The sequence below is a fragment of the Calditrichota bacterium genome (assembly GCA_013151735.1).
Lineage (GTDB): Bacteria > Zhuqueibacterota > JdFR-76 > JdFR-76 > BMS3Abin05 > BMS3Abin05.
Window position 1 is genome coordinate 1 of record JAADHR010000073.1, and the last position, 57,671, is coordinate 57,671.

At 45.9% G+C, this 57,671-nt stretch carries 54 protein-coding genes and 1 tRNA gene (1 of these 55 running past the window's edge); all 55 read left to right on the forward strand.

Annotated elements, in window-relative coordinates; translation table 11 throughout:
- Positions 1 to 41 precede the first annotated feature (41 nt).
- Positions 42 to 2,510: a hypothetical protein gene (locus tag GXO76_04980; protein ID NOY77205.1), complete on the forward strand. Its 2,469-nt coding sequence runs from the start codon at positions 42 to 44 to the stop codon at positions 2,508 to 2,510.
- 18 nt (positions 2,511 to 2,528) lie between these two features.
- Positions 2,529 to 3,212: a flagellar hook capping protein gene (locus GXO76_04985; protein ID NOY77206.1), complete on the forward strand. Its 684-nt coding sequence runs from the start codon at positions 2,529 to 2,531 to the stop codon at positions 3,210 to 3,212.
- 10 nt (positions 3,213 to 3,222) lie between these two features.
- Positions 3,223 to 3,615 (forward strand): hypothetical protein, encoded by a 393-nt coding sequence (locus tag GXO76_04990; GenBank protein ID NOY77207.1) that lies wholly within the window; start codon positions 3,223 to 3,225, stop codon positions 3,613 to 3,615.
- A 246-nt stretch (positions 3,616 to 3,861) separates the two neighbouring features.
- Positions 3,862 to 5,895 (forward strand): flagellar hook-basal body complex protein, encoded by a 2,034-nt coding sequence (locus tag GXO76_04995; protein ID NOY77208.1) that lies wholly within the window; start codon positions 3,862 to 3,864, stop codon positions 5,893 to 5,895.
- A gap of 106 nt (positions 5,896 to 6,001) precedes the next feature.
- The gene (locus tag GXO76_05000; protein ID NOY77209.1) at positions 6,002 to 6,220 is read left to right on the forward strand and encodes a flagellar FlbD family protein; all 219 of its coding nucleotides are present in this window, start codon (positions 6,002 to 6,004) and stop codon (positions 6,218 to 6,220) included.
- Positions 6,221 to 6,240: 20 nt separating this feature from the next.
- On the forward strand, positions 6,241 to 7,011 hold the full coding sequence (locus GXO76_05005) for a motility protein A (GenBank protein ID NOY77210.1): 771 nt from the start codon (positions 6,241 to 6,243) through the stop codon (positions 7,009 to 7,011).
- A gap of 8 nt (positions 7,012 to 7,019) precedes the next feature.
- Positions 7,020 to 7,808: an OmpA family protein gene (locus GXO76_05010; protein NOY77211.1), complete on the forward strand. Its 789-nt coding sequence runs from the start codon at positions 7,020 to 7,022 to the stop codon at positions 7,806 to 7,808.
- Between the two features lie 19 nt (positions 7,809 to 7,827).
- Entirely contained in the window at positions 7,828 to 8,358 is a 531-nt protein-coding gene (locus GXO76_05015; GenBank protein NOY77212.1) for a hypothetical protein, read from the forward strand.
- A gap of 308 nt (positions 8,359 to 8,666) precedes the next feature.
- A complete protein-coding gene (gene fliM, locus GXO76_05020) occupies positions 8,667 to 9,644 on the forward strand; it encodes a flagellar motor switch protein FliM (protein NOY77213.1) in 978 nt (325 codons plus the stop codon).
- A 13-nt stretch (positions 9,645 to 9,657) separates the two neighbouring features.
- A complete protein-coding gene (gene fliN / locus GXO76_05025) occupies positions 9,658 to 10,104 on the forward strand; it encodes a flagellar motor switch protein FliN (protein ID NOY77214.1) in 447 nt (148 codons plus the stop codon).
- 3 nt (positions 10,105 to 10,107) lie between these two features.
- Complete coding sequence (fliO, locus tag GXO76_05030; GenBank protein NOY77215.1) at positions 10,108 to 10,590, forward strand: flagellar biosynthetic protein FliO; 483 nt, start codon at positions 10,108 to 10,110, stop codon at positions 10,588 to 10,590.
- A 2-nt stretch (positions 10,591 to 10,592) separates the two neighbouring features.
- On the forward strand, positions 10,593 to 11,354 hold the full coding sequence (fliP, locus tag GXO76_05035) for a flagellar type III secretion system pore protein FliP (protein NOY77216.1): 762 nt from the start codon (positions 10,593 to 10,595) through the stop codon (positions 11,352 to 11,354).
- 11 nt (positions 11,355 to 11,365) lie between these two features.
- Entirely contained in the window at positions 11,366 to 11,635 is a 270-nt protein-coding gene (fliQ, locus tag GXO76_05040) for a flagellar biosynthesis protein FliQ (GenBank protein ID NOY77217.1), read from the forward strand.
- A 123-nt stretch (positions 11,636 to 11,758) separates the two neighbouring features.
- Positions 11,759 to 12,532: a flagellar type III secretion system protein FliR gene (gene fliR, locus GXO76_05045; GenBank protein NOY77218.1), complete on the forward strand. Its 774-nt coding sequence runs from the start codon at positions 11,759 to 11,761 to the stop codon at positions 12,530 to 12,532.
- A gap of 72 nt (positions 12,533 to 12,604) precedes the next feature.
- On the forward strand, positions 12,605 to 13,672 hold the full coding sequence (gene flhB / locus GXO76_05050) for a flagellar biosynthesis protein FlhB (GenBank protein NOY77219.1): 1,068 nt from the start codon (positions 12,605 to 12,607) through the stop codon (positions 13,670 to 13,672).
- Complete coding sequence (gene flhA / locus GXO76_05055) at positions 13,672 to 15,747, forward strand: flagellar biosynthesis protein FlhA (protein NOY77220.1); 2,076 nt, start codon at positions 13,672 to 13,674, stop codon at positions 15,745 to 15,747. The genes flhB and flhA overlap by 1 nt, the downstream gene beginning before the upstream one ends.
- Positions 15,737 to 16,900 (forward strand): flagellar biosynthesis protein FlhF, encoded by a 1,164-nt coding sequence (flhF, locus tag GXO76_05060; GenBank protein NOY77221.1) that lies wholly within the window; start codon positions 15,737 to 15,739, stop codon positions 16,898 to 16,900. The genes flhA and flhF overlap by 11 nt, the downstream gene beginning before the upstream one ends.
- Positions 16,897 to 17,748 (forward strand): MinD/ParA family protein, encoded by an 852-nt coding sequence (locus GXO76_05065; protein ID NOY77222.1) that lies wholly within the window; start codon positions 16,897 to 16,899, stop codon positions 17,746 to 17,748. Before flhF ends, GXO76_05065 begins: the two co-directional genes overlap by 4 nt.
- A gap of 24 nt (positions 17,749 to 17,772) precedes the next feature.
- Positions 17,773 to 18,636, forward strand: coding sequence for a FliA/WhiG family RNA polymerase sigma factor (locus GXO76_05070; protein NOY77223.1), 864 nt, complete (start codon positions 17,773 to 17,775; stop codon positions 18,634 to 18,636).
- Positions 18,637 to 18,665: 29 nt separating this feature from the next.
- Entirely contained in the window at positions 18,666 to 18,983 is a 318-nt protein-coding gene (locus tag GXO76_05075) for a hypothetical protein (GenBank protein NOY77224.1), read from the forward strand.
- 18 nt (positions 18,984 to 19,001) lie between these two features.
- Positions 19,002 to 19,952 carry an HDOD domain-containing protein gene (locus tag GXO76_05080; protein NOY77225.1) on the forward strand — a complete coding sequence of 317 codons (951 nt, stop codon included), beginning with the start codon at positions 19,002 to 19,004 and terminating at the stop codon, positions 19,950 to 19,952.
- Between the two features lie 37 nt (positions 19,953 to 19,989).
- Positions 19,990 to 21,273 carry a GHKL domain-containing protein gene (locus GXO76_05085; GenBank protein ID NOY77226.1) on the forward strand — a complete coding sequence of 428 codons (1,284 nt, stop codon included), beginning with the start codon at positions 19,990 to 19,992 and terminating at the stop codon, positions 21,271 to 21,273.
- Positions 21,274 to 21,292: 19 nt separating this feature from the next.
- Positions 21,293 to 22,678 carry a hypothetical protein gene (locus GXO76_05090; GenBank protein NOY77227.1) on the forward strand — a complete coding sequence of 462 codons (1,386 nt, stop codon included), beginning with the start codon at positions 21,293 to 21,295 and terminating at the stop codon, positions 22,676 to 22,678.
- Positions 22,678 to 23,361, forward strand: coding sequence for a hypothetical protein (locus GXO76_05095; GenBank protein NOY77228.1), 684 nt, complete (start codon positions 22,678 to 22,680; stop codon positions 23,359 to 23,361). The genes GXO76_05090 and GXO76_05095 overlap by 1 nt, the downstream gene beginning before the upstream one ends.
- Positions 23,362 to 23,366: 5 nt before the next feature.
- Positions 23,367 to 23,750: a response regulator gene (locus tag GXO76_05100; protein NOY77229.1), complete on the forward strand. Its 384-nt coding sequence runs from the start codon at positions 23,367 to 23,369 to the stop codon at positions 23,748 to 23,750.
- 29 nt (positions 23,751 to 23,779) lie between these two features.
- A complete protein-coding gene (locus tag GXO76_05105) occupies positions 23,780 to 25,132 on the forward strand; it encodes a response regulator (protein NOY77230.1) in 1,353 nt (450 codons plus the stop codon).
- A 19-nt stretch (positions 25,133 to 25,151) separates the two neighbouring features.
- Positions 25,152 to 25,970: a response regulator gene (locus tag GXO76_05110; GenBank protein NOY77231.1), complete on the forward strand. Its 819-nt coding sequence runs from the start codon at positions 25,152 to 25,154 to the stop codon at positions 25,968 to 25,970.
- Between the two features lie 18 nt (positions 25,971 to 25,988).
- A complete protein-coding gene (locus tag GXO76_05115; GenBank protein NOY77232.1) occupies positions 25,989 to 27,278 on the forward strand; it encodes a response regulator in 1,290 nt (429 codons plus the stop codon).
- Positions 27,274 to 27,576 (forward strand): hypothetical protein, encoded by a 303-nt coding sequence (locus GXO76_05120; GenBank protein ID NOY77233.1) that lies wholly within the window; start codon positions 27,274 to 27,276, stop codon positions 27,574 to 27,576. The genes GXO76_05115 and GXO76_05120 overlap by 5 nt, the downstream gene beginning before the upstream one ends.
- Positions 27,576 to 28,037 carry an ATP-binding protein gene (locus GXO76_05125; protein ID NOY77234.1) on the forward strand — a complete coding sequence of 154 codons (462 nt, stop codon included), beginning with the start codon at positions 27,576 to 27,578 and terminating at the stop codon, positions 28,035 to 28,037. Before GXO76_05120 ends, GXO76_05125 begins: the two co-directional genes overlap by 1 nt.
- Positions 28,027 to 28,362 carry an STAS domain-containing protein gene (locus tag GXO76_05130; GenBank protein NOY77235.1) on the forward strand — a complete coding sequence of 112 codons (336 nt, stop codon included), beginning with the start codon at positions 28,027 to 28,029 and terminating at the stop codon, positions 28,360 to 28,362. Before GXO76_05125 ends, GXO76_05130 begins: the two co-directional genes overlap by 11 nt.
- A gap of 33 nt (positions 28,363 to 28,395) precedes the next feature.
- A complete protein-coding gene (locus tag GXO76_05135) occupies positions 28,396 to 28,869 on the forward strand; it encodes a GAF domain-containing protein (protein ID NOY77236.1) in 474 nt (157 codons plus the stop codon).
- Complete coding sequence (locus GXO76_05140; GenBank protein ID NOY77237.1) at positions 28,869 to 29,942, forward strand: response regulator; 1,074 nt, start codon at positions 28,869 to 28,871, stop codon at positions 29,940 to 29,942. Before GXO76_05135 ends, GXO76_05140 begins: the two co-directional genes overlap by 1 nt.
- 196 nt (positions 29,943 to 30,138) lie before the next feature.
- A complete protein-coding gene (flgF, locus tag GXO76_05145) occupies positions 30,139 to 30,870 on the forward strand; it encodes a flagellar basal-body rod protein FlgF (protein NOY77238.1) in 732 nt (243 codons plus the stop codon).
- A 115-nt stretch (positions 30,871 to 30,985) separates the two neighbouring features.
- On the forward strand, positions 30,986 to 31,774 hold the full coding sequence (gene flgG / locus GXO76_05150; protein NOY77239.1) for a flagellar basal-body rod protein FlgG: 789 nt from the start codon (positions 30,986 to 30,988) through the stop codon (positions 31,772 to 31,774).
- Positions 31,775 to 31,792: 18 nt separating this feature from the next.
- The gene (flgA, locus tag GXO76_05155; GenBank protein NOY77240.1) at positions 31,793 to 32,554 is read left to right on the forward strand and encodes a flagellar basal body P-ring formation protein FlgA; all 762 of its coding nucleotides are present in this window, start codon (positions 31,793 to 31,795) and stop codon (positions 32,552 to 32,554) included.
- 17 nt (positions 32,555 to 32,571) lie between these two features.
- Positions 32,572 to 33,144, forward strand: a complete 573-nt coding sequence (locus tag GXO76_05160; GenBank protein NOY77241.1) for a flagellar basal body L-ring protein FlgH — start codon at positions 32,572 to 32,574, stop codon at positions 33,142 to 33,144.
- The gene (locus GXO76_05165; protein ID NOY77242.1) at positions 33,144 to 34,247 is read left to right on the forward strand and encodes a flagellar basal body P-ring protein FlgI; all 1,104 of its coding nucleotides are present in this window, start codon (positions 33,144 to 33,146) and stop codon (positions 34,245 to 34,247) included. The genes GXO76_05160 and GXO76_05165 overlap by 1 nt, the downstream gene beginning before the upstream one ends.
- A 238-nt stretch (positions 34,248 to 34,485) precedes the next feature.
- Positions 34,486 to 35,070 carry a transglycosylase SLT domain-containing protein gene (locus GXO76_05170; protein NOY77243.1) on the forward strand — a complete coding sequence of 195 codons (585 nt, stop codon included), beginning with the start codon at positions 34,486 to 34,488 and terminating at the stop codon, positions 35,068 to 35,070.
- A gap of 19 nt (positions 35,071 to 35,089) precedes the next feature.
- Positions 35,090 to 35,611: a flagellar protein FlgN gene (locus GXO76_05175; protein NOY77244.1), complete on the forward strand. Its 522-nt coding sequence runs from the start codon at positions 35,090 to 35,092 to the stop codon at positions 35,609 to 35,611.
- Between the two features lie 2 nt (positions 35,612 to 35,613).
- Positions 35,614 to 36,978 (forward strand): flagellar hook-associated protein FlgK, encoded by a 1,365-nt coding sequence (flgK, locus tag GXO76_05180; GenBank protein NOY77245.1) that lies wholly within the window; start codon positions 35,614 to 35,616, stop codon positions 36,976 to 36,978.
- A gap of 4 nt (positions 36,979 to 36,982) precedes the next feature.
- Positions 36,983 to 37,885 (forward strand): flagellar hook-associated protein 3, encoded by a 903-nt coding sequence (flgL, locus tag GXO76_05185; GenBank protein NOY77246.1) that lies wholly within the window; start codon positions 36,983 to 36,985, stop codon positions 37,883 to 37,885.
- Between the two features lie 21 nt (positions 37,886 to 37,906).
- Positions 37,907 to 38,353: a flagellar assembly protein FliW gene (locus GXO76_05190; protein NOY77247.1), complete on the forward strand. Its 447-nt coding sequence runs from the start codon at positions 37,907 to 37,909 to the stop codon at positions 38,351 to 38,353.
- Positions 38,354 to 38,382: 29 nt separating this feature from the next.
- Entirely contained in the window at positions 38,383 to 38,631 is a 249-nt protein-coding gene (gene csrA, locus GXO76_05195) for a carbon storage regulator CsrA (GenBank protein NOY77248.1), read from the forward strand.
- Between the two features lie 67 nt (positions 38,632 to 38,698).
- Positions 38,699 to 44,347: a glycosyltransferase gene (locus tag GXO76_05200; GenBank protein NOY77249.1), complete on the forward strand. Its 5,649-nt coding sequence runs from the start codon at positions 38,699 to 38,701 to the stop codon at positions 44,345 to 44,347.
- On the forward strand, positions 44,347 to 46,374 hold the full coding sequence (locus tag GXO76_05205; protein ID NOY77250.1) for a glycosyltransferase: 2,028 nt from the start codon (positions 44,347 to 44,349) through the stop codon (positions 46,372 to 46,374). The genes GXO76_05200 and GXO76_05205 overlap by 1 nt, the downstream gene beginning before the upstream one ends.
- Before the next feature lie 232 nt (positions 46,375 to 46,606).
- Positions 46,607 to 47,749 (forward strand): flagellin, encoded by a 1,143-nt coding sequence (locus GXO76_05210; GenBank protein ID NOY77251.1) that lies wholly within the window; start codon positions 46,607 to 46,609, stop codon positions 47,747 to 47,749.
- Between the two features lie 75 nt (positions 47,750 to 47,824).
- On the forward strand, positions 47,825 to 48,202 hold the full coding sequence (locus GXO76_05215; protein NOY77252.1) for a flagellar protein FlaG: 378 nt from the start codon (positions 47,825 to 47,827) through the stop codon (positions 48,200 to 48,202).
- A 35-nt stretch (positions 48,203 to 48,237) separates the two neighbouring features.
- Complete coding sequence (fliD, locus tag GXO76_05220) at positions 48,238 to 51,255, forward strand: flagellar filament capping protein FliD (GenBank protein NOY77253.1); 3,018 nt, start codon at positions 48,238 to 48,240, stop codon at positions 51,253 to 51,255.
- Positions 51,256 to 51,275: 20 nt separating this feature from the next.
- Positions 51,276 to 51,713, forward strand: a complete 438-nt coding sequence (fliS, locus tag GXO76_05225) for a flagellar export chaperone FliS (GenBank protein ID NOY77254.1) — start codon at positions 51,276 to 51,278, stop codon at positions 51,711 to 51,713.
- A gap of 16 nt (positions 51,714 to 51,729) precedes the next feature.
- Entirely contained in the window at positions 51,730 to 52,176 is a 447-nt protein-coding gene (locus tag GXO76_05230; GenBank protein NOY77255.1) for a flagellar protein FlgN, read from the forward strand.
- Between the two features lie 14 nt (positions 52,177 to 52,190).
- Positions 52,191 to 52,643, forward strand: a complete 453-nt coding sequence (locus GXO76_05235; GenBank protein NOY77256.1) for a hypothetical protein — start codon at positions 52,191 to 52,193, stop codon at positions 52,641 to 52,643.
- A gap of 58 nt (positions 52,644 to 52,701) precedes the next feature.
- A tRNA-Ala gene (locus GXO76_05240) sits at positions 52,702 to 52,774 on the forward strand.
- Positions 52,775 to 53,712: 938 nt separating this feature from the next.
- On the forward strand, positions 53,713 to 56,922 hold the full coding sequence (locus GXO76_05245) for a TonB-dependent receptor (GenBank protein NOY77257.1): 3,210 nt from the start codon (positions 53,713 to 53,715) through the stop codon (positions 56,920 to 56,922).
- Between the two features lie 66 nt (positions 56,923 to 56,988).
- Positions 56,989 to 57,671 carry the 5' end (the start) of a hypothetical protein gene (locus tag GXO76_05250; protein NOY77258.1) on the forward strand. Its footprint extends 1,405 nt past the window's final position, so only the first 683 of its 2,088 coding nucleotides appear in the window; the start codon lies at positions 56,989 to 56,991; its stop codon lies beyond the right edge, outside the window.

Genomic DNA, 57,671 nt, shown 5'->3' on the forward strand with positions numbered 1-57,671 from the left:
TTTCCCTTCCGGGAGGGAAACACATTTCGGCTGAGGCTCTTTTGAAACCCCTCTTAAAAAATCCGAAACGGGTTCAAAAAATTACGGTTGTAAAATCGGCAAAAGAATCGGACAAAAAGGGTGCAAAGGAATCGGAAACGGTTTTTCTTGCCGTTCCCATTTCAATTTCCAGAAAGCAGTCCCCGACATCCGGAAAAAATGATATTGTTACTAAAGGAGATAAGGGTCCTGTTAAACCCCACCCGTCGGTGAAAACAGGTGCCCGGACGGACTGGTTGATTTCACTGGGTGTAAAAGACGCCGGGAAGCACGGGGCGGATAAAACGCTGAAGACAAATGCTGCGCAAAAGGCGGAGAGTCTTTCGGTATCCCAAAACAAGGAACCTGTTATTCTTACAGAGAAATCTGCCGGAAATCTTGATGGCAAAACCGCGCGGGGGACGTCTCCCAAAGTGCCGTTAAACAACACGCTTTCCTGGATGATAGTGCCTGTTTCTGAAGAAACCAAAGCTCATCTGCCATTGGCATCTGCCGATCAACAGTCGAAAACAAAATCAGTGGAAACGATTGAAACGCCTGCGGGTAAAGCGAAAAATACGACAAAACCGAAAGTGGCTCATTCGGGGAAAGGGGCTCCGGGACAGGCGGTGGACAAGCCAGAATATCCCGTGGATCGGGAAGTGCGCCCCGGGAAGGTAATGGCCAAAGAAAGGCCAGAATCGGCTCCGTCTTCTGTTTTGTCCATTTTCGGAAAGGATGTTCCTTCAAAAGCCCTTCTTGTGTCGGTAGAAGGCCCCGTAACGATTTCAGGAAAAAACTCCGTCGAATTTATTTCGACCGGCGATTCCCGGAAACCGGCCCGCATCGTCATTCAGGAAGTCGAAATTCAGGCGGGAGAGGGTGAAAAGCGTTGGGCGAAAAGGCTTTCTCAATTAATGGAAAAGGCACACGTCGTAAAAGTGGCAACAGACGGGTTTTCCCCAGAAAACTCCACGGTTTCTCAGGAGGTTTCGGGGAAAAAGGTTCTTCAAAACGGTGAGTCTGAAAAGAATGCGGTGCCTTTGACGAGAAGTCAAAAGGATGGGGGACAGGCGCAAAATTCTGAGAGAAAGGCAGATCTTTTGGCGGAGAAGAAAGTCGCCGAAAGCAGTTTGAACCCCAAAAACAAAAGACCCCACACATCCGTTCTTGATCAAAACTCAAAGCCGTCTGTTTCGGAAAAATCAACATTTAGCGGGACCTCTGAACGAGGGTTGCATCGTGTCGGGTTAGAAAAATCAGAGAATGATCCCACTCAATGGGCCTTAAAACGCCGTTCGGATGATGCCAAACGGCCGGGCACACAAGAGATATCGGATCGTTTTGAAGAAAAGACGGCCGCCTCAGTTTCTAAAAAGAACGTGCCGATGTTTGTCCGGAAGATTCAAACGCCGGCCTCTGAGGGAACGGATCCTTCCCAAAAATCCCCGAGGATTCAGGGTAAGAGATCGGGAGAGAACAGAGAGAGCGCCTCCGGCCCCGGTCGCCCTGAAAATTCCGGCAATACAGCGATGGAGCAAAGAGCTCCTGTAAATATGGCGGCGCACGATCAGCCTCTTGCACAGAACAATCTTCTCAAACAAAGCCGGATGGCGACGGAACACCAGGTATCCTCAAATGCGGACCGGACATCGGGCCAAAAGCCGGACAGGAACGAGAACGTGACATCCGAAAAAAGGGATAAAAATCAGGTCTGGCCGGGGACTAAAAATCGGCCGGATGCCACGCTCAATCCTTCAAAGAAGGGAGCCGCATCGCACCCTATTTTGACGCCATCTGACCCGGTGCCTGAAAATAGCCGTTCCGGTTCCGGAGAAGCGGAATCTGTGACCGGGAAAAAGCCGCCGCACGGAGGCTCATCGGATTCTTTAAAAAAAGAGGCTTTGCAAAAAACGGAGCCGGCGCAAAAAGGCCCGATAAATCATCCAATTTCAACGACTGATTTGGGTCGAGTGGAGACACTTTCGCAAAGGGGGAAACCGGCCGCGCCGCTCTTTACGCAGGCAGGGCCCTCGATTCCGAAGGAAATCCTGAATAAGCTGGTGCAAAACACGCGCCTTTTGATTCAGCGGGGGGGGAGCGCCCAGATGCAGATTCAGCTAAAACCCGGCAATCTGGGGGCCATTCGGCTGCTGGTGGAAACGGTGCAAAACCAAATCACAGTGAAAATCCTTGTGAATAAGCCCAAAACACAACATCTGCTGGAACAGCATATTCAATCGTTGCAGCAATCACTGGTACAACAGGGGTACAAAATTGAACATATTCAGGTGGGTTTGAATGTTCAAAGTGAGCCCTTTCAGCAGGGACAAGCCTTTCAAAATCAAACACAGCAGGGAGGCGACTTCAGGCAAGGTCAGAGTAAGAATCAATTTACAGAATCGGGGAGTTTCTTGAATCAACCCAACGAATCTCAACAACAATCACGCAGCCGCAGATTTGGTTACAATTCTGTGGAATATGTGGCGTGACAGAAAGGAGGTGATTTTATGAGTGCCATATCGAGTGTGGCCAATTCGTCCGGATCAGGCGCAGATATGAGTAAGATAATGCAGATGAACGGAGAAAGTCTGGGAAAAGAGGATTTTCTGAAATTACTGGTAACGCAATTAAAATATCAGAGTCCTCTTCAGCCGATGAAAAACGATGAGTTCATTGCCGAGCTGGCCCAATTCAGTTCACTGGAGGGAATCCAGAACCTGAATGACAAGTTTGACAAGAGTGTTCAGTCGAATACCTTGTTGGCGCAATCCATTGGAAATTCAATGGCAACGACTTTAATTGGGAAGAATGTTAAGATTCAGACCAATCACTTTCAACTGAGCGAAAATGATGGAATGGAAATTCATTACAACCTGTCAAAGACGGTAGAACATGTATCCATTGAAATATACGATGATCAGGGAAATCTGGTGACCACCAAAACATTGGATGGGGAACCTTCAGGCGATCACGTGTTCCGATGGAATGGGGAAGATGAAGACGGCGAACTCATGGCCAGCGGAACGTACAAGGTCGTGGTTAAAGGAATTGATTCTGAAAAGAATGAAACCAATGCCCCGACGTATCTTGTCGGGGAGGTGGACAGCGTCCGTTATTCAAATGGCGGTGCTTATTTAATGGTGGATGGACAAATGTACGGAATTGGTGATGTTCAGGAGGTCCTAAAATGATGAGGAACGTATGAATGCCAGAATTAATGACCCGCGTCTGATCATTCAGCCGTTGCGTCCCAGACCTCAACCGGGCAAAAAACCGGGTGGGGCCGCTCCCGGTTCGTTTCGGAAGCTGTTTGATCAGAAACTCAAAGAAACAACGGGCCTGAAGTTTTCGGCGCATGCACTGAAGCGATTGGAATCAAGGAACATTCAGATGTCGCAGGCCGATCGTGAACGGTTGGAATCGGCGGTGAACCGGGCCGCTGAAAAAGGCGCAAACGATTCACTGATTTTGCTGAATCAGTTGGCATTTGTTGTGAATATTCCCAACCGGACCGTAGTGACAGCAATGGCCCGTGATCAAATGCAGAATGGAATGATCACAAATATTGACAGTGCCATGGTTATTCAGGATTAAGAAAAAAATGAGCGCATTCCAAAAACCACACTGTACACAGGCGGGGCCGATGTCCGCAGGGTTGCCACAGGATGGACCTGTGACGATTCGTGGAAATTAGTGGGTAGTATCTTTTTGGAATGAACTCCAAAGTTAAAAAATGAACAAAACAACGAATGGGCTGGACTCCGAGAAGCCTCGCTTTCAGGAGAGGCCCGGAGCTGCTGACCGACAGAAGCAGCTCAGGAAAAAAGGAGGTATGTTATTATGATGCGATCGTTATTTGCAGGCGTGAGTGGAATCAAAAGCCACCAAACACGGATGGATGTTATTGGCAACAACATTGCCAATATTAACACGATTGGTTTTAAGGCCGGGCGGGCCGTTTTTGCCCAGGCCATTGCGCAAACGGTGAGAGGGGCCACACGCCCTTACGATGGACAAGGTGGAACGAATCCCATGCAGGTCGGACTGGGAGTACAAATGGGAAGCGTCGACACAATTTTTACTCAGGGAAATCTGGAATCCACCGGCGTAAAAACGGACATGGCCATTCAGGGAAACGGATTTTTTGTTTTGAGTGATGGCTCCAACGAGTACTACACTCGAGCGGGCAATTTTCAATTTGATGCAGATGGGCGGCTGGTCAATCCCACCACGGGTTATGTGGTTCAGGGAATGCTGGCAGATTCCAACGGTGAAATTAAGCCGGGGACGCCTATTGGTGATCTGATTTTACCGTTCGGTCAGAAGGTCGCTGCAAAAGCCACAACCAAAGTGGAATTTACCGGAAATCTGAATGCTGATGTCAAACCGGTGGGTACCATTTTGAAATCGAATGTGATGTTTGCCATCGAAAAAGCGGGCAGTAACAGCGATGTAAATGGCCTGTATGCCAAAGGTGTTTCCAACTCCGTTATGTCAGGAATTACACCCGGGGCAACAACGGTAACCGTTTCTGACGGGACCACGACCAAGGTCTACACGTATGCACAAAAGGACACCGGTGCCGGAAACGGCGATTTTCATTCTTTGGACGATTTGGTGGCCGAAATTAACAATGATTTTGGTACCGAATTTACAGCTACCTTAACCAATGATGGCTCCATTCAGGTAGCGGGCGTTTCGGGTGCAGGCGATACAACCGTGTCATTTTCAAGCAATAACGCTTCACTGAATGCGGCTCTTGCCGCCGCCGATGGAACGGTTAATGCATCAACCACAACCAGCACGGATAAGTTCTCCCACAAGGCGACAAAAGATGATCTTCTGACCGATCTGTTGAATTCCGTTGGCGATACGTTAAACCTTGCCTCCGGTGACCAAATTGATCTAAGCGTGATGAAGAATGGCGAATTGGTTTCGGGTAATTTTACCGTTGCCGCGGATTCAAAATTATCCGATTTACTGACGACAATTAATACCGTCTTTCAAATCCAGAATGACACCGGTGCTTACATCGATGATGGCGCCCTAACGGTAAAGGGCGATCCGGGCGAAGAAAACACGCTTCAGGCCATTTCCATTCGGGAAGGGGATAATGAAGCGCTCAATTCCATTATGAGCTTTGCCGAAATGCAGGCCGCCAAGGACGCCACGCACACGGCGAACATTACCGTCTACGATGCGATGGGACAAAAGCACACGATGATCATGGAATTCAAAAAAACGGATATCCGCAATCAATGGACCTGGAATATCACATTTAAGGGAGATGAAATCGTTTCCAGCGGGGGCAAAGGAAAAATTTCCTTTAATTCGGATGGTTCGATTGCCTCGTTTACCTATTCCGACGGAGCCAACAGCCTGCAATTCGATCCGAACAACGGATCCGTTCCGGTGAACATTAAACTGGACTTGGGTCGATTTGGTGAATTCAACGGCCTGACGCAGTTTTCTTCGCCGTCGGCCATGGTGACGAAATCTCAGGATGGATACGCGAGCGGAAATCTGAGTTCCATTTCAATTAACGGGCACGGCGAAATTACCGGTCTGTTTACAAATGGCGTAACCCAAAAACTGGGACAGCTCGTTTTGGCCTCCTTTAACAATCCCAGTGGTCTGACAAATGTCGGGAATAATCTTTACATGACCTCTGCCAATTCCGGTACGCCGGTAACGGGAAAGGCCGGGGAAATCATCCAGGCCGAAATTCTCCCGGGGTACCTGGAGATGTCGAATGTCGACCTGGCCCAGGAATTCACCAACATGATTGTGGCCCAGCGCGGTTTTCAGGCCAATGCCCGGGTCATTACAACGAGTGATCAAATGTTAAATGAAATGGTCAACATTAAACGATAATAAACAGGGAAAGGGACCCGGCAAAGCAAAAGAAATTTCGCTTTTGTCCGATAAAAATAGTGGGTTACTCTTAGTTCTTGCTTTGGAGGGTCCCTTTTAAATTTCAATGATTAAAGTTACGCTGTTGGACGGTAAACCTATTTATGTGAATGCAGAGCTGATCGAAACCATACAGGAAACGCCGGATACAATTATTACGCTGACAAACGGAAAGAAAATGATTGTTCTGGACGACCCGCAGGATTTGCTTCAAAAAATCATTGCGTATAAACGAAAGATATTTGGAATAGCAAATGACGAATCGGATTATGGCCATTATTACTAATGTATATGTGACGGGTTAAAATGGATTTAGCAACCATTATTGGAATTGTTGTCGGTGTTTTTCTCATTCTCTTTGCCATTTTACAAAGTGGTCAATTAACAGGCTTTATTGATGTTGGTTCGATTATGATTGTATTTGGGGGGACAATTGGCGCAACGCTCATTAATTTTCCTTTATCCGATGTGTTAAGCGTTATCGGTGTGATCAAGAAAGGCTTTCTGAATAAACCGCCCGATCCGACGGCAAACATTCGAATGCTGGTGGAATTTGCCGAAATTGCCAGGAGGGAAGGAATTCTGGCATTAGAGGATCGAATCAAAGATATCGATGATCCGTTCCTGAAAGAAGGAATTCAATTGGCTGTGGATGGAACCGAGCCGGATTTGATGAAAACCATTTTAGACACGGAGATTGAATCCCTGCAAAACCGACACGAATTGGGGGCCAGCATCATGAAAACCATGGGAACGTATGCCCCGGCCTACGGAATGATTGGGACCGTGATAGGGCTGATTCTTATGCTGGGAACCATGTCGGATCCTTCAACCATCGGCCCGTCCATGGCTGTGGCCTTGATTACCACATTTTACGGGGCGGTGCTGGCAAACCTGATTTTTTTGCCGCTGGCCGGTAAATTGGAAACCATCAGCTCTCAGGAAGTTATGGTGAAGGAACTGGTAAGAGAGGGTGTATTATCCATCCAATCAGGCGATAATCCGAGAATTGTGGAACAAAAACTGGTGTCCTTTATCCCTCCCAAAAAGAGGGCAGTTTTTGAGGAGAAAGAATAAGATCAGAAATGGCCAAGAGGGAAAAAAAATGTGAGGAAGGTGCACCGGGCTGGATGGTTACGTATGGGGATATGATGTCCCTGCTGCTCACATTTTTTATCCTGATTGTGTCCTTTTCATCCATTCAGATGTCGGAATATCAAAAGGCCATGGGGTCTTTGAAGGGAGCCCTGGGGGTTTTAAAATACAAGCAATCATCGGTAAAACTGAGCCCCAAAAAGATGATTCAATTGAGCGGCTTTAAAAATACAACCGCCGGAAAAAAACTGAGTGACATTCAAAAATATATTGAAAAAAATAATTTAACCGATTCTATTTCCGTTGAAATCACAAAATCCGGAATTGTTATTCGAATGATGAATCCTATTCTTTTTGATTTGGGCAAGGCCAATTTAAAAAAAAGCGGGCTGCCTTTGTTGAGTAAAATCATTGGTGTTGCCAAAAGTTTTCCCAACAAGATCCGGGTGGAGGGGCATACGGACGATTTGCCCATTCATACGCCGGAATTTCCATCGAACTGGGAGCTTTCGGCCATCCGGGCCATTAATGTCATTCACTATTTTCAGGATGTGGGCCACATCAACCCCAAGCGGCTGTATTATGCCGGTTACGGTTCAAATAAGCCGCTGGTACCCAATACATCCGATAAAAATCGTGCAAAAAACAGGCGTGTAGAGATTTATCTTGAAAATGTAAGTTCTCAGGAAGTTCGTGCAAATCCAAAATTATATGGCGTTGTTCCGGTTCCACAACTCAGAAAAGGTAAGTTGATCAGTCATTCGATGAAGAACAAATGAATTCCATAGGACAATCAACATGGCAGATGAAGAAAAAAAAGCGAGTCAAACGGATGATAAAAAGGATGTGAAAAAGGGTGGATCGCTCAAAAAAGTGGTTATGATTTGGATTCCATTATTCCTTTTGCAATTGGCCCTTTCTTATATCATTGTAACAAAGGTCTTTAAAAGGAAGGCGATCCAGCAGGAAGCGGAGGCTGCCGAAATGACCACTCACGGCAAGAACAGGGCAAAAAAGCCGCAAAAACCGGGAGAAATCTATTTGGTAGAGGATGTTATTGTCAATCCCAAAAATACGGAAGGCCGCCATTTTGTGAATGTTTCCGTGGGGCTGGAGGAAGGAAACAAGAATATCGGCGATGAATTAAAAAATCGGGATGCCCAGATTCGCGACACACTGATTGATATTTTTGTAAGCAAAACAATCCAGGAAATGGATGATGTGGCAGACAAGGATTCCCTCAAGAGCGAAATTGCCCGCAGACTCAACCGCCTTTTGGGGGCAGGGGCCATTCGCCATGTGTATTTTAGTAATTTTATTATTCAGTAAATTTCCCTTCCATTCTCATCTTTACGGTTTGATCCTAAACGGAAAGTAAAATGTCTCCGCTGCCCGGTTACCTGCATAAAAACTGAACCGGAAAGGTCCTGATTATACGACGTCAAAATTCCCCGGAAAGGGGGAAAACACTACCCAGCACTCGGTAATAAATTCCTCCTTTTCATGCCATCCAATTTGGTACCCCTTTTGGACACAATACACTAACATAATAATAATCAATTAAATAACGACTGAAATACATTGTTTTTTTCTCTGGTACAATATTTGTGAAATAAGGAGAAAGAAAAAAACAAAAAGTGAGAAAAATCGTGGCACAAAAACTTTCACAAAAAGAGATTGATCAGCTTTTGAATTCCATACCGATCGCCGGAAAAGAGAATGGGGCATCCAACATAATGACGGATTTTTCAATTAAGCCTTACGATTTTAAAAATCCCGATCAACTGTCCAAAAGCGCCCGGCGCACATTGGAGCGCATTCACTATACATTTGCCAAATATCTCAGCCAGTTTTTGAATGATCATCTCCGGATGAACGTCCAGGTGAACTATATTTCCAACGCTCACATGTCGGATACGGAGTACCTGGAATCCCTGCCTAATCCCAGTTGTTTATACACCTTTCCCGTGGAAAAATATGAAAAGAACATCCTTTTTGAGATTCAGCCTCAATTGATTTATTTCCTTGTGGATCGCGTGCTGGGGGGGCCAGGCAAACTGCTTGAAATCAACAGGGAACTGACGGCCATTGAGCAGCGAATCATGGAACGGCTGCTCAAAAAATTGATCACGCAGTTCCAATCCGCCTGGTCGGTTGTTGAGGATATTTCAATGGATGTGGGTAATTATTACAGCAATCCCAATTTTGTTCAGCTGGCCGATTCCGGCGAATCGGTGGTTTCCATCTCTTTGGAAGTCAATTTCGCCCAGAATGTGGCTCTGTTCAACGTGGCCTATCCCTATTATCTTATTGATCGGCTGCTGGAGAAGGTTGAAAATGAACAGGTGGAAATATCCCAGGTCAATTCAATAGACGAGAGGCGCATTCTCAAAAGGAATCTTGAAAAGACCCATGTGCCGATTTCTGTTAATCTGGGAGAAACACGGCTTTCTTTTCAGGAGCTCATGAATCTCAGGGAGGGAGACGTTCTTTTTTTGGATCAAAAAACAACGGATCTGCTTCCTTTATATGTGGGGACGAAAGCAAAATTCTTGGGTAAGGCAGGGATTATGAAAAAACGATTGGCATTTAAGGTGATGAAACAAGCACGGTAGATGGAGAGGGTACATGGCTAAAGAAGATGAAACAATTCAGGAAGAAGTGCACGGCGATCAGCCGGTTCAAGCGGCAGCCGAAACAGCCGAAACATCGGAAGGCGATTCGACAATGGTGTTGAATGATCAAGAGGAGCTGCCCTCAGTGGAGGCCGCCCCGTTCCAGAATATGGAAAACGAAGAGGTCCCCGGCAACAGTGTGAATTCTTTGGAAATCCTTTTCGATCTGGAACTGCCCGTATCGGTTGAGCTGGCCCGCAAAAATGTATTGATTAGCGATATCTTGCAATTGGGCGAAGGATCGATTCTGGAATTCGATAAAATGGCCGGTGAGCCGGTTGACCTTCTGGTGAACAGTAAAAAAATTGCTGAAGGGGAAGTCGTTGTTATTGACGATCGATTTGGTATTCGAATAACCAACCTTCTGGATCCGTCTGAGCGTGTAAAGGGGCTGCAATAGAAAATGAAAAAACACTATTCAAAAAAGAAGATTTGGCTGACAACGGGACTCACCGCCCTGTTTATGGGAATGTTTTTTTTGAATCTGGTTCTGGGGCGCAGCCTTCGAACAAGTGAAGACAAGTCGGGGATTTCCCTGACAGCACAGTTTATTAAATTGTTTCTTGTCTTCGGAATTATTGTGCTGTTGATTTACGGGACAATCTGGTTCCTGAACAAATTCATTTACCGCCGCGGAAACGGTTCGTCACTTTCCCACGTAACGGTTCTAAGTACAACATTGCTGGCCCCCAAAAAATTCATCTATTTGGTAGAGGTTTTTGACCGGCTTCTGGTGTTGGGCGTGACAGAGAGTCAGATTTCAAATCTTACGGAAATTAGCGATCCGGAAATTCTAAAGACTCTGAAAAATGCCGGTCCTCCCCAAAATAAAAAATCCGGAAATCTGTTTCAGTCCCAACTGGAAGGATTTTTAAAAAAACCATGAAGATGAATCGACGAATCACCCTGATACTATTTGCTCTGGCCATTCTATTGCTCGGAGCCGTGCTGTTTCCGACGGGAGCGCAGGCTCAGCCGTTTCCAAAATTGTCATTGAGCGTGGGCAGCGGCAAGGCACCAAATGATCTGGCAGTAACCATTGAAATTCTGCTGCTGCTAACCATTCTTTCGCTGGCACCGGCCATTTTAATTCTCACAACAGCCTTTACGCGGATCATTGTGGTACTGCATTTTTTACGCCAGGCACTGGGACTGCAGCAAATGCCGCCCAACCAACTGCTTATCGGATTGGCCTTATTTTTGACGTACTTCATCATGCAGCCCGTTTTTTCGGATGTGAACCAGAATGCCCTGCAGCCCTATTTGCAGAAGAAAATCTCCTACGAGGTTGCCCTCAAACGGGGACAAGAACCCCTGCGCCGGTTTATGCTTCGGCAGACCCGCGAAAAAGATTTAGCCCTTTTTATGAGCTTAGACAAAGGCCCCAAACCCAAAAACCAGATGGACGTGCCCATTTTTAAAATTATTCCGGCCTTTGTAATTAGCGAATTACGCCTGGCCTTTGAAATTGGTTTTCTGCTGTATATTCCCTTTTTAGTAATTGACCTGGTGGTTGCCAGCGTGCTGATGAGCATGGGGATGCTCATGCTGCCGCCGGTAATGATTTCACTCCCCTTTAAAATTCTGTTATTTGTTTTGGTCGACGGGTGGTATCTCATTATCGGGTCTGTAGTGAAAAGTTTTATGTGACGGGAGAGACAATGACGGAACAATTTGTATTGCACCTTGGCAAACAGGCCATGATGACAACCTTGCTTTTATCGGCGCCCATGCTTTTGTCGGGGCTTATTGTGGGTCTGGCCATCGGAATTTTTCAGGCCGTCACACAAATCAATGAAATGACCCTGACATTTATTCCTAAAATTCTTGTGGTCGTAGTTGTTTTTCTGATCTTTATGCCTTGGATGATGCACATCCTCCTTAATTTTACAACCAGTATTTTTAACAATATTTCGCTCTTAACGCATTAGATTCTTGCTGCCCAAAGTCGGTAAAAAATGCAGACAATCGGGCACCAGTCAAAACGGGCAAAACATGGTGTCAAATCTGCCTTCGGCAGGCCGTTTTGCCTTTACCAATATGGGAAGATTTTTATGAACCAGTTTGGTTTTTCTGTCCAGGAAATACAAGTTTTTCTGCTTATTTTTGTGCGGGTAGCGGCCATGATGGCTGTTCTGCCCATCTTTGGTGATCAGGCTGTTCCGGTGATGGTTCGTCTGGGACTGTCTTTTTTCCTGGCTGTGATTATTTATCCCATTGTTCCCAAATCATCCCTGATGACGCAGGGAGTTTCAGAATTCTTTTTTCAATTGTCACAGATGTTTTTCACGGGATTATTTATTGGCTTTTTTGGAATCGTTTTTTTCGGGGCCATTCAACTGGCAGGAGAAATCGCCGGTTTCCAGATGGGGTTTGCCATCGTCAGCGTTTTGGATCCGATGTCCCGAATTCAGATGTCCATTATTGCCCAGTTTCAGAATTTCATGGCCATTCTTATTTTTCTATTATTGAATGGTCATCACTTGATGATTCGCGGAATCGTGGAAAGTTTTCAATACATCCCATTACTGGGCGCCACATGGTCGGGTAATCTGGGCCAGATATTAATTCAGATGACCGGGCACATGTTCGTGATCGCGGTTAAAATCAGTGCACCGGTTTTTGTCACACTTCTCCTCACCAATGTGGGGCTGGGGATTGTGGCCCGCACGCTTCCCCAAATGAATGTGTTTATTGTGGGATTTCCCCTGCAAATCGGCATTGGTTTGGCCACGCTTGCGCTTTCGGTCCCCCTGTTTTTTTATGTTTTTGAAAAATACTTTGTGCAGTTTGGCACAAACTGGATACGAATGATTCGCTTGTTTTAATTGAAGGTGATCTCCCGCAATTTTGGAAGGAAACAACCCGGCAACACACTAACGGAGTAATTTGAAGACATTATGGCTGATCAAAGCTCAGACAAAACCGAACAACCGACACCCAAGCGTCTTGAAGACGCACGCAAAAAAGGGAATGTTGCCAAAAGCATGGAAATCAATTCGGCGTTCATCCTGCTGACAGGGACGCTTACGTTGTTTTTTATTTCCGGGTATATGTTTCAAAATTTCTCGATGTTTATGCGTCATGTTTTCGGGGATTTAATGACTTACCAGATTGCCCAGGATTCCATTCGAGCTTATGCCACTTCCCTGATCGCCATTTCCCTGAAATTAATGGCCCCGTTGATGCTGGCGATTCTGGTTATTGGTGTTCTTTCAAATGTGGGACAGGTCGGGTTCCTGTTTACGCTGGAACCGGTCATTCCAAATCCCGAAAAAATTGATCCCATTAAGGGATTCCAAAGAATATTTTCCATGCGTTCGGTTGAGGAATTGGTCAAGGGTGTTTTAAAAATCGCGATTATTGGTTATGTGATGTATCGGGTGATCAAAGGACACTACAACGACTATTTTCTGCTGATGGATCAGGGAACCGGACAGATCATTTCCTTTATGATGAAGGTGATTTTTCAGATGGCCATCTGGGCCTCGCTGATCTTGGTGGTTTTGGCGGTTGCGGATTTTGCCTTCCAGAAGTGGAATTACATGAAAGACATGCGGATGACGAAGCAGGAAGTAAAAGAAGAGATGAAAGAGTATGAGGGAGATCCGCAGGTAAAGGGACACATCAGAAGCTTGCAAAGGGAAATGGCCCGAAAACGGATGATGTCCGATGTGCCCAAAGCCGATGTGGTTATTACCAACCCAACCCACTACGCAGTGGCGCTTAAGTACGAGCCGGACGGAATGGATGCCCCCCGCGTGTTGGCCAAAGGCAGCCGGAAACTGGCCCTGAAAATTAAGGAAATTGCCAAAGAAAATGGCGTCCCGATTGTTGAGGACCCGCCGCTGGCCAGGGCGTTGTTCAAATCGACCGAAGTCGGAATGGAAATTCCCATTGACCTGTTTCAGAGTGTGGCTGAGGTGCTGGCGTACATTTATCGATTGAAAGGGAAACAGCTCGCATGATGACCGCCGAACTAAATCGACCCAATATCCTGCAGCGGATACTTCAACAAAGCGACATCGGACTTGCCATTGGCGTGATTATGATCCTCACGATCATGATCCTTCCCATGCCGACAGGCATGCTGGACCTGTTTCTTGTGATCAACATCAGCATCAGCCTTACGGTGCTTATGGTTTCGATGTATCTGAATGAGCCGGTGGAATTCTCGGTTTTTCCGGGATTACTGCTGGTCATGACCCTGTACCGGTTGTCCCTTAACATTGCCTCCACGCGCTTGATTTTGGGGGATGCCTATGCCGGAAAGGTCATTGCGGCCTTTGGAAATTTTGTGGTCAAGGGGAACTATATCGTCGGATTTGTGATTTTCCTCATTTTGGTGGTCATTCAGTTTGTGGTGATCACGAAGGGCGCCGGCCGGATTGCTGAAGTGGCGGCTCGCTTTACATTGGACGCCATGCCCGGAAAGCAGATGGCCATCGATGCTGATCTGAATGCGGGTCTGATTGACGATGGCGAGGCCAGAGAACGCCGGAAAAAAATTGCTCAGGAGGCCGATTTTTATGGGGCTATGGACGGGGCATCGAAATTCGTCCGGGGAGATGCCATTGCCGGACTGATTATTACGTCGATTAATATTCTGGGCGGTTTTGTGATTGGCGTTCTGCAGAAGGGAATGTCGCTGGGCGACGCCGTTCACACCTACACGCTTCTGACGGTTGGCGACGGACTGGTATCTCAAATTCCTGCACTCATCCTTTCGACCTCCGCCGGCATCGTAGTTACACGGGCTGCTTCGGAGGAAAATCTGGGCCACGATATCAGCCACCAGCTATTGGGGAAACCCCGGGCCTTGTATGTGGTTTCCGGTGCCTTGCTTATTTTTGGATTTGCACCGGGTTTACCCACGCTCCCGTTTTTTATCCTATCCGGTGTGGCTTTTGTTGTGGCCAAAACCGCCGAAAGCCTCGAGAAACGTGCGGCTCTGGAAGAAACAATTGCCGAACAGGAAGAAGCGGTTGAGTCCGATGACACTCTGGAAAATTACCTCCAGGTTGACCCGCTGGAAATCGAAATTGGCTACGGTCTGATTCCTTTGGTAGATGAAGAACAGGGCGGTGATTTGCTGAATCGCATTACAACCATTCGAAAACAATTGGCCATTGAATTGGGTGTGGTCATTCCGCCGATCCGCATCCGGGATAATATCAGCCTGAAACCGGATGAATACGTGGTCAAAATTCGGGGAGCCGACATTGCCAAAGGAGAACTCCTGACCAGCCGCCTGCTGGCTCTTGCCGCCGATGAGAATGGCTCGAATCTGGAGGGAATCCCCACGCGCGATCCCGCCTTCGGATTGCCTGCGTATTGGATTCCGGATAAACTTAAAGAAAAGGCTGAAACCATGGGCTTTACCGTTGTGGAACCGGTGGCCGTTCTGGCCACTCATCTTAAGGAAATTCTGAAGCAAAATGCCCATTTGGTCTTGAGTCGTGAGGATGTTCACGAACTGATCGAAACCGTCAAAAAGGAGTCTCCAACTGTGGTTGAGGAATTGATACCCAATTTATTGAATATTGGCCAGATTCAAAAAGTACTTCAGAATCTGCTTCGGGAGCAGGTGCCCATTCGCGATATGGTTACGATTCTGGAAACACTGGCCGATTACGCCGGAACCACCAAGGATCCGGATATTCTGACCGAGTACGTTCGAAATGCCCTGTCAAAAATCATTTACAAGAATTATCTTGCCGAGGACGGCAGAATGTACGGGATGATGTTGGACCCCCAGCTGGAAAATGTTCTGGTGGACAATTTAAATCAAAATAAGGGTGCGGGTTTGAATTTGTCCCCGGATATTTTGAAGTCACTTTTTCAGCAGATCAAAGCCGGTACGGATAAAATGACCGAGGACGGCTTTACTCCGCTGATCCTGGCGTCTCCGATGATTCGATCCAGTTTTAAACGGCTCATTGAAATGGCGTTTCCTCAGGTTGCCGTTCTGTCGTACAATGAAATTCCTGCAGATGTGGAAATTCAAACAATAGGAATAATTGGGTTGCAAAATGAAAATTAAGAAATTCCGTGCACAGACAATGAATGAGGCCTTTAAAAAAATTAAGGCCGAACTGGGATCCGATGCCGTTATTCTGAATGTTCAGGAACAGAAAAAAACAGGGGCATTCGGAGTCGTCCAGGCCCGTTTTCTGGAGGTTACGGCCGCCGTCGATGAGAAGCCCATCCGGCATTCCGGGACTCCATTGCGGTCAAAAGAAACAGATGACGTCTTTCAGACGTATTCCCGCCCCAAAGGACGCTCCAACACATCCACCCAATATGGAGCGATTGAAAAGCTTCAAAAGGAGTTGGAGGATCTGCGGTCGAAATACGAGCAGCTGCACACGCACTTTGGAACGGATTTTCGTTCGGAACAGGTGCCGCCGCACTTGGCGGATGCCTACCGGGTTCTTTTGGAATCGGGTGTCGATGAAACACTGGCGCGCTCACTTTTAAGACGTGTGGCGGATGAAATCCCAAGGGGTGAGACCACACGGGCCGTGCTCGATCGGGTGTTGCTGCAACACATGAGCCGCCTCATCCCTGAAACGGATGTTTCGCTGAAGCCATCTAACCGGCCGCGGGTGGTTGCATTAATTGGCCCCACGGGCGTGGGGAAAACAACAACCATCGCAAAACTGGCTGCCACGGACGCTATTTTTCATCATAAAAAGGTCGGACTTCTGTCGATGGATACGTACCGAATTGCGGCCATCGACCAGCTGCGCGTTTTTGCTGATTTGTCCAAAATACCAATGGAAGTAGCCTACACCCCGGACGATATGAGCCGGGCTCTGCGGAAATTTGATGACAAGGATGTCCTTTACATCGATACCCCGGGACGCAGCCCCCGGGACGGCCGGGGAATTCGGGAAATTCAGGACTATTTGGCCGCCGTTCAGCCGGATGAGGTGCACCTGACGGTGAATCTGTCCACACGATCAGAAGACCTTTTGGATACCCTGAAACGATTTCAGATGATTCCATCCAACCGAATGATCTTTAGCAAACTGGATGAAACAGACCGTTATGGAAATATGTTGACCGTGCTTAAGCAGTACCGGCTTCCTGTCTCGTTTGTTACGTTTGGTCAGGATGTGCCGAAAACCTTTCAGCCGGCAACACCATCATTTTTGAGCCGACTCATTTTAGGAATGGAGACACTTGGATGAGAGATCAAGCCTGGCAATTGCGGGAATTGGTTCCCGCCTACGAACTATTTCCCAAATCGAATATCCCCTTAAAAGCGAAACGCATTGCCGTTACCAGTGGAAAAGGAGGCGTAGGGAAAACAACCATTGCCCTGAATATGGGGATTTTACTGGCGGCAAACGGAATAAAAACCCTGCTGATTGATGGTGATGTCAATCTCTCCAATCTTCCGATTTTGTCGGGAACGGCTCCGGAATTGCACTTTGCCGATGTTCTTGAAAAAAAACTCAGCTTAATGGAAATTATTTATCCCTTCCGAAATGATTTGTACATTCTGCCGTCTGGCCTGGGGTCCGTTGACCTTGTTGAGCAGGAGGAAAAATTTCTGGATCACATGCGGCATGAGTTCATGGATTTGGATGCGTTTTTCGATGTGATTTTAATTGACACGGCCTCGGGCATTTCATCGACGGTCATGGGAGAAATCTTTTCGGCGGATGAGGTGTTTGTAATCACCACACCGGAACCGTCGGCCATTGGGGATGCCTACGCTATTGTGAAAGTCCTCACTTTTTTTATGCCGGTTCTTTCGGTGCGCGTCTTATTCAATTGGGTAAAGAGCGAAAAACAGGGACAGGATTCCCACGAAAAATTTAACAGTATTACCGAAAAATTTCTGGGCAGGAGTGTACGCTATTTGGGGGCGCTTCCGTATGATGAGAATGTACGGAAGGCCGCCATGTCCCAGGTGCCGCAATTAATTCAATATCCGCGGTCAAAGTTTTCACGCCAGCTCAGACAAATTGTAACGGAATTAACCAATCCAAAAAATGAATTAATGTATGCACTCAATATACGGAAAAATTAACCCGTTAGCGAATGTTCGGGTCAAATGGGTCAGGCAGGTATTGAAATCGGGAAAACACGACATAATGGCGGGATGGAGGTTTTGATGGCAGTCAGTTTTATTGCGAAAAAGGCACAAGAATCCTATCGGGAAGAAATGGATATCCAGAAGCTCTGGTTGAAGTATGTACGGACCAGAGACGGTCAGATGAAAGAGCAGCTTCTGGTTCACTACTTGCCGGTGGTCAAATTTGTGGTGGGGCGAATGATGGTTTCGCTTCCGAACTCCGTCAATTTTGATGATCTGGAAAGCGCAGGCATTATGGGCCTGATTTCTGCCATCGATCGGTACAATCCCCAACTGGGCGTAAAATTTGAGACCTTTGTTGTTCCCCGTATTCGGGGCGCTATTTTGGACGAATTACGCTCGTTGGACTGGGTTCCCCGTTCCGTGCGCAGCAAGGCCCGGCAGTTGGAAAAGGCTATTGAGGAGGTAGAAGCCAAAACCGGGAAGGCCGCCGATCCGATTGCGGTTGCTCAGCAGTTGAACATCAGTCTGGAAGAATATGATGCCATGATCGGAAAAGTGGCGGCGGGTAATTCACTGCTCTCTCTGGATCGGGAATTTTCCGATGGAGATGATAAAAACGGTTCGATGTATGACCTGGTAAAAAATGCCAAATCGGAGAATCCGGAGGGACAGTTAATTGATGAAGAGTTAAAGCAGGTGCTTATTGACGAAATCAACAATCTGCCGGAAAATGAACGCATGGTGATTTCTCTTTACTACTATGAAGAGTTAACGCTCAAAGAAATTGGAGTGATTCTCAATATTTCCGAATCGCGTGTGTCACAAATCCACACAAAGGCGATTAACCGCCTTAAGCATCGGTTAAAGACACACGTCTAACGTTACACGCACGTGACAAAGGAGGACGTATGGTACGTCCAATCGATGTTCAGGATAACCTGTCAAAAATCAGTTATATCGAAAAAATACAGCAGGCCCAGCAGGCCTCGGAGCAGACAGGACACGAACAATTCGTAAAGAATCTGAACCGTTTAGCGGAACAAAAGGCGAAAAAGACTCAGGATTCCAAAGAGACGGAAAAATCCAGGTACCGTGAGAAGCGCGAAAAACGGCGGAAAAAGAAATCATCCACCCAATTTTCGGGCACCCAAAAACCCATTGAAATGGAAACCGAAGACGACCAGCAGCATTTGATTCTTCATCATCACATTGATATTATTATTTGAACGGAAAGGAACAGGCGAGTGAAATCGGGTTTGACGCCTCGAAAAGTGAAAGCGTTGGTCAATCATATTTACGATTTACCAACCCTGCCGACCACCATTGCCAAATTGTTGGAGTTAATCGACAATCCCCGTTCCACCGCCTATCAGGTGGGACAAATGATTTCTGAAGATCAGGTCCTGACGGCTCATGTGCTTAAGTTGGCCAATTCGGCCTATTACGGGTTTTCAAGGCGGATTAAAACCATTCCGCTGGCCATTGTGGTGCTGGGCTATGAAACACTCAAGAATGTTCTGTTAACCGTGTCGATTATCGACCGCTTTTCCCGGCAACCCAATGGCCTTCGATTTGATTTCTCCTTATTCTGGGATCATACCCTGGCAACAGCCGTTGCCAGTAAGGTATTGGCCAGAGATGTGGGCTACCAATTAACCGGAGAGGCCTTTGTGGCAGGCCTGCTTCACGACCTGGGAAAACTTATTCTGAGCCAGTATCTGCCGGAAGAATTTTCGAAAATTTACCGGTTGAGTTTTCAGAATCGGGAGCCGATGTATAATATGGAGAAAAGGATGCTGAAAGGGGTTACTCACGCCGAGGTGGGGGCGTGGCTGGCTGAACACTGGCATTTGCCGGGGTCTTTGGTGCAGGCCATCCGGTACCATCACGAACCGGCAAAAGCGCCTGTGGAGTCTTCTTTGGCCGCTCTTGTTCACATCGGGGATTATTTTGCGCGCAAGTATAAAATTGGATTTTCCGGGGATGTGTCTTTCCCGGTTCTTTCGAAAGACATCTGGAAGAAAATGTCATTGAATTCCAGCGGAGCCTTGGATTTGACCGATTTGAGCGCGTACGAAAAATATTTTTCTCAAAAGTTGGAGGGAGAATCAAGGCTTTTTGAGGCCTTGCGTGTGGAAAACTGGGGTGTGGTACGGCATTCGGAAACGCAGACGATGGCCGTTGAGATGATCTGAGGATTGACGGGATAATTTCAATTCAGGGAAAAATACGATGAATGCTTTTGGAACCTCCGAAGCAATTTTAAACAATTTAAATTTTGACAGAAAAAACGATCCTTTTTTATCGCCCAAGGCGGGAAATCTTTTCACATCAAAGTTTTATAAAGAATTTCATTCCCTTACCAGTGAAAAGGACTTTTTTCAGTTTTCTCAAAAGTATTTAAAAAGACTACTGGGTTCAACGACGATCAGTTTTTACATCTGGAATGAGAAAACTCAGCAGTTTGAACCCGAGATTTTTGATGACTCGCTTGGATCCATCATTTCTTACCAGATTGAAGAAGGAATTGTGGAATGGCTTTTTAGTGAAGAAAACCTCATTTTTCTTCGGCCTGAAAAGGAACTAAATCTCTTCTCGAAACCGCTTTATGGAAAATTGCTGGTGCTGATCCCCTTGAAATTGTTGGGTAAGCCCATCGGCTTTTTTGAGGTTGTGACCCGTCGCTTCCGGCCGGATACCCTTCAGGAAAAACGCGTTCAGCTTCGGATGCTGGCCGCTCTTCTGTCGGGTCTGTTTGTTTCGCTTCACCTGAATCATAAAATTCAGAAGATTGAAAAAAACAGCCGGCAGATTGAATCCCAGATGTTTCAGTCAGGAAAACTTATTGCACTTGGCGAGCTGGTTGGGGGAATTGCCCACGAGATCAACAACCCCATGACAACGATTCTCGGGCGGCTTCAGATTATGAAAATAAAAAACAACATTCCAGAGGTGATGCGGGAAAAGCTGAAAATCGTGGAAAGTGAGGCCCAGCGCGTATCGGAAATCGTCAGGGATTTGCTCAATTTTGCCCGAAATAACCCGGAAAAGGACCGGCACGAAATTGTAAACATCAACCGGGTAATTGAAAAATCACTTGACCTCACGCGCCACAATCTGGAGGTGGACGGGATAGAGATCCGCTTAAAACTGGACCCCGAAATTCAGCATTTCCTGGGTAACACCCATCAGTGGCTGCAGGTTTTTGTGAACTTACTGGTCAATGCCCAGCAGGCTCTTCAAAGAAACGGAATAATAGCCATTGAAACCCGGCAAAAGAAACGGGAACTGATCATCCGGTTTAGAGACAATGGTCCGGGAATTCCGAAGGAGATTCAATCCAAAATATTCGATTCTTTTTACACTACCAAAGCCGGACGCGGCGGAACAGGGCTGGGACTGGCCATTACAAAAAAGATTGTGGAGTATCATGGCGGCAGGATTTCTGTAAGAAATGTTTCCGGATGGGGAGCCGAATTTGAAATCCGCATCCCCGTAAAGGAGGAGGAAAACTAAGATGAAATCATTCAAAAAAATGGCATGGATATTACTTCTCTCGTTGCTTTGTTTTTCGGCAAAGAGCAGTTTCGCACAGTTGACACTCATCACCAATGTTAAATATGTGTCTGGCGAAACGGAGGACATTTTGGATTTTACAACCACCTCCACCGTGCACGCCGTGAAGAAGGTATTCCCCCGGACGCAGTCTATTCTGATTCAATTGGTGCATACCGAATTTATGCCGGATTCGGAAGAGCGGTTTGTGAACATTGTGAAGCGGTGTTTTTTGCGGCCCAATGTGGCACAATTGAGCGATGGAACAATTTTCATTCTCTTTAAGGGGATTTCCGCATCCAAAATTCGGGTAGTAGAGGGCAGACACCGCCTGCGTTTCCGGATTCTGAAACGATCGCCGCAAACGGCCTATCTGGACAATTTCCGTAAGGGGGTCACTCTGGTCAAAAAGAAAAAATACCAGGCGGCATTGATCCATTTGCGACGCGCACTTCGCTACCGTCCCGGCGATGCAGCCGCCTATTTCTGGGCAGGCAAAGCGCGGTTTGCGTTGGGTGACTGGAAGGCGGCCCGATTTAATCTTGAACAGGCACGGCACGCGCCCTCTTTTGCGCGTGAAAGCGGACAATTACTGGCCTTCATTCAGGCCAAGCAGGCGAAACCATCCGGTATCAAACGACCGGCCAATATATTCCGGGACGCAAACAGCGCTTCTGCTGCCAAATCCCCTTCCCGGGTGGCAGCAAAAGAGGAGGTGTCCCGGGCGGAAAATGCTGCCGCGGCCAGCCCGGACTCTCTGAAAGCGGCGGCGGTAGTCATAAAAAGATCAACCGCCCAAAGGATTTCCACGAATCCGCCCGTCAAAACAGCCGGGGGGGTTACCCTACGGTCTGAAAATTCACTGGAAGGAAATGCCTCTTCCGGAAGCATCCAGTTGATTTTATTTCTGACGATTCTGGTTTTGTTGGTCTCTTTGCCCTTTTTGTGGCTCTGGAACAGGCGGGTTACACGCAGAAAATTGGTGCAGGCGGCGGAACCCTTCGAGAAAAATCTGGAGACCTTTCAGGTGCGCCAGCAGCATTTGCTTCGTCAATTTGAGGCCGAAAAAAATAAGGCCATGGTGGAAACGGATTCCGTGTTAAAAAATCCGGCGGTTTCCCCGCCGCCGCGACCCAAAAAAGGTCCTGTCCCTTCGGATGAACCCCTCATTCGGAACCACTATTCGGAAAATGAAATTGTCAAAAAGACGAAGCGTTTTGCTTCCAGGGGATATACGTACGATGAAATTGCCCAAAAACTGGGCATGGGAAAGGGGGAATTGCAGCTCATTATGAATCTGGCCGGTGAAACCATTGAGATGGCACAGAAAAGCGGGATGCGTTTAACCTTTGCTGAGGATCGTTAATGCTGTCACAGATCTTGGCAAAAGCGAATCTGAATCTGGATTTCATTTCCTTTTCCCGCATTCAGAATAGGTTCAGGCCGGAGCAGGTGGTGCGCGGCCGAATCATCCAACAGTTGCAGGGCCGTCTGTTTATCTTTCGGGCCAAAGGGCTGAGCCTGATTGCGGAGGCTACCGTTCCCCTGCAGGTTGGGGACAGGGTTACGGTAAAAGTGCAAAGAAATCGGAAACGGATCGAACTCAAACTTTTGGAGGTTAACGGAAAACCGGTAAAAGAAGGACAGAACATTCCGTTACCCAATGTTCATTATGCCAGGCTTCCGGTACCCAAGGAGTTTTTGGGAAGGGACGGGTTCCTGGAGATTTATGATTACAAAAAGGAAGAAAACGATTTTACAGAGGATCAGGGGCAGGCACTTAGTTTTCAATTGCTTTTGGAGATCGGGGATTCTGACTTTGTGGTACTGAAGGCTTATCGCTCAAAAAACAGCCGCAATTTTAAGATATTTTCAACCGATCCGGAATTTTCAAAGAGGATGAACAGCCATTTATCTCTTTTAGCGGATTGGCTTTCGAAACCGGAAGACGAATCGGTTTTTGTACAGGTGATGTATCGAAAATATCGGGATTTATTTCACTCCGCAACGGAACTGACTTCTGAAAAATCACTGAATGTGAGGGTGTAGTGTCTATGAAAAAAAAGCGGTTGATGTTTGTCGATGATGAACCGGAAATTCTGGAAATATTGCAGGATATTTTTGAGCGTTCCTCATTTGAAATTATGACGGCGGGTACCGGAGGAAAAGCGATCAAACTCGTCCAGGAGTCCTTCATTGATCTTATTCTTTGCGATCTGAAATTGCCGGATATTTCAGGCCTTGAAGTTTTGAAAAAGGCGAAGGAGAAACAGCCTGGTGTGAAAGCGGTGTTAACCACCGGATATTATGACCCCCTGAACAGTCAAAAAGAAGACCACACACGTTTTATTGATAAATTTATTCCGAAACCATGGGACATTATGAATTTGAAACGAGAAATTCAAAGTCTTTTGGGCACGGCTTCTGTAAACCGGTGAATTTTGGGCCACTTATTTTGGAGAAAAAAATGGAGCAGGTTCCCAAAAGTCCATTGCGTGAAAATACCATTCTAATCGTTGATGATGATAAATTCTTTCTGAATTTTATCCATTTGGTATTGAAAAAACAAGGATACCAGGTATTGACAGGGAACAATGGGAAAGAAGGGCTGGCTATTCTGGAAAAGAAAACGCCTGACCTCATTATTTCCGATGTCATGATGCCGGAAATGAATGGGATCGAGTTTTGCAAGGCGGTTAAAGCAAATCCCAAAACTAAGGACGTCTATTTTCTGGTATTGACCTCGAAATCGGAGATCTCGGAGAAAATCAGGCTGTTGGATATTGGGGCGGATGATTTCCTCAGCAAGCCGGTGAACAACGACGAACTCCTGGCCAAGGTTCGGGCCAGCATGAGAATCCGGGACTTGCAGCGCGAATTAAAGGAAAGCAACCAGCGTCTGACCCAGTTGAATACCCAGCTTCAACAAACCACGCAGTACCTGCAAAAAGCCAATCGTGAAATCAAGGAGGCGCAATCCCAGCTGCTTCAACACGAAAAGATGGCCTCAATTGGTCAGTTGGCTGCGGGAGTGGCGCACGAAATCAACAATCCTATCGGATTTATTTATTCCAATCTCTCGGTTTTGCAGGACTACATTGCAGACCTGCTTTCCTTTTTTCAAAGGTACAGGGCATTGAAAAAGGCCGTTCAAACCGGACGAATGGAAACCGTTCTGTCCGCATTCAAGGAGTTGGAGAAGGCGGAAAAAGAAATAGACCTTGATTTTATAATGGATGATTTTGAAAAGATTGTTCGGGAATCTTTGGATGGGGCCGAGCGCGTTAAGGTAATTGTTCAGGATTTGAAGGATTTTTCACACATTGATCAGGCGGAAGTAAAATATTTCAACCTGAATCAGGGGCTGGAAAGCACGCTAAATATTGTCTGGAATGAAATCAAGTACAAGGCAAAGGTTATTAAGGAATATGGGGACATTCCTGAGGTCCGCTGTTATCCCATGCAGCTCAATCAGGTTTTTATGAATTTGCTTGTGAATGCGGCCCAGGCGATTGAAAAGAACGGGCTGATCAAAATAAAGACATTTGCCAAAAAGAATCGGATTTATGTCCAAATTACCGACAATGGCTGTGGGATTCCGAAAAAAAATCTGCATCGGATTTTTGATCCCTTTTTTACGACCAAAGAAGTGGGTAAAGGCACAGGGTTGGGATTGAGCACCGCCTACAATATCATTAAAAAACACAACGGGGAAATCCGTGTCGAGAGCAAGGTAGGCAAGGGTACGCGGTTTACAATTGAATTGCCCATTGAGGCCGTGCCTGAAAAAGAAGAAGCGGAACAAATGTTAAAAAAATAGAACAGAAATGGTATGAACCATGCAAAAAAAATACAATGTTTTGTGTGTAGATGACGAGGAAAATGTCCTTCGGGCGCTTCAAAGAAGTTTTCGGAAGGAAATGTTTAATGTTTTTGTAGCCTCGTCCGGCCGTGAAGGGCTGAAAATACTGAATAATCTGGCCGTCCACTTGATTATTGCGGATTTCCGGATGCCTGAAATGAATGGTGTGGAGTTTTTTACCCAGGCCAGGAAAATACAGCCGGATGCCATTCGTATCCTGCTGAGCGGCTACGCCTCTATCGAAATGGTGACAAAGGCGGTAAACAAAGGCGGGATCTATCGTCTCTTAACCAAGCCCTGGAATGAAATTGAATTGCGGCAGGAAGTAAACCTGGCGCTTCAGCACTGGGAATTGGTGCAGAGAAACCGAAAGTTAAACAAAAAGATTGAAGAACAGCTCCTGGAATTGAAAAGCATGAATCGCCAGTTGGAAGATATCGTGGAAGAGCGTACGCGTGAAATTCTGATTAAGAATCAGGCGCTTGAGTTATCCCATCAAATATTGGACAATCTCCCCACGGCCGTTATGGGCGTGGCCACGGAAAAATATATTGTCTATTTAAATAAAGAAGCTGAAGAAATCCTTCAGACGCAGGAAATCAAGCCTATTGGCAAAAAAGTGGACGATGTTTTCCCGAGAGAGATTTCACAGACAATCGGTGAAAGCATCGACAAAAATCAAAAGTCGGAATTGAGTCGTTACGACTATCTGGGTAAGACGTTTCACATAAAAGCCGGTCCGGTTCAGGATGAATTTGCTACGCGTGGAGCAACGGTTGTGTTTTTCGAGATTTAATGAATATGGAGATTGCTAATGTCCTCACATAAAATTTTATTCGTTGATGATGAAGAAAATATCTTGCACACGCTCATGCGGATCTTCCGAAAGGACGATATTGACGTTCTTACGGCAACCAGCGGGATGAAAGGACTTGAATTGGTTCGGTCCAACGATATCTCCGTTGTGGTTTCTGACCAGAGAATGCCGCACATGACCGGTACGGAATTCCTCTCACGGGTTAAAAAGATTTCCCCCGAATCCATTCGTATGATCTTAACCGGCTATGCCGATATCAAGGCCACCATGGCGGCCATCAATAGTGGAGAGGTGTACCGGTATATCACAAAACCCTGGAAAGAAGATGAGTTTCGCCAAATTATTCACGAAGCCCTGCAAAAATATGACCTGTCTCAGGAAAATAAGCGTCTCAGAAACCTGATCGTTAAACAGAATAACATGCTCAAAAAATTAACGGAGGACCTGGAAGAAGAAGTTCTGAAAAAGAATCAGGAATTGATTTCAAAAAATAAGACACTGGAAAAACTTAATAAAGACCTGGAAGACAGTATTTTTGAAACCATTAAGACCTTTTCCAGCCTGTTGGAAATGCGTGATTTTTATGTGGGAAGTCACTCAAAACGTGTGGCAACGGCATCCAGATTTATCGCACGGCGCCTGGGCCTGTCCGATTCTGAAGTGAATCAGATTGAAATGGCGGCCATATTGCATGACATTGGAAAAATCAGTGTGCCGGATCCGGTTTTGCAAAAAAGTCCCTCTCAAATGTCAAAGAATGAATTCTTGATCTACCGGAATCACCCCATTGTCGGCCAAACGACTTTGATGACGATCAAGAAACTTGAAGGATTGGGACAAATTGTCCGAAGCCATCACGAACTGCTGAACGGGACGGGATTCCCGGATCAGCTGAAGGGAGAAAACATTCCCTTTGGGGCACGAATTATTAGTGTTCCCAACGCTTATGACAATCTGATTTACAGGAGGGGAACCTATCGAAAAAGCCTTGAAGAAGATGCCATCACCTACCTCAAAGGGAACCGGAATGTTTTATTCCAGGGGAAATTTGTGGACTACTTTCTGGAGTATTTGAAATATCAGGATGAAGAAGATAGAAATACCAGCGAAATGAAGGTGGATGTTTCCGATTTGCGTGAGGGAATGGTCTTGACGCGGGATGTGTACACGGCCAAGGGGGTGCTTCTGGCACCAAAAGGCGAGCGGTTGAAACAATCCTACATCAATCGGATTATTCAATACAATCGGATAGATCCGATTATTGAGGGAATTTATGTCCACAATTGATACCGATCGTGAAAAACATTTGCCCGTCACAGGTGCGGCTGCACTAACATACGATCCCGAAAGAGATGAAGCTCCCCGCATAATTGCCCGGGGGAGAGGGGTACTGGCTGAAAAAATTATCGACGAGGCAAGGAAAAACGGAATTCCCCTGATTGAAGACCGAATGTTATTTGAAATCCTGTACCAATTGGAGATAGGCTCTGAAATACCGGCCACTATTTATGAACCTGTGGCAAAAATATTAACGTTTATTTACACGATGTATCAAAAACAGAATAAAAAGAGCGGAGAGTTTTGATGAAATATGGCGGTGGGGATAAGAAATGCGTCCAATCCATCAAAATTGAGTTTGACGGAAGTCCGGAATTATTGAGAGTTGTGCGGGCCTGCATTTCCGAATTTGGCTTAAATAGGGGATTTAATTCACAGGAAATTTACGACATGAATTTATCGGTTAATGAGGTTTGTGCCAATATTATGGAGCATGTGTACGGCTGGGACGCGGAATCAAAAATTACAATACGCATTAAAGCCGACGCCGAGGGCATCACCATTTGGGTGAGAGACTACGGTGAATCAAAGGACCCGACGCAATTTAAATCCAGGAATTTGAATGAGATGGAGGGAAGCGGACTCGGTATATTCTTGGTCAACGAACTCATGGATGAGGTTCAATACAACAATGAAATAAACGAGGGAAATGAGATTATCATGAAAAAATACCATGGTCGAGGAATGGAGGAAATGAATGAAATATAACATTCAAAGGCAGGGAGATGTTGTTGTGTTAGTTCCTGAGGGAGAATTGGATGTCTCAAATGTACCGGAATTACAAAACGCGTTTGAAAAAATCTTGGGAGAGGGGTACACAAAGGTTGTCATTGATTTAAGCAAGGTGACGTACATGGATAGTTCGGCGCTTGGGGTTTTGGTGAATGGTTTGAAAGAGCTTCGCAAAAAAAACGGCATGCTAAAAATTGCCAATCTCAATGGAAATGTGGAACGCATTTTCCAGTTAACACGGCTTATTAAGTTTTTTGAAACCTATCCAACGACCGAAGAAGCAGCGCTGTCATTGGGTTAGTCGGTTTTGAATGTAATCGGAAGAGGAAAGCAAATGGAACTCGTATTAAAAGATTGGTCGTATGATTGGAATGAGAATACCCTGCTCCAATCGGATGATTGGACAGAGTCGTTTTTTGAAGAAATGGTTCATGGGGTTCGGAATGAGGTGGGATTTCAGTGGATTTCTCTCTATTGGGTTCGGGACAGAGATGGCTCATTGATGGAAGTTGGTATTACCGAACACGGATTTAACATGATTAACGATATCCAGTTTGAAAATGGTAATGGGTTGGCGGGTTGGGTTGCAAAATATCAACGTCCCATTGTCTTGCGTCACGTACATCGCGGCCAGCGCTTTCGAAGCAATCCCATTAAATCGTTTATGTGCGTTCCCATCATTTGGGAAGGAAAAACGAAGGGTGTGGTAAATCTGGGACACATCAGACCCAACCACTATTCAGACAGAAGTCTTAAAAAACTGCTTGCCTATTTTGAACTATTTTTTACGAAGAGGATTTTGGAGTAATGCTGGGCAATAGGAAAATTCTGCTTATTGATGATAATCCTGAAATCCACATGATGATGCGCATTATTTTGCGCCAGAATGGATATCAGCTTTTTTCGGCCTATAATGGCGAAGAGGGATTGACGAAAATCACAGAGGTGAATCCTGATGTTATTATTCTGGATTATATGATGCCCAAAATAAGCGGGGAACAGGTATTTGAAACCTTCATTACCGATGAAAAATATGCAAACTATCAGCACATTCCTGTTCTCATGCTGACGGCCCGGACAGAGAATCGCCTGCGCCGTCAGGAATTTTTGGAAAAGGGGCTTTACGGTTACCTGACCAAACCCTTTGGCATGCGGGAACTGGTTGAAATTATTGATTCTACTTTGCAAAAGGCCAGGGATTTCAGGCAGCAGCGGAATCTGTTCAAGGTCACCAAAGAGGCAAAAGATTTTCTTGAAGATTTGGTGGAATCCATTCCGGATGCTATTTTTATTGTCAACCAGGAGTTCAAAATCACCTATTTTAAACGGTGTTTCTCCGGCATTTTGGGCCTTTCTGAGAAGGATGTTTTGGGAAAGGACTTCAGACAACTTGTCCACAACGATTCTCTTCGGTCAGTGAGTGACCTGTTGGAAGGAAAGAAAGAAAAGAATCAGATGGTTGAAGTGGTGCTGAAAACGGCAACCGGAGAGGGTGTACCGTTCTACATTACAATTACCCAAATGAAAAATGAAAACCAAAAGAAAATTGGAAGCCTGATTGTGGCTACCGATATTTCGGATTTAAAAAAATTGCAGGAGAAAATTATTCAGCAAGAAAAAGCGGCCATGTTTATGGAAACAGCGGTTGCAGTCAATCACGAAATAAACAATCCTCTGGCGCCCATTCTCGGAAATGCGCAGCTCCTTCTCAAAGACAAAGACAAACTGGATGCAGTTTCTGTTAAGCGGCTTAAAGCCATTGAACGAAATGCCCACCGCATTTTTGAAATTACCCAAAAACTGCGGAAAATCAAGGATCCTGTCAGCACAGAATATTTGGGAGAAACCAAAATGCTCGATCTCAAGGAATCTCTGAAATAGGAAAAAAGCGCCCCATAATGGGCCCCAAACGGAAAATCTTGCCTACGAATTTCCTTTCTGGATAATTTCATAAATCACAACTTCAATATTAACAAGAAATAATAATTCCATCCTCATAATAATATTTTGGCACGCCTGTTGCTCTAATCCGATACGGACGGTGACAATCACCTCAATAGAATAAGGATAACGTTTTATGATCAGAGGACTTTACATTTCAGCAGCCGGTATGCTGCCACAAGACATGGAGCAGGAGGTTGCCGCAAATAATTTGGCCAATATCAATACAACCGGTTATAAAAAGGATGCGGTTCACTTTAAGCGTCTTTTGGATGAACGGCTTTCCCTCGATTCACTTCACGGCGGGGAAAGCGATGTGTCCAATTCCGAAGAAACCCTGATTAATTTTTCCCAGGGTGAGCTTCAGCCCACCGATGTCAAAACAGACCTGGCCATTGATGGCGACGGCTTTTTTTCCATTGAAACACCTGACGGCGTGCGTTTTACCCGTGATGGAAACTTTACATTGAATGAAGAAAATCAATTGGTAACGAAAAGCGGAAACCCCGTCCTGGGGGAATCCGGCCCCATTCAGCTCTTTGATGGAGATTTTGAAGTCAAACAAAACGGGGATATTTTTCAGAACGGGAATTTGGTTGATCGATTGAGCATCGTAACGTTTCCCAGGCCGCTGCCGCTTAAAAAGGCGGGAGAAGGTCTGTTTGAACTGACCGTGCCCAGTATTCATCCACAGGAATCGGAGCACTTTACCGTACAGCAGGGGTTTTTGGAAGGATCCAATGTAAATGCCATCTCGGAGATGGTGAAGATGATTACGATCGACAAAAGTTTCCAGGCCGGACAGAAGGCCATTCAGGCCCAGAACGAAACGCTTGGAAAGCTCATTAACCAGACGGCTCGATATTAATTTGTGCGTTATAATTCATTTTCCACTTTCAAAAAAAGCGGAAAATGAAGGTACCCCATAAAATGTTAAAATCGTTACACAAAATCCGTCAACGGCGGAATAGGAGGTTTCTCACATGATTCGTTCACTTCGAACAGCGGCTACGGGAATGTATGCCCAGGAAATGGTTGTTGATGTGATTTCGAACAACCTGGCCAATTTGAATACAACAGGTTTCAAGAAAAGCAAGGTTGAATTTCAGGACTTGCTGTATCAAACCATTCAAAATCCGGGCGCCTCAACCAATGGGAGCGCGGCTCCCACATCGGAAATACAAATCGGGCACGGAACAAAACCCGTGTCTGTACTCAAAATATTCTCTCAGGGCGATGTGAGTCCCACGGATAATCCCCTGGATTTGGCCATTGACGGCGAGGGTTTTTTCAAGGTTCAGATGCCCGACGGACGCATCACGTACACACGGGATGGCACATTCAAGATATCGGCCGACGGACGGCTGGTGACGTCCGATGGATACGTACTCGATCCCGAAATATCCCTTCCTGAAAATACAACCGGCGTCAACATCAGTTCCGAGGGGGTGATTAGTGCTCAGGTTGTTGGTGAAACGGAGCCCGAAGTGCTGGGTCAAATTGAATTGGCCAAATTTGTAAATCCTGCCGGTCTGAAAAATATTGGGCGTAACCTGTTTGAAGAAACCGGCGCCTCCGGCGCGCCCCAATACGGCACTCCCGATTCAGATGGCTTTGGACGCGTTCTTCAGGGATATATTGAAACCTCCAACGTCGACGTCGTTCAGGAAATGGTCAATATGATCGTTGCGCAGCGGGCCTACGAAATCAATTCAAAAGCCATTAAAACATCAGAAGAAATGCTGACCATGGCGAACAATTTAAAACGATAATTGAAAAAGGGTGACGGAATGAAAAGGAGAACCATTTTTGCGGCGGCATTAATCGGATTGATTTTATTGGGTACGACCCATATCCGGGCACAGGAAAACGGGGATTACGCCGATGTTATCTTGTCAAAAAGTGGTAATTTGGTAACCCTCAGTCCCAAAATTATTCACGATCGAATTGAGATGTACATCCTGGAAAATTACAAGGAGAATCATGACGATATTGTCATTGAATGCCAGAACTTTCCCACGGACATCATGGTTCGCAGCAACGACTGGGATGTGAAGATCGATCCAAAATACGGGGCGATTAAAAACGGAAGCAATCTTCTGGATGTGACGGTCTATTCCCTGGGCGGCGTGTACAAAGAATTCAGCACAATTGCCCGTGTGAAAACCTTTGATCAGGTTGTTGTGGCCAAACGCATGCTGGACCGGCATCAGAAGATTACCGAAGACGATATTCAGATTCAGCGTGTAGAAACCACCCAATTTAGACGGCACTTTTTTCGAAGAGATGAGGCCATTGTGGGGCATCGGACGCGTCAGATTATCCAGAAGGGAAAGGTGATTTTTGCCAATATGGTGGAATTACCCCCGGTGGTCAAGCGGGGTGATGTCGTGAAGATCAAGATTATTCTGAAGAACGTTGAGGTTACGGCGCTTGGACAGGCGTTAGAAGATGGCCGTTTAGGACAGACCATTCACGTGAAAAATATCTCGTCCGGAAAACGCCTTCAGGCCAAGGTTATTAATGAAAAAACAGTGAAGGTCTTGCTTTGAAAAGGAGAACACGTTTCATGAACAGAATGACGGTGATCCTCGCTTTTTTCAGTCTGTTTGGTCTGGGATTTTCACAAGCGTACAGTCAACCGCAATCCCTTTTTGCCGATTACAAGGCCCACAGTGTGGGCGACATTGTAACGATCTACATTGTTGAGTTTTCCACAGCCAGCAATACCGCTTCTTCCAAAACAGACAATTCCAATAAATCGGGTCTGACTTCCGGCGGAGGAACGGGGGCTCTCAAATTCCTGCCCCTTTTTGGCGCCGATCTGTCCTATGGAAACACATTTAGCGGAAAAGGGGAAACCAGCCAAAGGGGACAGCTTAAGGCCAAAATGAGTGCAAAAATTGTCAGCCAGTCACCGAACGGCTCCCTTAAAATCGAAGGGAAGAAAGTCGTTGAAATCAATGGCGATAAACAGATTACGGTTTTGACCGGGTGGATCCGTCCGGAAGATATTTCGACGGATAATGTGGTATATTCCTACAATATTGCGGATGCACAAATTTCCTACCAGGGGAAGGGCGTGGTGAACGCCGCTCAAAAACCCGGGTGGATAACCAAACTAATCAATTGGGTGTTTTAATGATGCAGCGTCTTTTGGCACTTGTTCTGATTCTTTTATCCCTGCCGTCGCTTGCGGCGGTGCGCCTGAAGGATATGGCCCAGATTGAAAATATCTCCAAAAAGCAGGTTATTGGATACGGGCTGGTGGTGGGACTGGATGGAAGCGGCGATTCCAGGCGCTCGTTAATGGCCAATCAATCACTTAAGAACATGGTGAAACACTTTGGGTTAACGCTTCCGAATACGGTCCCCATGCGGGTCAAAAATGTGGCGGCCGTGATGGTTACGGCCGAAATATCTCCGTTTCTGAAAAAGGGAAACTCCTTCGATGTGCAGGTGTCGTCGATGGGGGACGCCAAAAGCCTGGAAGGGGGCATTCTTTTATTAACCCCCCTTATCGGGAACGACCAGCAGGTCTACGGGCATGCACAGGGAGCGATTTCAATTGGCGGGTTCAATATCGAGACCAATGGAGGGGAAAAAATCCGGCAAAATTATGCTCTGGTGGGGCGGATTCCGGGAGGCGGAATTCTTCAAAAGGATCTGGGTACCCAATTTTCACCCGATTCGGTGCTTTACCTGTCTTTACGGGAGCCCGATTTCACAACCGCTTTTCGCGCCGCTCAGGCAATCAATCAGGCTTTCAGAAGTCAAATTGCTCAGGCAACTGATGCGGGTCACATTAAAATCAGAATTCCCCCGCAAATGAAGACAGAGGGGGGGCGTGTTCAATTCATGGCCAGATTGGAAGAAGTGGAAGTGACGCCGGATGAATTTGCGCGGGTAGTCGTCAACGAACGGACGGGGACAATTGTGGTAGGGGCCAATGTAACCATCTCGCAGGTGGCGATTTCTCACGGGAATCTGAGTGTGGAGGTGTCTGCCCAGCCGGTTATTTCACAGCCAGCCCCCTTTTCGAGGGGACAAACCGTTGTGGTTCCGCAAACCCAGACGCAGGTTAATGTGCAGGATTCCAAATTAACGGTCGTAAACCAAACGGCCAGTATTCAGGATCTGGCCAAGGCGCTGAATGCCCTGGGGGTGACTCCCCGCGATATGATTGCCATCTTTCAGGCACTGAAAGAAGCGGGCGCTCTTAAGGCCGAACTGGTCATTATGTGAAGTGCAGGTTTATCTTGTTAAACAATGGATTCAATGCATGAAAACGATCGATCCAATTAAATTACACAGCCTGTCACAATCGATTAAAACCGACCCGCAAAAGAAACAGGCCGAGCTGAAAAAAGCTGCCAAGGAATTTGAATCCTTGTTCTTGAATTACATGCTTAAAACCATGAGAGAGACCGTGCCAAAGGGAGGCTTATTCAAAGAGGGAGTTGCCAACGATATCTACACCTCGATGTTTGATTCTTACCTTTCCGAAAAGGCTTCCGCTCACCAGAGCATGGGATTGGCAAACATGATTTACAAACAATTATCCGGGAGGCTGCACATGAATCCGGAAGAAATCAAAACGGACAAGACCATGAAATCCATCCAAACAAAAGGACACCAGGTACGGGACTTCAAAAAGCTGTCGGTACCGGAACGTTTTCGGAAGCTGGATCCCATCATTCAAAAAGCGGGCAAAACATTTGGCGTGGACCCCGATCTCATTCGTTCCGTCATTTACCACGAGTCGGGCCTAAACCCGGAAGCCGTTTCTCCAAGCGGGGCAAAGGGGCTTATGCAATTAATGGACACCACCGCCAGTGAGATGGGTGTGAAAAATATCTGGGACCCGGTCGAAAATATTTTTGGAGGGACGCGCTATCTGAAGTCACTGCTTAACCGTTTCGGAGGCGACGAGGTTCTGGCGCTGGCGTCCTACAATGCCGGCCCGGGTAACGTGGAAAAATATCGCGGCGTTCCGCCATTTGCCGAAACCAAACAATACGTAAAACGCGTGATGCAAGGCTATTTGGCATTTAAACTGAACCGTTAATGAATTTAACAGGTGCCTTATGAAAACGAAAACAACGCCGATCCGTTCCGGCGACCGGGACACACTTTTTTACCGGGAATTGCTGCACATTCTGCGGAAAGAAAATGCTCTCCTGAAAGAATTGTTAAACAACTACGAGATTCAAAGAGAAGCCCTAATTAAGAATGATCTGCAGGTATTTATAAAAAATCTTGAAGAACAACAGATTTTGGTCTGGGAAGCCGACTCGACCGAGAAAAAACGTAAGGACCTGTTAATCCGACATTTCCCGGAACGCGAGGCAGATGAGATGGTTTTAACCGAACTGCTTCATGACGCGCCTGGAGAGTTGCAGGAAGACCTGCAGCAACAACGAGAATCTATTCGCCTGCTCATTTCAAAAGTGAATCTTTACCGGGAAACCAATCGGCGCCTCATTCAAAAATCCCTCGAAATGCTCAATTACCGCATTCGGTTACTCACCCAGTGGAGTGAAAGATTTTATACGCAGGATGGAAATCACGAGAATTCACTGCCAAAATTAGTCAATAAAAAGGCCTGATTATGGGAATATTTGGAGTTTTATCTCTTGGAAAACAAGGCATCTTTGCCAGTCAATTCGGGCTCAACACAACCAGCAACAATATTACAAATGCAAACACACCCGGGTATGCGCGGGAACGAGCCAGTTTTGTGCCGTCCTATCCCCAATACACCGCCTTTGGTCCTCTCGGAAATGGTGTGGACGTGGCCACGGTACAGCGCCTCCGTGACCGTGCACTGGATTTTCAATATTGGAACCAACATTCCTTTCTGGGAAATGCGGAATCCAAAGAGAAATATCTCGACCAGATTCAATATATTTTTAATGATTTAAATGGGAATGGTTTTTCAAATGCCCTGGATGACTTCTGGAACAGCTGGATGGATTTGTCCAATCACCCGGCAGACATGGCCTCTCGTTCGTTGGTTATTGAAAAGTCGAAGGCACTGGTCAGCAAATTTCACGAAAAGGCCAGCCGATTACAATCGCTGTCGGCGTCAATGGTAAACGACATCCAGCTCACGGTTAATCGGATCAATACCCTGTCGAAGCAGATTGCCGATATAAACAACAAGATTGTACAAACAGCAGGGGCAAAATTTGATAATATTACGCTTATGGACAAGCGGGATCAATTAATTGACGAGCTTTCAAGCCTGATTAACGTAAGCGCTACAGACGGGAAAAACGGTGTAACCAACGTCAATGTGGGTTCCGTTTCTCTTGTAGACGGGGTCACAGCCAACCTGTTGGAGTTAGACCAATCAAAAGCGCAGGCCGCTCTGAAATTTAAGAACGGAAGTGATATTGAAGACGTGGGCGGAAAAATCGGGGGATTATTGGAGATTAATAATCACGTCATTTCAAAATTAAAAACTCAGCTTAATGATTTTGCTAAGAATTTTGTGTCGTCTGTAAATACACTTCACAAGAAATACTACGGATTGGACGGATACAATGGACGGAACTTTTTTGATCCTGCGGGAATCTCTGCAGATACCATTGCGCTGAACAAAGAACTTATAAAAGACCCTAAACAAATCGCGGTTTCGTCCGATGGTTCAATAGGGGATAATTCGGGGGCTCTGGCCCTGGCCCATCTAAAGGATCAGGCGGTTATGAATTCCGGCGAATCAACGTTTTCGGAGTTTTACGGTCAGTTAATCAGCGAGGTGGGTGAAATGGCTGATCAAAACGCCCTTTCTATTTCGGAGAATCGGGCGATTGTTCAGTCTCTTGACAATCAGCGCCAGTCGGTAATGGGTGTTTCAATAGAGGAAGAAATGGTGAACATGATTAAATACCAGCATTCACTTCAAGCCGCAAGCAAGGTCATTTCCACAACCGACGAAATGATTCAATCGATTTTGAATATGGTGAGGTAGCCCGATGCGCGTGACCAATCAGATGATGTCCAGTAATTTTATCATGAATGTGAACAGCCATCTGGAAAAACTGAATCGGCTGCAGGAGGAAATTTCATCCGGGAAACGGGTGAATAAACCATCGGATGATCCCTCGAGCGCGTCCAGGATAATGGAACTCGAACACCGGCTGAAAATGAACGGCCAATATCAAAAGAACATTCAGAACGGAATCACCCGCCTGAATGATACGGAGAGCAATCTGAATACGCTTCAAAATATCATAACGCGGGCGAGGAATTTGGCTATTCAGGGATCAAATTCCACACTTTCAAGGGATGATATGGACGGGCTGGCTATTGAAGTAAATCACATTCTGGAGGAGACGGTTTCTTTATCAAACAAGAAATCGTTTGATGACTATCTATTTGCCGGTACCTACGGGAAGGAACCGTTTAAAGTCACAAGAGATGGGGACGGAGAAATTGTGGGGGTTCAGCCGGCCGGGGACGTCTCCGGAAAGGTCAACAGGCAGGTCAATGCCAGCGAAACGATTCAAATTAACATTGAGAATAAGGGCCTCTTTACGGGTGATCAGACCGTGTTTGAGGACCTGATCGATCTTCGGGACGCCCTGCGTGAGGGTGACAAGGACAAAGTTTCAGATGTATTGGGACAGCTGAATACCCGATTGGATACGATTACCGAAAGAATGAGTGAAGTGGGTGTCAAAATAAATGCTCTGGATGACCGGAATAATTTAATTGAGACGGAAAATCTTTCTCTCAGCCAATTTTTGGGAGACCTTCAGGATACCGATATTGCGCAAGCGATCGTCAATTACCAACAGGAACAATTGGCCTATCAAGCGGCTCTTCAGGCGGGCGGACAAATGTTGCAGCAGGCGGCCTTAAACTTTTTTAAATAGGAGAGTACGGACGTGTTAGGTGTGAAAAGAAAAACCAACCATTATTTTTTGGACACGGCCCGATGGGGCGTTCTCGAAATTAACCCGGACGAAGTGATCCGGTTTCCAAGAGGAATCCCGGGTTTTGAGTCGTGCAAACAATTTGCAATTTTCGATATGGATGATATCAAGCCCTTTCAGTGGCTTATTTGTCTGGACAATCCGGATATTGGATTCGTCATTATAAATCCCCTGCTGTTTTGTCCGGATTACAAACCGAAGCCGTACGATAGTGATCTGACGGACATCGCATTTACGAAATCGGATCAACTGGTCTTCTACACGATTGTTACGATTGAAGATGATCCCAAAATGTCGACAGCAAATCTGCAGGGACCGCTTGTAATTAATCTGACCAAGAAAATCGGCAAGCAAATTGTCGTCGTTGATGAAAGATATTCCGTAAAATACAGAATTCTTTCAGACTAATTTGAAATTGGAAAATCAAGGAAGATGCCATGCTCGTGTTGACAAGGAAGTCAGGCGAAAGTTTAATGATTGGTGAAACCATCGTCATTACGGTTATTGAGGTCCGCGGGGGACAGGTAAAAATTGGAGTGGAGGCCCCCAGGGAAATTGCAGTTTACCGGAAAGAATTATTGGAAAAGATTCGCAAGGAGAATGTGGAAGCCGGAAAAATTCAGAAAAAGGACAAAAAAATCACCTCTCTTGCAGAGATTATTTTGAAAAATAAAATAGGCAAATAGGCCTATTTTTTTTGATTGGAATAAACACATTAGACAAAGATGTGGAAAGAGGAAAGGTAAAAAGTTAATGTCCGAAACCATCGAACACTTTCAACGGAATGCAGATTACGATATTTATTTCCCCAAAAATTTTGATAAACAACCGTTCAATTATTCCGACGGCCAGGATGCAGAGAACTATGTTTATTCGGTCATAAAAAATGCAAGGGACAGGCGGTCCTTTTCCATCGAATTGGCCTCAAAGATTCGGGATTGGCCAAGCCTGTATCATCTCAGTCCCCTGCGTGCTAATTTGTTTCGAGCCCTCTATTTTGATCAGCCGCGTGATATGAAAGTTCTGGAGCTTGGCGCAGGTTGCGGAGCGATTACCCGATATTTGGGAGAGCATTTTGGAGAGGTTCATGCCATTGAAGGGAGCACCAAGCGTGCAATCATTGCCCGGGAAAGATGTTCCGGGCTGGATAATGTGCGAATTTTTAATGCCAATTTTTTACAGGTCGACGTCACATCCCGTTACGATCTGACAACGCTCATCGGGGTGCTGGAATACAGTCCCATTTACCATCCCAACGCATCCTATTCAAGAGAGGAAAAGGTAATTGACGTTCTCAAAAGGGCATTTCATACGTTGGCTGAAAACGGCCAATTGGTTGTGGCCATCGAAAATAAGCTGGGTCTTAAGTACTGGGCCGGCTCGCATGAGGATCACACAAACGCCTTGTTTGAAGGAATCATGGGGTATCCGCACAAAAACAGGCCTATTACCTTCAGCCGAAAGGAATTGGAAAATATGCTCCATTCGGCCGGTTTTAGAGACGTTCAAATCCTGTCCGTGTTTCCCGATTACAAGCTCCCGACCACATTTTTAAATGTTACTTCGGATGAGGGTGAGGATCTGAATCTTTATCATTGGATAGAAACCCCTTTTCCTGATCGTGCCGGGCAGTCCGGAAATCTCTTCAGCGAGGCGCTGGCTTTAAGGGAATTGGATCGTGCCGGGCTTCTTGCTGAATTTGCCAATTCCTTTCTGATTATTGCCAGTAAAAATCCACCCAAAGAGAAACCGTCCTGGCTTGCAAAACGCATCAGTTCCAACAGGCACCCGGCTTTTGCCGCAGAAACCACGTTGAATCGAGATTCGCTTAAAAAAATTCAAAAGAAAAAACTATTTCCCGACACAGCTCTGCCAAATGAGTTTATTAAACAGACGATATCGAATGAACGGTACATAAAGGGTGAATTGTGGGTTTATGAGTTGTATGAGGCGCTTGCTCGAAAAACCTTTGAACAGGATTTAATCAAGAACCTAAAGAAACTCAATGCCCTGGCTCTGGCCCGGTTTTCAAAACAGAAAGAGGATAGTGAGGGTTTTCAGCTACTTGATGGCAAAGCATTTGATTTTGCATTTTGGAATATTATTCACAAAAATGACGATTATATGTTTTTCGATCGTGAATGGGATTATTTAAAACCCTTTTCAATAGATTACCTGCTCTTCAGAAATCTCACCCATTTTATTATCCGACAAAATGGGAATTTGCCTTTCCTGGGTAATATTGACTATTTTACACTCAAAATGATTCAGACAATTTATCCTCATTTTCATTCGGATCGACTGATGAAATTAAAGCGGCAGGAAGACGACGTCACACAGATTATTTCTTTTGGTGAAATCAATAGACCGGAAATTGATTTGTCTTCCAGGCGGCAGGCGGCTCGGGCGCGGGCATCTATCATCATTCCCGTTCTTAATCAAGTTAAGTACACCCGGCAATGCCTGGATGCCCTTTTTGACGTTACCCCCGAAGAGTCTTTTGAAGTCATTGTAGTGGATAACGGGTCTACCGACGGCACACAGGCGTATCTTGAATCGATAAGGGAAAAGATAAAAGTTATTCGCAACGAAGAAAATCTGGGGTTTGCAAAGGCGTGTAATCAGGGAGCAAGGGCGGCTTCCGGAGATGTGCTTGTATTTTTAAACAATGACACCGTTCCGCAAAAAGGCTGGTTGGAATCGTTGGTTGAAACGTTGAATCGAGAAAACGTCGGTATTGTCGGAAGCAAACTGATTTTTCCCGACGGCAGCACCCAACACGCGGGTGTGGTTTTTACGACCAATCAGCTTCCCTACCATATTTATGAAGGATTGCCGGAAAATCTTGATTTTATTAATCAAGAGGAAACCTATTCTGCTGTAACAGGGGCCTGTCTGGCGCTGTCAAAGGAATTGTTTTTTCAGGTAGGTCTGTTTGATGAATCTTATCTAAACGGGTTGGAAGACATTGATCTGTGTTTGAAGGTAAAAAAACTGGGAAAGAAAATAATCTACCAGCCTAAAAGCCAGTTGATCCATTTTACCTCGAAAACGGAAGGCAGACAAGATTATATGGAAAAGAATAAAGAAATATTTTTAAAAAAATGGATCTCGTTCATTAAAAGAGATGACTTCCATTATTATTTGAAAAACAACTATGTTCCGTACTTTCACAAGGAAAGCCATAAAATTAGTTGGATCTATTCCAGTCATCCACTCTTTTCCATTGTAATCGTTACCTATCATTCCGAGCGAACTTTGGGTACGACTCTAAAAAGCATTTACGAAAACACAACCATTCCTTATGAAATAATCATTGTGGATAATGCCTCGAAAAAGGATGTGCAGGATGTCATTGAGGAATTGGACATCCAACTTCCCGTATCGGTTATTCGGAATTCGGAAAATCTGGGGTTTTCCAAAGCCTGTAATCAGGGCATTCGGCAGGCAAAGGGGGATTACATTGTTCTTCTTAATCCCGATACGGCCGTTACGTCCGATTGGCTCAGTCGGATGCTTCGTCATTTCTCACCGGATACGGGGGCGGTTGGTCCCATTTCAAATTATGCGGCCGGTTTGCAAAATTATATTCATTATGTGGATCCCAAATGGCAGGGGGATTTTCCCCTGGAAAAACTGGCCGAGCTCATCGCCCGTCAAAACGTTAGAAAATCCGTCGAAACCAAACTCCTCATTGGTTTTTGTATGATGATTCGCCGGGAGGCTATTGAAAAAGTGGGACTGCTGGACGAAGAGCTGTTTCTGGGGAATGACGACCTGGATTATTCCCTGCGCTTGCGAGAAGCCGGATACACGTTGAAAATAGCCACCGACACATTTGTGTACCACGAAGGGCAGCACAGCTTTAAAACACTGGAATCGGCGGAAAAAGAGCGGCTCATGCAGGAATCACTGGATAGGTTTTATGCGAAACTGGAGCGCACGTACGGCGAGGGAAAGGTGCCCAGTTCCACCGAACTTTGGGGCATAGACATTCTGGGCGTGCCGACAAAATTCAAGCAAATGCCTCCCATGCCGCCGCTCTTAACCGCTCAAAAGCCCACGGCATGGCTGAAGAATAAACGCGTGGCGCTTATTTACGACAATCAGATTCGGCCGGATACAACCGGCGAATACGGGAAACGGGCACTGGCATCCCTTTGCCGGGTAACACATTTTCTCCCGGAAGAGATGGACAAAATCAAACCGGGAGACTTTGATCTGTACCTGTTTGTGGATGACGGATTGCGGTATCCCATCCCCTTCCAGTTGCGGCCGAATGCCTGGTGGGTGATTGACACACATTTGCAATACGACTATGACCGGGAAAAGGCAAAACTATTCGATTACGTTTTCGCAGCTCAAAAAGACGGGGCACAGAGGCTGTTGCAGGATGGCATTCGGAATGTGTTCTGGCTGCCCCTGGCGGCCGATCCCCAGATTCACAAAAAACTTCCGGCGAGGAAAGAATACACCGTTTCCTTTGTCGGGCATTTTGCCGAGGGACCGCGAAATCACCTGCTAAAGGTTATTCAGGCCAATTTTAACTCGGTGTTTATCGGGCAAAAGTTCTTCAAGGAAATGGCGCAAATTTACTCAAAATCCAAAATAGTTTTTAACCGCAGCCTGAAAAACGACATCAACATGCGCGTGTTTGAAGCCATGGCCACCGGCAGTTTGTTGGTGACCAACGACTTGTCTGACAACGGGCTAACCGAGCTGGCCACCCCGGATGAACACCTCGTAACCTACACCGATGAAAAAGAATTGCTTGAAAAGCTCCACTACTATTTGGAGCATCCCGCCGAGCGGGAGAAAATTGCACGAAACGGACGCAATTGGGCGCTGCGGAAACACACCTACCGGCACCGAATGGCCGCTCTCCTGGAAACCGTGTTTACTCAGGAAAAACAGAGACAGCCTGAAGAAGTCAAAAGTCTCACATCAATCGTTCTGCTCACGTACAACGGATTGGAGTACACCCAAAAGTGCATTGAAAGTATCCGGAAACACACCCATGTGCCTTACGAATTAATCGTAGTGGATAACGGCTCCACGGATGGAATGGTGAACTATTTGAAATCTCAGAAAGATGTTCACCTCATTCAAAATAAGAAGAATAGGGGATTTGCGGCCGGGAATAATCAGGGCATCCGGGCGAGCAAGGGGGATTTCATCGTCCTCTTAAATAACGACACGGTTGTTACGGATGGATGGCTCAGGCGGCTCCTGCGGGGGTTTCACCTGTCGCCGAAGGTCGGAATGGTGGGTCCCAAATCCAATTACGTTCAGAATCCGCTTCAGGTGGTGAATGACGTTGGGTATGAGAATTTGGAGGAAATGCAGGTTTTTGCCCAAAAATTTGCCCGCAAGAACAAAAACGCCTACTGGACCACCACCAAATTGGTGGGATTTTGTTTGGCTCTGAAACGAGAGGTAGTGGATCGCGTGGGGCTTCTGGATGAGTCCTTTGGACTGGGCAATTTTGAGGATGACGATTACTGCGTCCGGGCCCGAAAAGCCGGCTATTATCTGATTATTGCCGGGGACGTGTTCATTCATCATTACGGCAATCGCGCATTTCAGGAAAATAAAATTTCGTACGAAAAAATGATGCGGGAAAATCTTCGCAGATTCCAGGAAAAGTGGAAACATGATGTGGAATTTCGGGGCGAACGCTACTACCTCAAGGAAGATATTCACGGATTTGCTCTTTCGGAGATCGCCGCCGGGGAACGGGCATTTGCCCGTGGTGAAATTGAATCCGCCCGAAAACACTTTTTAAAGGCTCTCGAATGGGAACCCGAGAATGCCCAGGCCTTAAATGATCTGGGGGTGGTCACCTGGAAATTGAACCGGCCGGACGAAGCACTGGATTGTTTTGTACGGGCCGTTTCTGCTTCGCCGGAAAATTCCGACGCAAAAGAGAATCTCCTTCAGCTTGTGCAGAATACGGAGATTTCCGGTAAATTGAAACAGACACTGAATCGGCTCATTCAGTCCTTGAAGGACGTTCCGTTTCTGTATAAATTGGGGACGCTTCTATTGGAAAAAAACCGGGTTTCTGAAAGCGAAGCCTGTTTTGGCCGGATTCCTGAGCTGGATCAATCTGCCATTCTGGGGGAAATTGGTTTTGCTTTGATTGATTGGGAACAGGGGCGTCTGGAGGAGGCCATGCAGAAAATGGACAACGCCAGCCGCAGGGATCCCCAGAATCGGGATCTGATTCTGCAGTATGCCTTGATGGCCTTTCAAATCGGGCAGGGGGAAGAGGCCGTTCAATTATTGAAGGAATACCTGCGCGCCCATTCGGATCCGGAAATTCAGCAAACCCTGCAGTTTTTGGAGGAAAACACCGGGGGTGAAAAAGTGCGGCAGCCGGAAGTCGAAGAGGTATTCTGATGGCTAAGGGACAGAAAAAAGGCAAAAAGAAACGACGCACGGGGCGACAGAAAAAGACCGCCGAAAGTCAGTCGAACCTGCGCCCGGGAATCAGTATTTGCATGATTGTGAAGGATGAAGAAAAGCACCTGCCGAAATGCCTGGAAAGCGTGAAGGGCCTGGGTGCAGAACTCGTCATTGTGGACACGGGTTCCACGGACCGCACCATTGAAATTGCCCGAGGCTACGGGGCCCGTGTTTTTCATTTTCCCTGGAACAACAATTTTTCCGATGCCCGGAACGAATCTCTGAAACATGCCACAAAGGACTGGATTATTTGGTTGGATGCCGACGACCGGCTGCCCAAAAGCGAGCACGAAAAAATCCGCAGGCTGGCTCGTCAAAAGCCGGACAGGGGATTCCATTTTATCCTGCGCAATCAGGGATTAGACGATTCCAGGTGTTTCCAGCTTCGCATGTTTCCCAATCACCCGGATATTCGATTTGAAGGAGCGGTTCACGAACAGGCGGCCAGTGCGCTGAAGCGGCTGCATCTGCCTATTGAAAATACCGACGTTACCCTGATCCACACCGGCTATGCAACCGAGGAAATTGTCCGCGCGAAAAAGAAGAAATATGTGAACATGATGGAGGCCTGGCTGGCTGATCATCCGGACGACTGCCTCATCCAATACCAATTTGCATTGACCAATCACACAATGGATAATCACAAAAGAGCCGTACAGGAATTTGAAAAATTTCTGTCGCATTCCGGCTGTTTAAATCAGGATAAAAATGTAACCTTTTACGCGCTGATTTTAACGGGACGCTCCTATCTGAATCTGGGAAATACAGACAAGGCCCTGCACTATTTGCTGGAGGCAGAAAAGCTGAACGCCCAATCCGATTTCCTGAAAATGTCTCTGGCGGAGGTGTACACCAATCGCTCCGACCCCAAAAAGGCCATTCAGTATCTTGAAAGTGTGGGTGATTTGACGACGCCCCAAATTACATTTATGCCGCTGGATTTCAGTGTTCTTCACTTTGGGCAGATGGCCCTTTTGGCCTCAAATTGGATGAAGCTGGGGGAGCTGGAAAAGGCCCGCTACTATCTTGAGGAAGCAGAGAAGCTGAAACCCGAACGCGCTGAAATTGATTACTACTGGGGAGAGTGGTACGAAAGAAGCGGATATTCGGAAAAGGCGCTTTCATTTTATAAGCAGGCCACCCAAAAATCTCCTGAAACATTTTTGTACCATTTTAAAAAGGGCACACTGCATTTGGCCATGGGAGATGCCCTGCACGCCAGCCAGGAATACGAAATGTGTCAAAACCTTCTTCCGGGCAAGAAAGAGGTGCTGGTAAATCTTGGCGTTCTGGAGCGAAATTATGGCCGTTTAGAGAAATCGGAGGCCTTTTTGAAAAAGGCTCTCGAAAAATACAGCCATGATGCCGATGTGTCGTACCACTACGCTCAAACCCTTTTTGATGCCGGAAACTATGAAGGAAGCCTGGCCATTTTGCGAGAGGGCGAACCCTTTCGCCGAACGGAAAAAATGGTTTTGCTCTTGCTTTTGAATCTTTTTCATTTGCAAAAGATGAATGAATTCGGGCAGGAATTAGAAAAATTTCGTACCGCGTTTGTGCCGGGCATCCCCGGGGACCAACCGGGTTTATCTGAGGGATTTTTTGATCTGGCCTATTCCTATCAACAAGCCGTCCGGCCTGTTGAAGCTGAGTTGGCTTATTCCCTATTTATTCAGATAAAGTCAGAACCCAAACAGGCTGAGTTTCAAAAATGGGTCGAATTTCAAATGAAGGCCTTTCATTTAAATGCCGCGATTTCAAATCTTGAAACCCTCATTCTGAACACAAAGGGCTCCGCATCACTCATGCGGTATTTCCACTATCTGAGCCAATGTTATGCGTCACTCGGTATACGGGAAGCGGTTGAGATGTGTCGACAGAAAATATCCGTTTTATCGGAAGAATCGGACCATGCGCACGTGACTGTTCACGACAACCGCCTTGACGTACAGACGGTTTAACATGGCGGCAATTAAAAAATGAGCCCGTTTTATCACGCATAATCCTCCTCCTGTCACCTCCTTTAAATCTTACAAAATTTTAAAATATTCCACTAAAGAAATGAACAATGATGACGATAATTTAAATGAAGTAAAAAGACTTCAGCTTACCGGTAGCTGGAAGGGAATTGCCAACCCGTAATTGGCACTTAGCACGGATGCTAAATTAACACACTTAACACGGAGGTTTATTATGAGTTTACGTATTTATCACAACATTACTGCGATGACTGCGTATCGCAATTTGACCGTATCGGACAACATGCTGAGTAAATCGTTGGAACGCTTGTCATCCGGCTTGCGCATTAATAAGGCTGCTGATGACGCCGCAGGTCTGGGTATTTCTCAGAGAATGCGTGCGCAAATCAGTGGCTTGCAAATGGCCAGCCGGAATGCCAGTCAGGCCGTAAATGTGGTTCAGACGGCTGAAGGTTCCATGAACGAAATTCACAACATGTTGACCCGTATGCGGGAATTGGCTGTCCAGGCATCTTCGGACAGTGTTGGTTCCGATGACCGGGGTTACCTGAATTCTGAATTTACGGCGTTGAAGAACGAAATCGACCGTATTGCAACATCCACCGAATACAACGGGACCAAACTGATCAACGGAAGTTACACCGGCAACACGGTCAGTTCCACGGCCAGCGTAACAACGGCTACACCGGAGCTTGGTGTTCAGGAAATTGCCCTGAATGGAGCCAATGCCGGTACGTATACGATTACGGATTCCAGCGGCAGTACTTTGACAATGACCAATGGAACCACCACGCAGACCATCACGCTGACCGGTACAGGCACCAGTGGCGCGCCTGCTGATGGTGAAACCATTACGGCCAATTTTTCGGAACTGGGAATTACGCTGACCCTGAATCAGGCCTACGATGACGCAGACCTGGATGGAAAGAAAATTGTAGTCGAATCGGGTAGTGGCGGCCAGTTCCAGGTAGGGGCCGATAATGCGGCCGACAACCGAATCAGCTTTACGATTGGAAATCTGCAGGCCAGCGGGACTACACTGGGATTGAGCAGTGTCGTTATTAGTTCCAAATCGGCGGCCCAGAGTGCGATTGATTCGATCGATACGGCCATCGATGCGGTGAACTCCCAGAGAAGTAATCTGGGTGCTGTTCAAAATCGATTGGGTTACACGATTGCAAGCGTGAACAACCAGGCAGAAAATATTCAGGCATCCGAATCAACCATTCGGGATGCGGACTTTGCTCTGGAAATGTCCAGCTACACACGGGCACAAATCCTTGTCCAGGCGGGTACATCCATGTTAGCACAGGCAAATGCCACCCCTCAGACTGTTTTAACACTGCTCAGAGGGTAGGTCAAAAAATCGTTATCAAAAGGGGAGGAGGAATGGATTCTTCTTCCCCTTTATTTTGAAAGAAGGTGATCGCAAATGAGTGCCATATATGCCATGAAAACCGTTGCCAATGAACTGCCCAGGGTGGAAGCGGTTAGGCTGCCTGTGCATTATCCAAATTCCTTTTCCGGAGCAGAAAAAAAAGTTGATCATAGGCCTCCAAAACAAAGAGAATCGGTACCCAAACAGGAGATTGCTGATCTCCAGAAACAAACAGATAAATTGAATCGGATAATGGATATTTTTAGTCGGAAAATCCGATTTTTCGTTGATTCAAAAGAAAATAAGGTCGTTATCAAAATTATCGATTCCCGATCCGGAGAGGTCATCCGGCAAATTCCACCGGAAAAAATGATCAATTTTGTTAATCGGATTAACACTATGATTGGTTTTGTCCTTGATGAAAAAGCATAAATCACTTTTTCGTATGGGATAAATTGGAGAATTAAATGCCAGGCACATTTTCAGTTGGTGGTTTAGCTTCCGGTTTGGATACACAAAACATCCTGGACCAATTGGTGGCCATTGAAAGACGGCCCATTACATTGTTGCAGAACAGAAAGGATGGGTACAAAAAGAAACTGGATGTTTGGAATCAGGTATCCTCCAAGTTGTCCGATCTAATTTCTTCGCTGGGAAAATTGCGTACTGAGAGCAATTTTAAAGCATTTACAACCAACAGTGAAAATGAAGACATTGTCACTCTGTCTGCCACATCGTCGGCTGAGGCCGCAGAACATTCCATTAAAGTTTTACAGATCGCACAGCAGCGAAAAATATCCTCTCAATCCTTTGAAAGCAAAACAGAAAATCTTGGGCTGACGGGCGATTTTTTAATTGACGGCAAGCTTATTTCCGTAAGCACAACAGACAGCCTGATGGATATCCGGGACAAAATCAATAATGCAAATGCCGGGGTTCAGGCCTCCATTCTTGAGCTTGCAGACAATGAATTCCGGCTGGTGATTGCCAGTAAATCAACGGGGGAAGACGGATTTCACATCCTGGATGCCAGTACGACAAATATCCTGCAGAATCTTGGTCTGACTACAGGCACGGAATCCATAAAGAATCAAATCACGGGAGGGGTCGAATCCGATAGCTTTTCAGATATTTCTGCAACCATCGGAAGTGTGCTTAATCTTTCATCTCCCCAAAGCGGAACGGTTACCATTGGTGATAAAACGGTCTCCATTGATTTATCTTCAGATACACTGTCCACAATAAAGGATAAAATAAATGCGGCGAGCCCAACAGGAGTTGTGGCCTCCATTGTTTCAGATACCGAGAATAATCAAACCATTTACAAGCTGAGAATTGAGGGAACCTCCACATTTTCCGACGATAACAACATATTGCAAACACTGGGGATTCTTGAAGGGGATACCGGCGCTCCTGCTACGGCACAAGTCATTACCGGGAGTGCTGTCAATACGACAGACGGATCAACGGCCATCACGGCCGCAACAACCTTTGGCAGCATTTACAATGCGAATGTTTCCAACGGGGATACCATCACAATTGTAGGAAAAGATCACAGTGGAACAGATGTTTCCAGTACATTTACGATTACGGATACGTCCACAACCACGGTTCAGGATCTTCTGGATGCGATTGAATCGGCGTTTTCAGGAGCTGTTACGGCATCCGTTAACAGTTCGGGAAAAATTGTAGTCACCGATAATTCCACCGGTACCAGCCAATTGGATGTAAATCTTATTGAAAATAATGAAGGCGGAGGCAGCCTTAATTTTGGGACATTTTCAACCACAACCACCGGTCGGGATGCAATTTCTGGAGATCTCCAGGCGGGGCAGGACGCTTCTATTGAAGTGGACGGCATTCAGCTCACCCGAAGTTCCAATTCCATTTCGGATATTTTGCAGGGTGTCACACTTAATTTACATAAGGCGGATACAACATCCACCGTCAATATTTCGGTTTCCCGAGATTTTGATACGATCAAAAGCAATATTAATGATTTCATTAAAAAATATAATGGCATTATTGATTTTATTAATAAGCAATTTACGTATGATACAGACAAGGAAAAAGCCGGCACTCTGTTGGGAGATACAACATTGATTTCGGTTCAATCTGAAATTAAGAATATTGTTTCGGATAGAATTAGCGGTTTACCGGAGACGCTTCGTTCGCTTGCTCAGATTGGAATCGACACCGATAGCGACGGAAAACTCTCAATGGACGAATCGAAATTTGATGAAAAAATTCAGGATAATTTTGATGGCGTGGTCAAGATTTTTTCGGCTATCGGAGAAACCACAGATAGTGATATTTCCTATATTAACCATACAAAGGACACCCTCCCCGGAACTTACGCCGTAAATATTACCCAGGCTGCCACCCAGGCAGAAGTTCTGGGAACGACCAATTTGCAAACGGGAATTGCGGGTTCGGAGGTGTTAACGCTTGCTGACAAATATACGGGGCAAACGGCGTCCATTACACTTGATTCAGGGTTAACCATTGATGAAATTGTCAGCAAAATCAATGCGGAAACCTCTCAAACATACAGCCAGAAAAGGACGTCTTCGGGAACCATTCTCACGAGTGGAAATCCGGCGACCTCCAGCACGCTCTGGAGTGATGTTGATGGGGATATAACCTCTGGCGACACGATTACGATTAGCGGCACCACGCATAATGGAAACAGCGTCTCCAGTGTTTATACGGTTTCGGATGGAGATACGGTAGGTGATTTTCTCACGGCCATCCAGGACGCTTTTGATAATACGGTTACGGCAACCATTAACGACCAGGGAGAAATTGTGGTCACGGATGTGGATTCCGGAACCAGCCAGATGGATATTTCGCTGACCCCCAACAATGAGGGAGGCGGGTCGCTCGATCTGGGGACAATGGACCTGACCCAAACGGGGCGGTATGATTTGGAAATAACCGCGTACAATGATAATGGCTATCTGAAAATAGTTCACGATAGCTACGGCTCTGCATATGGCTTTTCTGTGACACAAAGTACAAACTATCTGGGGATTACGGATGGAAGCTATGCCGGTCAGGATGTGGCCGGTACCATAAATGGTGAAAATGCCACGGGAACGGGTCAAATACTCACGGGCGACAGCGGGGATTCCAATATCGACGGATTGAGCATTCAGGTTACCTTAACGCCCTCACAATTAAGCGACCAGGGGGCAGACCAGGGCAGCATTTCGCTGACTTACGGCGTGGCTGAGCAATTATATACGCATCTGAAAAAAATTACCGATGAATTTGACGGATATGTTTCACTGCGGGAAAAGAACATTCAAGACACAATGGATGATATCCAGGATCGAATTGATCTAATGGAACAACGGGTGGCAAAGAAAAAGCAAAATCTCGAAGATCAATTTCTGAATTTAGAGCGGTCAATGGCTGCGTTGAATTCCTTACAAAGCTATTTGGGCCCCCAATTGGCGCATCTGAGTAGTTCATTTGGTTAAAATTGAGTGGAGGTAAATGTATGGTGGCAAAGCAGGGATTGGAATCCTATTTAAATACGAGTATCGATACGCTGGATGCCGGGAAACTTATTGTGCTGTTATATGATAAACTGGAAGAAAAGCTGCAATTGGCCATTGATCGGCTCAATGATGGGGATATGATGGGAAAGGGAAATGCAATTCTCAAAAGTCAGGATATTATAATGGAATTATTGTCTTCTCTGAATTTAAAAACAGGCCAAATCGCTATAAATCTTCAGGCTATTTACCTTTTTATGTTTCGAGAACTCAATCGGATTAATCTTGAAAAAGATGTGAATGCACTGAAAAAGGTGCTCAGAGCGGTTCAGGAGTTAAAAAGTGCATGGGTTGAAATTACCACAAAGAAAAAAAGTGAAACAACGCAAGCAAAGCATCCGGACAAACGGCAGCAGAAAACACTGGCCATTGTTGCTTGACGAAAGGATAATGGAAATGCCGATTCATCAATATAAAGAGGGGTTATTGACAGCATTAAGCGATCACTATCGAACCTATCAGAATTTGTACAGGCTTTCTAAAAAGCAGAACGATTTTCTGAAAAACAAGGAGATGGATTCCCTTTTTGAAACGACTCCCAAAAAAGAAAATCTCGTTGAAAGCCTCAAATTAAGTGAGAAGGAGATTAACCATTATCAAAGAAAATGGAGTGATTTGCGGGATAATCTTTCATTTGAGGATCGGCAGGAAGTGCAGAGGGTTCTGGAAAATATTCAATCCGTTGTAAAAGATTTGCTTTCGATGGAAAATGAAAATAAAAAATTACTCGAACATCAAAAAAGCGAAGTAAAAAGTAATTTGTCAAGACTTTCGGTGAACAAAAGGAATATTCGGAAGTATATGTTACAAGAGCAGCTCTATAAGCAGGAAAAAATGCAATAGGAGACGTCCGCTTTATGAAAATTAATGAAATAAATTCCCAAAAATATATCTCCAATATAAACCAGCACGCTGCCAAGAAGGAACCGGTTGTCAAGAAACAGGCTCCAAATGGGAAGGATGAGATTCAGCTTTCCCTCAAAGGAAAACAACTTAGCCAATCCAAGCATTTATTGGGGATTGCCAAAGAAAAACTAAAAAATATTCCGGATGTTCGGTTTGATAAAATTGAAGAAGCCGTTAAAAATATTCAGGAAGGAAAATACAATCAACCTGAGGTGGTAGAAAAGGTTGCTCATGCTATCATTCAACAGGCTGATTTTCAGGAGATTATTGGACAAAAGGCACAAAGCCAGACACTTTCCCCTGAAAGAATTCAGGACATTCAGACGAAGATGAGTTCTGGTTTTTATTCAAAGCCGGAAGTAGTCGACAAAATTGCTCAAAAAATATTAAGGGATTTTGAGTAGAGGGAGTAAAAATATTCTTGACTTTTAGGAAAAAAATTCATATAATTACTATCAATTTGGGGCTATAGTTCAGCTGGGAGAACGCTTGACTGGCAGTCAAGAGGTCGCCGGTTCGAGTCCGGCTAGCTCCACAAATAAAATCACGTATTTACATTTAAAAACAGGGAATTAGCAAGTTAAGGCTGATTCCCTTTTTTGCTTTATTTTACGCCATTTTTCTTTCCTTTTCGATTCAAATGGTAGCAAAATGGTAGCAAAAAATCAGCGCAAAATGGCTGTCTTTCCTTGTCTTTCGAAATTTAGAATCCAGAACAATTCTCAAAACGGCAGGTCCTTTTTATAATCTTCCCAGGCGGATTAGCGAATTTCCTCTAATTCTTTTTGAAAAAAAGAAACAATTGCCGCGAATGCATGCCAAAAAAAGGAAATAAAAAGAGAACGAGTGTTCAAATATAACGTTAATGGCTCCATTATGAGGAAAAACACAGTACACAAAATAGAGAAAAAAATAAAAAAGTGCTTGACAATAATAAATATAATTAATATAATGGGTATATATTATTTTGCTCTTCTCCCCATAAAACTTATTCAGGGTCTACTATAAATGAGGAATATAAGTTAATCAATAAAAATTGAAAGGAAGCTATTAGATTATTATAACCCACTTAATATTATATATGATATATTAATTCCCAAACCCAGACGATACATTATGGTTATTTAACCCGTCCAAAATTAGTTCCCAGAAAGAGAGTGTAATTTGTTTTTAAATCAATAGAATTTTGTTGTGTAAACAGCACGCAAACGTTTGTTTGTCGGCGGGGGTTATTCCTTATGTGGAAAGAGGAACCCAGGGCTTCTTTTAAATTATGTTTAAAACCTGAACTGAATAGGAAAGGAGGGTGATACCAATGCACCAAATCGGATTTTGAGGTGAAGTTAAATAACAAAAAGGTGTTTGGATGTCATTTATGGAAGGAGGTGGATGGAATAACTACAAAATGCTTTTTAAGAAAAGTTTATTATTAGACCAAAAATCCTCAACCAATCAAATGAGGAGGGAGGAAAGATGAAGCGTTTAGCAGGCATTTTTGTTTTACTTTTTCTATTTTCTGTAAACGTAATGGCTGGAACCACCGGAAAAATCGCCGGTCGCGTCACGGATATGAAGACCGGAGAGCCCCTGCCCGGCGTCAATATTATTGTAGAAGGAACAAACCTTGGAGCTGCAACCGACGCCAAGGGCTATTACTTCATCATTAATTTGCCTCCGGGTGAATACACGCTGCGGGCTTCAATGATTGGATATGAAACCCTGCGAAAAACCCATGTGGAAGTCATTATTGACCGAACCACAACAATTGATTTTAAACTCTCCCCCACGGTTATTCACGGAAAGGCAGTAACCATCACGGCTCAACGTGTGGTTGTGCCATTAGATGTGTCCAACACACAACTTGTTGTGGAACCCCAAAAGATTGAGAATGCGGATTACCATGAAATAACAGATGTACTGGCTTCTCAGCCGGGAATCGCCGGCTTTGGCGCCAATTCCGACAAGCCCATGATTCGCGGGTCCGATTATCGGGAATCCGCTTTCGTGGTTGACGGCATCCGTCTGACCGACCAGCTCACGAGCCGCCCTTTTTATCAGATTGATCTGGATGCCATTAAACAAATCAAAATTGTAACAGGCGGATTTAATGCGGAATATGGCAATGTGCGGTCAGGTGTGGTCAATGTGGTTACAAAAGACGGCGGTAATAATTACACAGGTGCTGTTAATTTCCGCTACAGCCCGCCAGGACGCAAACATTTTGGTCCGATGCTTTACGGAAAGGATTCTCCTATTGTCAAGCCTTTTACAAGGGAGGATTACGGCGCTTTTACCGGAAATAACTTTTTTGAAGGCTGGAATAAATACGCCAACGAAACCCTGAAACCAGGCGATCCCCATTATGGAAAACCCTATGAATTGCTAGCCCTCTGGCTCTGGCGGCATCGTTCGCCCGACAATTTAAACATGCTGCGCCAATTGGCCAAAGAGGGAAAAGTGGATGTGGATCTCAGCAAGGTAACCGACGACGACGCAGTTTTCAATGAAGGAAATCTGGCTGACTGGCAGGGGAACCTTAGTTTGGGTGGCCCCGTCCCGTTTCTCAATCACAAGGTCACCTTCTTTTCAACTTACAAGCGGGAATTCAGCCAATACGCGGCTCGCTTACCCCAAAATTATGGCGGCCGGTTTGGCACGCTGAAATTAACAACCAATCTGAGCAATTCAATCAAATTGCACATAAACTTCTTGTACGGCTGGCAAAAAGGGACCGGCGGAGGTGGACAGGGACCACGAATCACCGATGCTATTACAAACAATGCCTTTACGCCAAATGGCGCCGGTGTTTTTGGCGATGTGTACCGCGAAATGGGAAGTGCCAACAAAATGTGGTATCCCGATTGTGCGACGGCGGGCCAGCAATGGCGCTATGCCGGTGGCTTCCAATTAACGCACACGCTTTCGCCCCGTACTTTTTATGAAATTCACTTTACGGAAATGCTCACGCAATTTGGCGAAATTCACCATCTGCGCAACACGGCACCCATCCCCGGAAATCCGTACCATGCCACGCATTTAAACTACGGCCGCATCGGAACCGAAGCCTACGCCGATTCGCTGGCCAGTGCAGGCGTCTACGGCTGGAACGACTGGCGCAATTGGAGCAAGATTAAAATTGGCGGCATCTGGTACGACGAAGCGCCCTGGGGTTACGGCCCCACCCAGTGGCGGGATGTCACTGGTGAATACCGAATGGAATCTTGTAACTACCAGCGAAACCTTTCCATGACACGTACCTACAATTTACGCTGGGATTTAACCAGTCAGATCAACCGAAACAACCAGGTAAAAACCGGTATTTCAATTATTCACGATCTGATTCACGGGTATTTTGATCGGGTTGACCCTGCGGTAAACAACGGCTACATTTACACCTCGATGGCCAAGCCCTGGCGCGGTGCCTTTTACGCGCAGGACAAACTGGAATTTCAGGGCATGATTGCCAACCTGGGCGTCCGTGTGGACTGGATGCACGAAGACAAAATGATTACCCTGGATGGCCCGATATCGGATAAAGTCAATGGGCCTTACTCCGTTTACCTGGAGGCGGGCAGAAAGGACAGCCTCAATATGATGCCCTGGAAAAGCCGGAATCTGGTGCGTATTAGTCCGCGTTTTGGCATTTCCCACCCGCTCTCTGACAATGCAAAAATCTTCTTCAACTATGGGCATTTTTACCAGTGGCCGTTTGCCTACGATTTGTACCACTACCAACAGAAAATCAATAAAGGCTACCAGATTACCGATCTGGGCAATCCCCGACTGGATCCTCCTCGGACTATCGAATACGAAGTGGGCTACGCCCAGAATATTATGAATATGATGGAATTGAAACTCACAGGTTATTACAAAGATGTAAACGGTGAATATCGCAGTGTTCGGTATTACTATTTGGATGGAACTCATTATACCACACAGATCAACGGTCAATATAAGGACATTCGCGGATTGGAAGCTCTTCTGGACATTCGGCGGGGCCGATTTGTTTCCGGTTGGGCAAGCGCCAATTACATGGTGTGGAGCGAAGGGTATTACGGATTTGACCGGTTCTACGAAGATCCAAACAAACAACCGCGCCGGGTGCCGACCACCATCACGCAGCCTTATTCGCGGCCAGTCTACAAAGTGGATTTGAATTTCCACACGCCGGAAAAATTCGGGCCACGCGTCGCGGGAATGTTTCCTCTGGCCGATTTCAACGTGAATTTCCTGTATACCTGGCGTGCCGGTGAAAAATTCACATGGAATCCTCAGGGCATTCCGTATGTGGAAGACAATATGCAATGGCGTCCGTATCAGATGACCGATTTCCGACTGACGAAACGCCTGTTCAAGAAATGGCGGATTGAACCCGTTTTCTACATCGATGTGCACAATCTTTTCAATAACAAAAATATGAATTACCCGCGTCAATACTATTACAACAATGACGTGAATCGCGTCCTCACAGGCGTTCGCGGAAGCTGGACCTGGAACGGACACCGGTGGTGGAAACACGAATTTTTGGACTACATGAATTCACTGAAACTGGACAAAGGCGACCGGCCTGGAGATTATCCCCACAATGGGAAGAAAACCTACATCAAAATGCCGAATTTTACTCCCTGGACCTTTTTGGACAGACGCGATATCTTTTTCGGCATCAAAATTAATTTTTATTGAGACTAAAAAAGAAGCCGACCTGAATTGCGGTTCGACTTAAGGATATGACACAGGGAGGAATTAAATATGACTAAACTAGGAAATTTCATTGGATTGACATTTCTGGGATTACTCGTTTTAGCCGGCACGGTTTTGGGACAGGCAAAACGAGACATACCCCTTGGGCTGCTCAATTTTGTAGCCGACGAGGCGTTCTCCGAAGACCAGCTCTATTGGCCCATTGGCTGGAACAACTTTGACACAAAAGTCATGGACGTTTCCGGTGTGGACATCGGCGTGAAAATGAGCTGGACGGACAAAGCCGGTGTGCAGTGGCCCGTTAAAGTGGCGGAAGCCGTCTACCACAAATTTTCGGATGTTGAAAATGTTGTGGTTCCGGTTCCCGGTGCTTTTGGCCGAACCTTCAAATACCGCCCGCCCCACAAAATTGTGGACGGACAGGACTGGACCAACGTCCTTTTCGACAAGGACAAAGTGGATCCCAACATTCCCTCCGATGTGGTCATTTACAATCACTGTACCACCTGGGTAGGAATCGATGTGGAACGCTGGGCCTACGGTTTTACCGATGCCAAGGATCAGAGCTACGTCATTTTGGAGTACAAATTCACCAATACGTCTGGCGAACCCCGAAATGATGTCTACTTTGGTCTGCGAGCGGAGCTGAACACCTCCAGCTATTACCCCGGAAACCTGTGGTCCAATTACTACGGCGCCACGTACAAAGATTACGTCGCAGGCGACCCCAC

Bases quoted from the DNA above. Each gene is read 5' to 3' on its own strand.
- GXO76_04985 (NOY77206.1), top strand. From the start codon at position 2,529: ATGAGTGCCATATCGAGTGTGGCCAATTCGTCCGGATCAGGCGCAGAT.
- GXO76_04990 (NOY77207.1), top strand. From the start codon at position 3,223: ATGAATGCCAGAATTAATGACCCGCGTCTGATCATTCAGCCGTTGCGT.
- GXO76_04995 (NOY77208.1), top strand. From the start codon at position 3,862: ATGATGCGATCGTTATTTGCAGGCGTGAGTGGAATCAAAAGCCACCAA.
- GXO76_05000 (NOY77209.1), top strand. From the start codon at position 6,002: ATGATTAAAGTTACGCTGTTGGACGGTAAACCTATTTATGTGAATGCA.
- GXO76_05005 (NOY77210.1), top strand. From the start codon at position 6,241: ATGGATTTAGCAACCATTATTGGAATTGTTGTCGGTGTTTTTCTCATT.
- GXO76_05010 (NOY77211.1), top strand. From the start codon at position 7,020: ATGGCCAAGAGGGAAAAAAAATGTGAGGAAGGTGCACCGGGCTGGATG.
- GXO76_05015 (NOY77212.1), top strand. From the start codon at position 7,828: ATGGCAGATGAAGAAAAAAAAGCGAGTCAAACGGATGATAAAAAGGAT.
- fliN (NOY77214.1), top strand. From the start codon at position 9,658: ATGGCTAAAGAAGATGAAACAATTCAGGAAGAAGTGCACGGCGATCAG.
- fliO (NOY77215.1), top strand. From the start codon at position 10,108: ATGAAAAAACACTATTCAAAAAAGAAGATTTGGCTGACAACGGGACTC.
- fliP (NOY77216.1), top strand. From the start codon at position 10,593: ATGAATCGACGAATCACCCTGATACTATTTGCTCTGGCCATTCTATTG.
- fliQ (NOY77217.1), top strand. From the start codon at position 11,366: ATGACGGAACAATTTGTATTGCACCTTGGCAAACAGGCCATGATGACA.
- fliR (NOY77218.1), top strand. From the start codon at position 11,759: ATGAACCAGTTTGGTTTTTCTGTCCAGGAAATACAAGTTTTTCTGCTT.
- flhB (NOY77219.1), top strand. From the start codon at position 12,605: ATGGCTGATCAAAGCTCAGACAAAACCGAACAACCGACACCCAAGCGT.
- flhA (NOY77220.1), top strand. From the start codon at position 13,672: ATGACCGCCGAACTAAATCGACCCAATATCCTGCAGCGGATACTTCAA.
- flhF (NOY77221.1), top strand. From the start codon at position 15,737: ATGAAAATTAAGAAATTCCGTGCACAGACAATGAATGAGGCCTTTAAA.
- GXO76_05065 (NOY77222.1), top strand. From the start codon at position 16,897: ATGAGAGATCAAGCCTGGCAATTGCGGGAATTGGTTCCCGCCTACGAA.
- GXO76_05070 (NOY77223.1), top strand. From the start codon at position 17,773: ATGGGTCAGGCAGGTATTGAAATCGGGAAAACACGACATAATGGCGGG.
- GXO76_05075 (NOY77224.1), top strand. From the start codon at position 18,666: ATGGTACGTCCAATCGATGTTCAGGATAACCTGTCAAAAATCAGTTAT.
- GXO76_05085 (NOY77226.1), top strand. From the start codon at position 19,990: ATGAATGCTTTTGGAACCTCCGAAGCAATTTTAAACAATTTAAATTTT.
- GXO76_05090 (NOY77227.1), top strand. From the start codon at position 21,293: ATGGCATGGATATTACTTCTCTCGTTGCTTTGTTTTTCGGCAAAGAGC.
- GXO76_05095 (NOY77228.1), top strand. From the start codon at position 22,678: ATGCTGTCACAGATCTTGGCAAAAGCGAATCTGAATCTGGATTTCATT.
- GXO76_05100 (NOY77229.1), top strand. From the start codon at position 23,367: ATGAAAAAAAAGCGGTTGATGTTTGTCGATGATGAACCGGAAATTCTG.
- GXO76_05105 (NOY77230.1), top strand. From the start codon at position 23,780: ATGGAGCAGGTTCCCAAAAGTCCATTGCGTGAAAATACCATTCTAATC.
- GXO76_05110 (NOY77231.1), top strand. From the start codon at position 25,152: ATGCAAAAAAAATACAATGTTTTGTGTGTAGATGACGAGGAAAATGTC.
- GXO76_05115 (NOY77232.1), top strand. From the start codon at position 25,989: ATGTCCTCACATAAAATTTTATTCGTTGATGATGAAGAAAATATCTTG.
- GXO76_05125 (NOY77234.1), top strand. From the start codon at position 27,576: ATGAAATATGGCGGTGGGGATAAGAAATGCGTCCAATCCATCAAAATT.
- GXO76_05130 (NOY77235.1), top strand. From the start codon at position 28,027: ATGAAATATAACATTCAAAGGCAGGGAGATGTTGTTGTGTTAGTTCCT.
- GXO76_05135 (NOY77236.1), top strand. From the start codon at position 28,396: ATGGAACTCGTATTAAAAGATTGGTCGTATGATTGGAATGAGAATACC.
- GXO76_05140 (NOY77237.1), top strand. From the start codon at position 28,869: ATGCTGGGCAATAGGAAAATTCTGCTTATTGATGATAATCCTGAAATC.
- flgF (NOY77238.1), top strand. From the start codon at position 30,139: ATGATCAGAGGACTTTACATTTCAGCAGCCGGTATGCTGCCACAAGAC.
- flgG (NOY77239.1), top strand. From the start codon at position 30,986: ATGATTCGTTCACTTCGAACAGCGGCTACGGGAATGTATGCCCAGGAA.
- flgA (NOY77240.1), top strand. From the start codon at position 31,793: ATGAAAAGGAGAACCATTTTTGCGGCGGCATTAATCGGATTGATTTTA.
- GXO76_05160 (NOY77241.1), top strand. From the start codon at position 32,572: ATGAACAGAATGACGGTGATCCTCGCTTTTTTCAGTCTGTTTGGTCTG.
- GXO76_05165 (NOY77242.1), top strand. From the start codon at position 33,144: ATGATGCAGCGTCTTTTGGCACTTGTTCTGATTCTTTTATCCCTGCCG.
- GXO76_05170 (NOY77243.1), top strand. From the start codon at position 34,486: ATGTTTGATTCTTACCTTTCCGAAAAGGCTTCCGCTCACCAGAGCATG.
- GXO76_05175 (NOY77244.1), top strand. From the start codon at position 35,090: ATGAAAACGAAAACAACGCCGATCCGTTCCGGCGACCGGGACACACTT.
- flgK (NOY77245.1), top strand. From the start codon at position 35,614: ATGGGAATATTTGGAGTTTTATCTCTTGGAAAACAAGGCATCTTTGCC.
- flgL (NOY77246.1), top strand. From the start codon at position 36,983: ATGCGCGTGACCAATCAGATGATGTCCAGTAATTTTATCATGAATGTG.
- csrA (NOY77248.1), top strand. From the start codon at position 38,383: ATGCTCGTGTTGACAAGGAAGTCAGGCGAAAGTTTAATGATTGGTGAA.
- GXO76_05200 (NOY77249.1), top strand. From the start codon at position 38,699: ATGTCCGAAACCATCGAACACTTTCAACGGAATGCAGATTACGATATT.
- GXO76_05205 (NOY77250.1), top strand. From the start codon at position 44,347: ATGGCTAAGGGACAGAAAAAAGGCAAAAAGAAACGACGCACGGGGCGA.
- GXO76_05210 (NOY77251.1), top strand. From the start codon at position 46,607: ATGAGTTTACGTATTTATCACAACATTACTGCGATGACTGCGTATCGC.
- GXO76_05215 (NOY77252.1), top strand. From the start codon at position 47,825: ATGAGTGCCATATATGCCATGAAAACCGTTGCCAATGAACTGCCCAGG.
- fliD (NOY77253.1), top strand. From the start codon at position 48,238: ATGCCAGGCACATTTTCAGTTGGTGGTTTAGCTTCCGGTTTGGATACA.
- fliS (NOY77254.1), top strand. From the start codon at position 51,276: ATGGTGGCAAAGCAGGGATTGGAATCCTATTTAAATACGAGTATCGAT.
- GXO76_05230 (NOY77255.1), top strand. From the start codon at position 51,730: ATGCCGATTCATCAATATAAAGAGGGGTTATTGACAGCATTAAGCGAT.
- GXO76_05235 (NOY77256.1), top strand. From the start codon at position 52,191: ATGAAAATTAATGAAATAAATTCCCAAAAATATATCTCCAATATAAAC.
- GXO76_05245 (NOY77257.1), top strand. From the start codon at position 53,713: ATGAAGCGTTTAGCAGGCATTTTTGTTTTACTTTTTCTATTTTCTGTA.